At 35.3% G+C, this 57,671-nt stretch carries 50 protein-coding genes and 1 tRNA gene (2 of these 51 cut by a window edge); 9 read left to right on the forward strand and 42 right to left on the reverse strand.

The features are described from left to right. The 11 genes from NBX25_RS09510 to NBX25_RS09560 form a co-directional block, all read right to left on the reverse strand. Window positions 1-1,748: the 5' end (the start) of a DUF6443 domain-containing protein gene (locus tag NBX25_RS09510; RefSeq protein ID WP_250253472.1), read on the reverse strand. It extends 1,762 nt beyond the left edge of the window; only the first 1,748 of its 3,510 coding nucleotides appear in the window; it begins with the start codon at window positions 1,746-1,748; its stop codon lies beyond the left edge, outside the window. A gap of 4 nt (window positions 1,749-1,752) precedes the next feature. Further along, complete coding sequence (locus NBX25_RS09515; protein ID WP_250253473.1) at window positions 1,753-5,013, reverse strand: hypothetical protein; 3,261 nt, start codon at window positions 5,011-5,013, stop codon at window positions 1,753-1,755. Window positions 5,014-5,018: 5 nt separating this feature from the next. Continuing rightward, window positions 5,019-8,291, reverse strand: coding sequence for a hypothetical protein (locus NBX25_RS09520; RefSeq protein ID WP_250253474.1), 3,273 nt, complete (start codon window positions 8,289-8,291; stop codon window positions 5,019-5,021). Window positions 8,292-8,296: 5 nt separating this feature from the next. After that, a complete protein-coding gene (locus tag NBX25_RS09525) occupies window positions 8,297-9,928 on the reverse strand; it encodes a T9SS type A sorting domain-containing protein (RefSeq protein ID WP_250253475.1) in 1,632 nt (543 codons plus the stop codon). A gap of 632 nt (window positions 9,929-10,560) precedes the next feature. After that, window positions 10,561-10,974 carry a hypothetical protein gene (locus tag NBX25_RS09530; RefSeq protein ID WP_250253476.1) on the reverse strand — a complete coding sequence of 138 codons (414 nt, stop codon included), beginning with the start codon at window positions 10,972-10,974 and terminating at the stop codon, window positions 10,561-10,563. Between the two features lie 181 nt (window positions 10,975-11,155). Continuing rightward, window positions 11,156-11,545, reverse strand: a complete 390-nt coding sequence (locus NBX25_RS09535; RefSeq protein WP_250253477.1) for a hypothetical protein — start codon at window positions 11,543-11,545, stop codon at window positions 11,156-11,158. 93 nt (window positions 11,546-11,638) lie between these two features. Next, window positions 11,639-13,966 (reverse strand): beta-glucosidase BglX, encoded by a 2,328-nt coding sequence (gene bglX / locus NBX25_RS09540; RefSeq protein WP_250253478.1) that lies wholly within the window; start codon window positions 13,964-13,966, stop codon window positions 11,639-11,641. Window positions 13,967-14,040: 74 nt separating this feature from the next. Beyond that, window positions 14,041-14,748, reverse strand: a complete 708-nt coding sequence (locus NBX25_RS09545; protein ID WP_123911033.1) for a carboxylesterase family protein — start codon at window positions 14,746-14,748, stop codon at window positions 14,041-14,043. A gap of 146 nt (window positions 14,749-14,894) precedes the next feature. Continuing rightward, window positions 14,895-16,286, reverse strand: coding sequence for a glucoamylase family protein (locus tag NBX25_RS09550; protein WP_250253479.1), 1,392 nt, complete (start codon window positions 16,284-16,286; stop codon window positions 14,895-14,897). A gap of 66 nt (window positions 16,287-16,352) precedes the next feature. Then, on the reverse strand, window positions 16,353-17,831 hold the full coding sequence (locus tag NBX25_RS09555; RefSeq protein WP_250253480.1) for a RagB/SusD family nutrient uptake outer membrane protein: 1,479 nt from the start codon (window positions 17,829-17,831) through the stop codon (window positions 16,353-16,355). 5 nt (window positions 17,832-17,836) lie between these two features. After that, entirely contained in the window at window positions 17,837-20,674 is a 2,838-nt protein-coding gene (locus NBX25_RS09560) for a SusC/RagA family TonB-linked outer membrane protein (protein ID WP_250253481.1), read from the reverse strand. Window positions 20,675-21,022: 348 nt separating this feature from the next. On the opposite strand from NBX25_RS09560, the gene NBX25_RS09565 reads away from it, so the two are divergent. Next, window positions 21,023-21,694, forward strand: coding sequence for a DUF4197 family protein (locus NBX25_RS09565; RefSeq protein ID WP_123856493.1), 672 nt, complete (start codon window positions 21,023-21,025; stop codon window positions 21,692-21,694). 40 nt (window positions 21,695-21,734) lie between these two features. Continuing rightward, window positions 21,735-22,040, forward strand: a complete 306-nt coding sequence (locus tag NBX25_RS09570; protein WP_123856495.1) for a DUF493 family protein — start codon at window positions 21,735-21,737, stop codon at window positions 22,038-22,040. On the opposite strand, the gene NBX25_RS09575 is transcribed toward NBX25_RS09570, so the two are convergent. The 20 genes from NBX25_RS09575 to NBX25_RS09670 all read right to left on the reverse strand — a co-directional run bounded on the left by NBX25_RS09575 (window position 22,001) and on the right by NBX25_RS09670 (window position 43,748). After that, the gene (locus tag NBX25_RS09575) at window positions 22,001-22,501 is read right to left on the reverse strand and encodes an ArsC/Spx/MgsR family protein (protein WP_250253482.1); all 501 of its coding nucleotides are present in this window, start codon (window positions 22,499-22,501) and stop codon (window positions 22,001-22,003) included. The two genes, NBX25_RS09570 and NBX25_RS09575, sit on opposite strands and share 40 nt — an antisense overlap. 88 nt (window positions 22,502-22,589) lie before the next feature. Continuing rightward, window positions 22,590-23,204: a deoxynucleoside kinase gene (locus tag NBX25_RS09580; protein WP_123856498.1), complete on the reverse strand. Its 615-nt coding sequence runs from the start codon at window positions 23,202-23,204 to the stop codon at window positions 22,590-22,592. A 25-nt stretch (window positions 23,205-23,229) separates the two neighbouring features. Further along, complete coding sequence (locus tag NBX25_RS09585; RefSeq protein ID WP_250253483.1) at window positions 23,230-24,237, reverse strand: hypothetical protein; 1,008 nt, start codon at window positions 24,235-24,237, stop codon at window positions 23,230-23,232. Window positions 24,238-24,282: 45 nt separating this feature from the next. Next, window positions 24,283-25,305: a glutaminyl-peptide cyclotransferase gene (locus tag NBX25_RS09590; RefSeq protein WP_123911027.1), complete on the reverse strand. Its 1,023-nt coding sequence runs from the start codon at window positions 25,303-25,305 to the stop codon at window positions 24,283-24,285. A 35-nt stretch (window positions 25,306-25,340) separates the two neighbouring features. Continuing rightward, on the reverse strand, window positions 25,341-25,724 hold the full coding sequence (locus NBX25_RS09595; protein ID WP_250253484.1) for a VOC family protein: 384 nt from the start codon (window positions 25,722-25,724) through the stop codon (window positions 25,341-25,343). A gap of 5 nt (window positions 25,725-25,729) precedes the next feature. Next, complete coding sequence (locus NBX25_RS09600) at window positions 25,730-26,230, reverse strand: GNAT family N-acetyltransferase (protein WP_250253485.1); 501 nt, start codon at window positions 26,228-26,230, stop codon at window positions 25,730-25,732. A gap of 4 nt (window positions 26,231-26,234) precedes the next feature. Beyond that, complete coding sequence (locus tag NBX25_RS09605; RefSeq protein WP_250253486.1) at window positions 26,235-26,660, reverse strand: SRPBCC family protein; 426 nt, start codon at window positions 26,658-26,660, stop codon at window positions 26,235-26,237. A gap of 231 nt (window positions 26,661-26,891) precedes the next feature. After that, window positions 26,892-28,502 carry a Na+/H+ antiporter gene (locus NBX25_RS09610; protein ID WP_123911023.1) on the reverse strand — a complete coding sequence of 537 codons (1,611 nt, stop codon included), beginning with the start codon at window positions 28,500-28,502 and terminating at the stop codon, window positions 26,892-26,894. A 136-nt stretch (window positions 28,503-28,638) separates the two neighbouring features. Continuing rightward, window positions 28,639-29,643: a bestrophin family protein gene (locus NBX25_RS09615; RefSeq protein WP_250253487.1), complete on the reverse strand. Its 1,005-nt coding sequence runs from the start codon at window positions 29,641-29,643 to the stop codon at window positions 28,639-28,641. Between the two features lie 79 nt (window positions 29,644-29,722). Beyond that, on the reverse strand, window positions 29,723-30,400 hold the full coding sequence (locus NBX25_RS09620) for a DUF2490 domain-containing protein (protein ID WP_045498246.1): 678 nt from the start codon (window positions 30,398-30,400) through the stop codon (window positions 29,723-29,725). 143 nt (window positions 30,401-30,543) lie between these two features. Beyond that, window positions 30,544-30,939 (reverse strand): DUF1398 domain-containing protein, encoded by a 396-nt coding sequence (locus NBX25_RS09625; RefSeq protein ID WP_250253488.1) that lies wholly within the window; start codon window positions 30,937-30,939, stop codon window positions 30,544-30,546. Window positions 30,940-31,074: 135 nt separating this feature from the next. Next, window positions 31,075-31,524 carry a VOC family protein gene (locus tag NBX25_RS09630; RefSeq protein WP_123911021.1) on the reverse strand — a complete coding sequence of 150 codons (450 nt, stop codon included), beginning with the start codon at window positions 31,522-31,524 and terminating at the stop codon, window positions 31,075-31,077. Window positions 31,525-31,567: 43 nt separating this feature from the next. After that, complete coding sequence (locus NBX25_RS09635) at window positions 31,568-31,939, reverse strand: VOC family protein (protein WP_250253489.1); 372 nt, start codon at window positions 31,937-31,939, stop codon at window positions 31,568-31,570. A gap of 70 nt (window positions 31,940-32,009) precedes the next feature. Next, window positions 32,010-32,480 carry a hypothetical protein gene (locus NBX25_RS09640; RefSeq protein WP_250253490.1) on the reverse strand — a complete coding sequence of 157 codons (471 nt, stop codon included), beginning with the start codon at window positions 32,478-32,480 and terminating at the stop codon, window positions 32,010-32,012. Window positions 32,481-32,491: 11 nt separating this feature from the next. Beyond that, the gene (locus NBX25_RS09645) at window positions 32,492-32,947 is read right to left on the reverse strand and encodes a DinB family protein (RefSeq protein ID WP_123911018.1); all 456 of its coding nucleotides are present in this window, start codon (window positions 32,945-32,947) and stop codon (window positions 32,492-32,494) included. A 307-nt stretch (window positions 32,948-33,254) separates the two neighbouring features. Then, window positions 33,255-34,463 (reverse strand): ABC transporter permease, encoded by a 1,209-nt coding sequence (locus tag NBX25_RS09650; protein WP_250253491.1) that lies wholly within the window; start codon window positions 34,461-34,463, stop codon window positions 33,255-33,257. Window positions 34,464-34,536: 73 nt separating this feature from the next. Beyond that, complete coding sequence (locus NBX25_RS09655) at window positions 34,537-35,493, reverse strand: HlyD family secretion protein (RefSeq protein WP_123911016.1); 957 nt, start codon at window positions 35,491-35,493, stop codon at window positions 34,537-34,539. Between the two features lie 11 nt (window positions 35,494-35,504). Then, on the reverse strand, window positions 35,505-36,923 hold the full coding sequence (locus NBX25_RS09660) for a TolC family protein (protein ID WP_250253492.1): 1,419 nt from the start codon (window positions 36,921-36,923) through the stop codon (window positions 35,505-35,507). 371 nt (window positions 36,924-37,294) lie between these two features. Further along, the gene (locus tag NBX25_RS09665) at window positions 37,295-37,783 is read right to left on the reverse strand and encodes an ecotin (RefSeq protein ID WP_123911015.1); all 489 of its coding nucleotides are present in this window, start codon (window positions 37,781-37,783) and stop codon (window positions 37,295-37,297) included. A 43-nt stretch (window positions 37,784-37,826) separates the two neighbouring features. Next, a complete protein-coding gene (locus tag NBX25_RS09670) occupies window positions 37,827-43,748 on the reverse strand; it encodes an alpha-2-macroglobulin family protein (RefSeq protein WP_250253493.1) in 5,922 nt (1,973 codons plus the stop codon). An 18-nt stretch (window positions 43,749-43,766) separates the two neighbouring features. Between NBX25_RS09670 and NBX25_RS09675 the strand changes: the two genes are divergently transcribed. The 3 genes from NBX25_RS09675 to NBX25_RS09685 are packed head-to-tail and all read left to right on the forward strand — an operon-like array spanning window position 43,767 to window position 45,918. Beyond that, a complete protein-coding gene (locus tag NBX25_RS09675) occupies window positions 43,767-44,522 on the forward strand; it encodes a UbiA prenyltransferase family protein (protein ID WP_123911013.1) in 756 nt (251 codons plus the stop codon). 3 nt (window positions 44,523-44,525) lie between these two features. Then, window positions 44,526-45,605, forward strand: a complete 1,080-nt coding sequence (recF, locus tag NBX25_RS09680) for a DNA replication/repair protein RecF (RefSeq protein WP_250253494.1) — start codon at window positions 44,526-44,528, stop codon at window positions 45,603-45,605. 19 nt (window positions 45,606-45,624) lie between these two features. Beyond that, the gene (locus NBX25_RS09685; RefSeq protein ID WP_123911011.1) at window positions 45,625-45,918 is read left to right on the forward strand and encodes a hypothetical protein; all 294 of its coding nucleotides are present in this window, start codon (window positions 45,625-45,627) and stop codon (window positions 45,916-45,918) included. Window positions 45,919-45,948: 30 nt separating this feature from the next. Here the strand turns inward: NBX25_RS09685 and NBX25_RS09690 are convergent, their stop codons facing one another. Next, on the reverse strand, window positions 45,949-46,425 hold the full coding sequence (locus NBX25_RS09690; RefSeq protein WP_250253495.1) for a hypothetical protein: 477 nt from the start codon (window positions 46,423-46,425) through the stop codon (window positions 45,949-45,951). An 11-nt stretch (window positions 46,426-46,436) separates the two neighbouring features. Next, window positions 46,437-46,625, reverse strand: coding sequence for a hypothetical protein (locus tag NBX25_RS09695; protein ID WP_250253496.1), 189 nt, complete (start codon window positions 46,623-46,625; stop codon window positions 46,437-46,439). On the opposite strand from NBX25_RS09695, the gene NBX25_RS09700 reads away from it, so the two are divergent. Then, window positions 46,602-46,793 carry a hypothetical protein gene (locus NBX25_RS09700; protein WP_250253564.1) on the forward strand — a complete coding sequence of 64 codons (192 nt, stop codon included), beginning with the start codon at window positions 46,602-46,604 and terminating at the stop codon, window positions 46,791-46,793. The two genes, NBX25_RS09695 and NBX25_RS09700, sit on opposite strands and share 24 nt — an antisense overlap. A 149-nt stretch (window positions 46,794-46,942) precedes the next feature. On the opposite strand, the gene NBX25_RS09705 is transcribed toward NBX25_RS09700, so the two are convergent. From NBX25_RS09705 to NBX25_RS09715, 3 genes are read right to left on the reverse strand one after another with little or no spacing between them, the layout of a single operon-like run. Next, window positions 46,943-48,979, reverse strand: coding sequence for a transporter-like protein (locus NBX25_RS09705; protein WP_123911008.1), 2,037 nt, complete (start codon window positions 48,977-48,979; stop codon window positions 46,943-46,945). Between the two features lie 13 nt (window positions 48,980-48,992). Further along, window positions 48,993-49,637, reverse strand: a complete 645-nt coding sequence (gene mtgA, locus NBX25_RS09710) for a monofunctional biosynthetic peptidoglycan transglycosylase (RefSeq protein WP_123911007.1) — start codon at window positions 49,635-49,637, stop codon at window positions 48,993-48,995. Window positions 49,638-49,680: 43 nt separating this feature from the next. Then, the gene (locus NBX25_RS09715; RefSeq protein ID WP_250253497.1) at window positions 49,681-50,727 is read right to left on the reverse strand and encodes an ABC transporter substrate-binding protein; all 1,047 of its coding nucleotides are present in this window, start codon (window positions 50,725-50,727) and stop codon (window positions 49,681-49,683) included. Window positions 50,728-50,786: 59 nt separating this feature from the next. On the opposite strand from NBX25_RS09715, the gene NBX25_RS09720 reads away from it, so the two are divergent. Continuing rightward, a tRNA-Arg gene (locus NBX25_RS09720) sits at window positions 50,787-50,860 on the forward strand. Here NBX25_RS09720 and NBX25_RS09725 read toward each other — a convergent pair. Beyond that, a complete protein-coding gene (locus NBX25_RS09725; protein ID WP_250253498.1) occupies window positions 50,826-52,397 on the reverse strand; it encodes a recombinase family protein in 1,572 nt (523 codons plus the stop codon). The two genes, NBX25_RS09720 and NBX25_RS09725, sit on opposite strands and share 35 nt — an antisense overlap. Before the next feature lie 114 nt (window positions 52,398-52,511). Beyond that, on the reverse strand, window positions 52,512-52,742 hold the full coding sequence (locus NBX25_RS09730) for a hypothetical protein (protein WP_250253499.1): 231 nt from the start codon (window positions 52,740-52,742) through the stop codon (window positions 52,512-52,514). Between the two features lie 187 nt (window positions 52,743-52,929). Between NBX25_RS09730 and NBX25_RS09735 the strand changes: the two genes are divergently transcribed. Both NBX25_RS09735 and NBX25_RS09740 read left to right on the forward strand, forming a co-directional pair. Beyond that, complete coding sequence (locus NBX25_RS09735) at window positions 52,930-53,172, forward strand: hypothetical protein (RefSeq protein WP_250253500.1); 243 nt, start codon at window positions 52,930-52,932, stop codon at window positions 53,170-53,172. A gap of 55 nt (window positions 53,173-53,227) precedes the next feature. Further along, a complete protein-coding gene (locus NBX25_RS09740) occupies window positions 53,228-54,004 on the forward strand; it encodes an SOS response-associated peptidase (protein WP_250253501.1) in 777 nt (258 codons plus the stop codon). 98 nt (window positions 54,005-54,102) lie between these two features. Here the strand turns inward: NBX25_RS09740 and NBX25_RS09745 are convergent, their stop codons facing one another. The 4 genes from NBX25_RS09745 to NBX25_RS09760 all read right to left on the reverse strand — a co-directional run. Beyond that, the gene (locus NBX25_RS09745; RefSeq protein WP_250253502.1) at window positions 54,103-54,729 is read right to left on the reverse strand and encodes an alpha-ketoglutarate-dependent dioxygenase AlkB; all 627 of its coding nucleotides are present in this window, start codon (window positions 54,727-54,729) and stop codon (window positions 54,103-54,105) included. A gap of 304 nt (window positions 54,730-55,033) precedes the next feature. After that, window positions 55,034-56,887, reverse strand: coding sequence for an Eco57I restriction-modification methylase domain-containing protein (locus tag NBX25_RS09750; RefSeq protein ID WP_250253503.1), 1,854 nt, complete (start codon window positions 56,885-56,887; stop codon window positions 55,034-55,036). A 9-nt stretch (window positions 56,888-56,896) separates the two neighbouring features. Then, window positions 56,897-57,472, reverse strand: a complete 576-nt coding sequence (locus NBX25_RS09755) for an HNH endonuclease (protein WP_250253504.1) — start codon at window positions 57,470-57,472, stop codon at window positions 56,897-56,899. A gap of 1 nt (window position 57,473) precedes the next feature. Next, window positions 57,474-57,671, reverse strand: the end of a protein-coding gene (locus NBX25_RS09760) for a hypothetical protein (RefSeq protein WP_250253505.1). It continues 453 nt past the right edge of the window; 198 of the gene's 651 nt are visible here — the last part of the coding sequence; its start codon lies beyond the right edge, outside the window — the gene reads right to left on this strand; its stop codon occupies window positions 57,474-57,476.

Consider the following 57,671-nt stretch of genomic DNA (forward strand, 5'->3'; position numbering starts at 1 on the left):
TTTCCGTTAAACTTCCCGGGTGATTTTGCTGAAGATACAGGATTATGATATTTTATTTCATAGCCAAACAATCTTCCATTTAGATTCGAAGGATCATTGATCTTAGTCATCCAGCCACGGATATTGTACTTATAATCCATCTGCTGAAGCGCAGATCCTGCAGCAATGCCACCCACTTTTTTAGATTCCAGCTGGGAAAGTTCATTATACATATTCTGGGTAAGGATTTCTGTGGGATTAGCATCTACCTGATGTTTGTGAACCAAAAGTCTGTTCTGGTGGTCATAGTCAAAGGTTTCTGTGATGACTCTTTCTGTGTCTGTTTCCAGTCTCTTATGTTTGGTGATCACAGTTTGAGCTACTCCTGCAAAATCCAGCTTGGATTCTGTTTTGGTATAGCCTCCCAAATGATTAATGGAATGGGTGCCTATCACTCGTCCTTTGGGATCATAGTATGTATAATTCTTGGTCCAGTTGTCATCTTCAATATTCTTAACAAAACTCATCACAGGAAGTCCTTTGGTACTTTTCCCTTCCGGGGATACCGTTTCTTTTAACGTTTCTACTCCCTGAATGGTAGAAGGAAATGATGGATTAAAGTTATACCCCGGATAAGTATCATAATAATTAACCGAAAAGACTGTTTCAAGATAAGGGAAATTGGTGTTAGTATAAAATATCTGCATTCCGTTTTTTGTAAAGCCGGTGGCAGATCCGTTCTCAGTCATCACTGCATCTCCAATCATTGTCTGCATATAAGCTCTGCTGCTCCCACTCACAATACCTGTTATGATTACTCTTCCTAATGCATCGTATTTTGTAAATAACCATTTATTCGTTGGGCTCATATTAGCATCCTGGGTAAATACTAACCGGTCAGCCTTATCATACACCATATATTCCCAACCTTTACCAGGAAGTTTTTTTTCTACCAGTCTTCCTCTTCCGTCGTAACGGTACTGGTAGCAGAGATCATTAAGCAGAGATTCACTAATAGGTTTTTGAACCGCATTGGGAGGAATCACAAAGGCCAGCTGATCGTATTCGTTATAGACATAGTAAGTATCTGCCTGCTCGGTGGAGCCCATCACCTTTCTTACCAACAAGGTTTGCCCTTTTCCGTTTTTGAACTCTACCGTTGGATTTCCATCTTCATCTGTCACTGTATTTTTATACAAGGTACCAGGTGCATATAAAACAGCTGGAGATAAACTTATTCCACTTTTAGTGGCTCCGTTTTCCCAGGTGGTGATGGTAATATGCTGGTACACTTCATTGACTATATTGGTTTCATACCCAAACTTCACAGGCTTAGTACTCCAGTCATTCCCCACCTGGATATGTTGCTGAAGCCTGTTCAAAGGAGAGTTTTCCAATATTTTCTCGGAATAGATCTTTTCTGAGCCATAAGGAGAATTGCTGGCATTGGATAAAGGATTGGGAATAATCCCCCCATTCAAAGTTCCTGATTGAGGTACGGGAAGATAATCTTTTACCTGTCTTCCGAACTGGTCATATTCAATGTGAGTAACCACATCTTTTCCCAAGGGAGAGGCTTTTACATTCACTACCTGTTTAGGTCTTCCCAAACCATCAAAATACTGGACAGTTTCTGAGGTTTTTGAAGGGGTCGTTCCATTGTAATCTAAATAGGTTTTGGATTGGATATAGTTTTCTCCCGGAGTAGCCTGCGCATGGACTGAATGACTGATCAGCAGCATACCTATGGGAATTATAAGTTTTTTCATCGTCTTAGTTTTTGTAATGGTAGTTGAATTCTTTTAATAGTTTTCCGGTATTATTATGTTCTCTTACTTCTTTAAGTCTGCCGGCATCATCATAAAGGTAAACTTCACGGATTCCAGAGGGAGGGGTAATACTTCTTACTCCAATTAATGGATCATAACTGTAGGTTGTGATCTGGTAACCGGACAAATTATTCCTAAAGTCCTTAAAGGCATTGAGCAGATTGGTTTCATCATTATTTCTTTCAGCGGCAGCGTCCAGATTAGAAACATTCACAATATTGTCTATAAAAGGTTGCCCAATGCTTTCGAATTTTGCATTGTCAATCTTGGCAATAGGCTGAGTTTGGTTGTACCCCCAGATAATGACTGTTGATACTCCCGATCTGTTAGTATACTGCACAATATTCCCTTTAGAATCATACTTATCATAACTCAATTCTGTTAATCCCTGATTAGGATTCTGGAGATCGTAAGACAATACTGAGGTCGGAAGTACCAAAAATCCTGTTTGAGAAATTGGAAGGCTTGTAGGAAAAATTGTTTTGCTTTTTGATACTATATTGCTAACCCCATTAGCGATTTTGGTGGTCTCTGTTTCTAAGGGAATAGCAATCATATTTCTATCAATTAACAGCTGATTTCCGGCTTGGTGAGCATATTGATATTCTGTTTTTATATTCTCCCCGGATGGTAAAATGTTTTCAGTACTTTTCACATTGATAGGTTTATTAATATCAGTATTGTAATAACTATTTAATGTCTTTGTTAGAGTAGATTTGTTTCCGAAGAATTCTTTCGTTGTGGTTTCCACATGTTCTACTTTTGCAGATTCAATCATATACATCTTATTCTCAACATTATAGATCTCCACCGGAACGTCTAATACAAGGGCGGTTCCTCTTGTAATGTCAAAATCTGTAGAAAAGGCAGCTATTTGGGGAACATTGGTGGTGAATTCTGACAAACTGTTTTTTAAGGTATTAAGCTCATAGGTATTTTTTACTATTTTTAAAGTATCATTGGCTTTATTCAGATAAATTTCCCTCTTTAACCTCCCGCCTTTCCATTTATTGTATACATAATTTGAACTGCTGGAAATTTCATATTCTCTTATAATTTTTCCTTTATCTGTAATTTCTACTACAGAAGGATAATTAATTACATCCGAGCTTCCATAGCTGGTGTTGCCCTGACTGGAATTGTGAAGGCGGTAATATTTTTCAAAAGAATATCCAGTCTCCTTACCTTCAAAATATTCTTTTACCTGTCTTTTAATAATAGATGAAAAATTATATTTCTGGTTCAATTGAAAATCAGGGATAAAAACTCCATTGTCATATTTTCCGTAAGCATACTCATAGACGTTTGAAACATTATTGGCATCAATATCTTCGATTTTCCGGATACGAGGGCTACCATATTTTTTAGTTTCATCAATATAAGTTGGGTATTTATATCGAATTGCACCAGCAATCGCACATGTACATTTTCCTATTTTCTGCAGCTGCAATACCAAATTTTTACCAGGTGATATATTCCAATCTACGGTTTTTGAGCGCCATTCAGAGAACTGTTGAGGGGCATATATTGCAGTTCCCGTACATTGGGTTTCTGCTATCGTTTGATTATCACCCGGATTACTGGCATTTAAACAAGCATTACTAAAGTTTACTTCAAGTTTTTCAGGCTCTGCATTAATTCCCAGATTTATTATTTGCTGTATATGTGCTGATGTAATTGTTAAAGTCTTTTTTTCATAAAAATCTTCTTCCGATGGATCTGTTTGCATTCCCCCTATTGGTAAATAATCCCAAGCATATCCTGTAGATTTCTTTCCTGAATTGTGGGGAAGTTCATAATAAAAATTTTTCTTGGCTCCTGTGGGATATTTTATAGATGTCAGCGTCCCTAAAACAGCATATATTTCATTCGGTTCCCTATCTCTTTTAGCAACAGCATTTAATTCTGTTAAAGGAATTTCGTAATCGTAAACCAAATTCGGAATATTTGGTATTTCTCTGTTATGGATGCTATTAATATATCCCCAGTAATCATCATTACTGCTGCTGCGTTTAGGAAGCTTATACTTTTCATTGTATTCAAATGAATACTCCGTGTTTTGCAAATTATCACGAACACTCAATAACTTAAGCCTGTAATCTTCATACGTTTTATTAGCATTATCTGTTTCAAAATAACTATAATTAAGACTAATATCTTTTACAATAACCCCAGCTTTATTGGTTACTATAATTCTACGAAGTGCAATTCCCTGCCCTCCGCTCAAGTCTTTTCTGTATGATGAGCCATCAACAAATGCCGCATTAGTATCATTGGAATACAAAAAATTAACCTCCCCATTATCAAAACGGATTTTACTGATTAAAGATTCTGAGAAAGAAGTAGAGGTCTCTGTTTTTTCATATCTGGGAAGACGAATCAGTTGTTCATACCCTCCACCTAAATTTGAGGTTAGTTTAAAATTGGCAATCTGGTTGATATTCCTTTCTCCATAACCATGGGTTTTATTATAATAAAACAAAACTGATTTGTTATTAATTTTAATTTCATCTAGATTATATAATGTTTTATACAAAACTGTAGGTCCCCCTATACTCCAAGGCATAACCGAATTTCTTGGAGACATCCAGTATTCTGTCCCCTGCGTATCTTTTATATAAAATTTACCATCATTTCTTGTGATCACAACATCATCATTGGGAATCAAGAACGTCTGATTATTCTCTTTCAGCAAGAAAGAACCTGATGCAGTAGGCAGATTATAATCAAAAATATCTTTTTGGGTATCGTAAGTCCCACTGTAGATACTTTCAAGATCAGCCCGTATCTGATTGTTCATATAAGATTCAGTAATGACCCCGTTATAAGCTCCATATTCTGAAATGTTTTTCTTAAAAAAAGGGACATCCAGATCATCGAGACCTACTACATTATGAGAAATCGTTCCGGGAATACTCAACGACCAGCCTAATCCTACCGTAGTAGCTACCTCGTTTAATTTGATTCCTCCTGTATTATACGCAAGAGAAATAGGAATACTAATTCCGTTAACGTTTATTGTATAAATTGGGATATTAATATTGGCTTTTCCTCTGAAGTAATCCATAGGTATAGCCTCCACTTTGGAAAGACTATAAGACTCTGCGCTGGCTGGTAAAGGAACAACCTGCTTAGTTTGTTCATTACCAATAAGCTGGGCTTTATAAAGCGTCCCAATTAGTAATAATAATATTATTTTCTTCATCGATTTTAGTTTTTATAATGGTAGTTGAATTCTTTTAATAGTTTTCCGGTATTATTATGTTCTCTGACTTCTTTAAGTCTGCCAGCATCATCATAAAGGTAAACTTCTCGGATTCCGGAGGGAGGGGTAATACTTCTTACTCCAATTAATGGATCATAACTGTAGGTTGTGATCTGGTAACCGGACAAATTATTCCTAAAGTCCTTAAAGGCATTGTGCAGATTGGTTTCATCATTATTTCTTTCAGCGGCAGCATCTGTGTTAGAGGCATTCACTATATTGTCTATGAATGATTGTCCAATTCCTTCCAGTTTTGCATTTTCAATCTTGGCAATAGGCTGAGTCCCGTTATATCCCCAGATAATGACTGTTGATACTCCCGATCTGTTAGTATACTGCACAATATTCCCTTTAGAATCATACTTATCATAACTCAATTCTGTTGATCCTGAAGAGGGATTCTCAAGATTATATGATAAAATAGATGTAGGAAGTACCAAATTCCCTGTTTGAGGAGAAGGAAGAGTCTTAGGGTAAATGGTTTCCGATTTTGAGAGTGTTTTTGTAGTTCCATTAGCAGTTTGTTTCGTTTCTGTTTCTAATGGAATGGTAATCATATTTTTATCTATCATAAGCTGATACCCTTTCTCATAAGCATATTGATAGGACGTTTTTATTTTCTCTCCACCTGGCAATATATTTTCTGTGCTCTGGAGATTGATTGGTTTAGTGATATCTGTATCATAATAATTATTTCTAGAAGTAGTAATTATTTTTTTACCATTTAAATAACCTGTAACCTCTGTAGTATCATTTTCTATTTTTCCTGACTCGATATTAATATATTTATATTGAATATTAAAAGCATCTACAAAATTTCCGGAGACACCTTGTTCTTTTTTTATTTTTGTAATATCTAAATTGATTGCAAAGCTTATTTCTTTATTAGTAATAGGACTGTAACCAGAAAGAGAGTTCTTCAATGGTTTAAAAGAATAAGTATATATTTCTTTACGCAAAGTATCATTGTTTTTCTTATAATATTGAGAAAGTAATAAGCCACTTTTCCAACTGTCATAATTGGATATTGCTATTTCAGAAACAGATTTGCTTTCATTACTTTGAGAAAAATTATAAATAATTTCACCTTTATCATTATATTCAGTAACTGTGGAATAAGTGATTAAATCTGAACTTGAATATGAACTGTTTGCAGATGATGAATTACTCAGTTTTAAAAACTGAAAATAAGCTGGAGCAGAATGCCCATCTGAGTGTGGAACTTCCCTATATATAGTTTTGGTATATGCAAAAGGCTGATTGATAACACCTCCATTATATTGGTAATTATAAATATTTTGTATGTTTTTTCCGTCATAATCTTCTACTTTTAATATTCTAAGTCCCCCGATATTCTTTATTTCTGTACTCTCATTACGGATCTCATGCAGGATATTCATATTAATATTACAGCCACATTCATCAACTCTATACAGCTTTAAAGTTATTGGAAGTGTTGTAGCTGATTGTACATTAAGAAATGGTTTTCCATTAGATGTATATATATTACTACCACTACTTGTAATAACTTTAGCAGATCCAAGGCAACTGGTAGGGCGTATTGTACCTGTATTGTCATTATTATTATCACACCAGTTAACAAATTGAAATTCAAATTTTGGTTCAATTAAACTGTTAAGTAAAGTGGAAGGAACTGAAAACGTTTTTTCAGATGCATTATCTCCATATACTCCATCTTGATAAATATTTTCTAAAATTTCATATTCATCTCTTTTTATTGTTGTAGAATATTGCTTTGTTTCTGTTTTATTATTTTCATAGTACAAATTTCTATATCCGCCAGTAGGATAAGTTATTTTTTTTAGAATACCCAGTTGTGAATAAAGAGTATTTGCTTCTCGATCTCTTCCATTTTGGTATATTTTGACTAAAGAATTAAAAGTTTCTCGAGGGATGTTATGATCATCATTTAAATTCCCAATTCTGTTAATATATCCCCAGTAATCATCATTGGCTGTCGATCTTCTTGGTAGTGGGATACTTTCATCATATGTGAAACGATAAAACGATTTCTGTAAATTATCATAGACACTATTTAATTTCAGACGATAATCCTGAGGAATATCTGAAGGAGACTGAGGATTGAAATATGAATAATTGAGAATGAAATCTTTTGTAGTCTCAGAGGTTTTACTCATTACTTTTATTCTTCGAAGAGCCAACCCATTTTTTATTGTTGAAGTGCCAATAGTAGTACCAATATCTTTTCTATACTTATCGTTATTTTCAATGGCTAGTTCTAGGTCGTCAGAATATTCGAAAATAATCTCTCCTTCAGGGAATACAATTTTAGTAAGTAATTTTTCTGCATAATCAATTTTTGACCGTGTAATATCATATTTTGACAATCCATTAGGATTATAAGAGCCTCCTGTTTGTGTTGTTAAATTAATATATGCATTTTCATTAACTGTTTTTTCAATATAAGATTGATTTTTTGCATAATAAAATTTTATCATTTTTCCTTGAGCAGTTTGAAGACTGTCTATTCCATATGAATTAACATATGGTGCTACCCCTGGAGTTCCTCCATTTATAAAATTCTTACCTGAAACCCAAAATTGATTACCCTGTTCATCTATTATTTTAAAAAGATCAGTATTAACTTTATTTATTTTTATATCTTCATGCGGGATGGTATATCCGGCATTATTATTAACTATAAATCCACCATTAATTGTAGGTAAGTTATAATGAAATATATCAGGCATTGTATCATATGAAAAGCCATCATATAATTGTTCTATAGTAGATATTCTGGGATCATTTGTACTATAATCTATAATACTATTTAGATATTGTGAAGATTCATTAAAATTTTTAAACCGTATAGAATAATTATCATCATCCTTTCCCATTATATTTTTGGAAATACTTCCAGGAATTGAAAGACTCCACCCTAAACCAACTGTACTTGCAACTTCATTAAGTTTTATTCCTCCTGTATTATATGATAATCCTATAGGAATATTAATTCCGTCTATACTGATGGTATAAAAAGGAATAGATATGTTAGCTCTCCCTCTAAACATATCCATAGGCAATTTCCCTACCTTATCAAGACTGTAGGCATTTGCTGTTGTAGGAAAAGGAACAATATTAGTATGATGGGTTTCCTTATCATTTCCTATTGATAATTGAGAAAACGTCCAGCTAAAACAAAATAATAATATAAAATTTATAATTTTTCTTTTCATGTGTTTTATTTCTTAATCAGCTTTGCATTTGCTGTTTTGTTATTATCTGTTTTTATGGTTACTAAGTAGGCGCCTTGTACCAAAGCCTGGGTATTCATCTTGGTTACTCTGTTCTTAGTTTTGAAGCTCTGAAGCTGTCTTCCGCTCATATCATAGAGCATGATATCAGCCTCTTTAAAATCAAAACCAATTTCTACGTAGGCATAGTCTGATACTGGGTTCGGGTAGATCTTAATATCATATTTGGCAATCAGATCACTTACCTGCTTGTCGCCCAGTTTTACAATCTTCCAGTTTTCTTTCCCTAATTCTTTAGCACTGGTTCCGGCTAACACAATAGAACCGTCTCTGTTCAGTTTCAGGTCTGAAAGTCTTTCCTCTTTTTGTCGAGATTCTCCTGTTATATGTTTTCTCCACTGTTCATTTCCATTGCCATCCAGGTACAGCATCCAGAAGGTCTCATCATCTTTTTCTATTCTTCCCTCGGCCTGGGTATAGCCGCCTAATAAGATTCCTTTAGTGATGTCTTGATTCTTGGCTCTCGGCTCTTGACTCTGGATCACACTCATTCCCATCAAAATATCACGGTTTTTGAAATTGTAGGACTTTTGCCACTGCTCATCGCCTCTTTCATTAAGAGCAATCAGCCAAAGGTCTGTTCCTTCTTGGGTGCCTACTGTTTTATTTCCTGATCTTTCTGATCTTGACTCTCCACCGATGATAAATCCGTTTGCAGTTAAAGCCAGGGTTCTGATATGGTCGTCTCCCTTACCTCCAAAGTTCTTTTCCCATTCTACTTTTCCATTTTTATCCAGTTTGACAATCCAATAGTCCCCTTCACCGAAGTTGCTGCTGGCTTTTGGCTTTTGGCTTATGGCTGTTGAACTCACTAATCTTTCATCTGAAGATTTTACTTCAGTATTTCTTATCCCAGAATCCTTAACCTCGGAACTTCTTGAATAAATACCCAATAATACTCCACCGTCTTTCGTTGGAATCATTTTTTCGACTTCGTCTAAACCTTTTCCGCCTAATATCAATTGAGAGAGTTCTTTACCGTCTTTGTTGAGTCTGGTTATCCAGACATCTTTGGAACCATAGCCTTTGGAAGAGTTCTGGACATTCCCGGCGATAAAAAAGCCTAAGTCTGTCGTTTGAATAACAGATTTAGCTTCCTCATCAGAAGAAGTGCCCAATGTTTTCTGCCATAATTCATCACCGAATTCATTGATCCGGATGAGCCAGATATCGGAACCACCTTTGGAATCATCTTTTTTATCGAGTCCTTTTCCTGAATAAGAAGTTCCGGCTAAGAGAAATCCACCATCCTGAGTGCTTACTGTCGCGGATAAATAGTCATGATTTTGTCCTGAGAAATACTTTTCCCAAGCCTCCTCTCCCTGCTGATTCAGCTTCACCAGATGGAAATCATAGCCGTTGTTTTGTTTATTGCCTTGTTGGAGTTTGTCGCTCTGTATAGAGCTGCCTGTAATAAGATACTGCTGATCGATGGTTGTAGTCACCTGACTTAGGAAATCCTGGGTAGTGGATTGGATGTCTTTCTGCCAGAGTACTTCCTGAGCAGACATACCCAGAACCGTGCATATAGTACATGCACTGAGATAATTTTTTTTCATTCCCGTGTTGTTTTTGAGTTTAATGATTAGCTTTTTAAATTCGCGCAAATTTAACTTTTTTTCGTTAGCACAAATCATATCCATGTGATTTAACACTAAATATTTGTAATGAATTATGGAATTTCATTACATTTTTATGATCTTATACTATTTTATCCAAAGCTACCACAGCACAACGACAGAGCATGTCGTATTATTTTAAAACTATTTTTAACTTAGGAGAGCTCTTAATGAAAATGCAGGAGGAAAGATCTTTCCAGGTGATAAAAAATGAGTTTCAGAAACAAAAGTTATGATGTAAAAAGTCTTCTATTGATAAAATAACGTCGATTTTGAACCTTAGCAACAATATCATTCATCATTCATCATTCATCATTCATCATTCATCATTCATCATTCATTACTCATTATTTATTACTCATTACTCATAAAAATAGCCCCGATAGTAACGGTTACCCCGCAACACAGGTTAGAAACGCCGGGGGATTGAGCATTGGAGTGCTCTGGCGTGAGGAGTATGAGTGGATAGCGGGAAATGGCTTCTAAAAAAAGAAATACTTAAACCCCGGAATATAATCTCCATAAAAAAGTCACCCTTTCGAGTGACTTACTTTTTCTTGGAAAACTTAATCCTATTGATAGATGACTACATCATCTTTTTTAATTTGGTAGCCCGCCTTTTTATAGGGAACCAGCACATAAGTTTCTTTAATATAGCTTCCGCTTTTCCAGCTTTTAGCTTTTCCTTCCTTTTCAAGGATAATACTTTTTGCATTTCCATCAGGAATAAAGATTTCTGCCCGTTTCATATCTTTACTAAAAATAACGGCCGTCATGGTAGTAGAGCTTTTATCGGAGCCTACTTCCTTTAATTTGATTTTCTGCTCAAAAACCCGCACACAATTATTTCTGATTTGCGAATAGGTATACCCTGCAGAGCCGATACAACCGTGAACATCCCTGTCACCTCCCAAAGCCGGAGTTTTTTGTTGGGCAAAAACTAAAGAGCCTAGGAACATCATGCTAAATAAAATTGGTTTTTTCATATTTAAATTATTAATGTTTTCTGTTTGGTAAAAAGTCTTTGGGAAATAAAGATATTAAATTCATTCTTAGTTACAAAAACATTCTTTTTGAGCAACTTATAATGTCCATTCATTCCGGAAGCCATCTGCACACAAAAAAAGCCACCCTTCCGGGTGACTTAATTTCTTTGAAAACCTGATTTTATTGATAGATTACAACATTATCCTTTTTAAGCTGATAACCGCTTTTTTTGTAAGGAGTCAATACATAATCTTCATTTTTCCACGCTTTCGCTTTTCCTGCTCTGGTAAGAATTACACTCCCTCCTTCTGCATCTTTAACAAAAACTTCAGCTTTCTTCTTGTCTTTGCTGAAAATAACAGCGGCAATATAGTCTCCTTTTGTAGCAATTTCTTTTAGCTTTATTTTTTCTTCAAAAGTTCTTACACAGTCTTTCTTGATCTGTGAATACGTATATCCTGCTGAACCGATACATCCATGAGCATCTTTATCGCCACCCAAAACCGGTGTTTGTTGTGCAAATACTAAAGTACCAAGGAACATTGCGCTCAATACAACTGTTTTTTTCATATTGTTTATATTATGATAACCAGACACGGTATTAATAAAAATCATGCCAAAAAAAACATAAAACACATGGCTGTGAAAAACTTTTTCTCCTTCTTATTTTGTCCAGGTAATCTTTGCATGCTTCACCTCATCGGAGCTGGTTCCGATCATAATATCAAATTCTCCTGATTCCCAGTCATATTTTAAATCACCATTGTAAAACTTCAGGGTTTCCGGGGTAATCGTAAAGATTACTTTTTTAGATTCTCCTTTTTTCAAAAATATTTTCTGGAAACCTTTTAATTCTTTTACAGGTCTTGTAATACTTCCCACCATATCTCTGATATATAACTGAGCGACCTCTGCACCATCATAATTTCCGGAATTGGTTATGGTAACAGATGCTTGAATTTCTTGATTTCCTTTAGGGTTGGTATTGGAAATACTGATATCTGAATAATTGAATTTTGTATAGCTTAATCCATATCCAAATGTATACAATGGGGTATTGCACTCATCCATATAATTAGAACGGAATCTTTGATATTCGCATTTATCAGTCAGCTTCTGGTCTAGTGGACGGCCTGTATTTTTAGCATTATAATAAATAGGAACCTGCCCTAAGCTTCTTGGGAACGTCATTGGAAGTTTTCCAGATGGGTTTACTTTTCCGAAAAGAACATCTGCCATCGCATTTCCCGCTTCTGAACCTGGGAACCATGCATTAAGAATCGCGTCAGGAGTATCTTTTACGTTTGTTAATGCTAATGGACGACCCGTGAAAAGAATCATTGCAATTGGTTTGCCGGTCTTTTTCAATTCGTTCAAGAGGTCAACCTGAGACTGAGGAATGGTAATTTCTGACCTTGATGAAGATTCACCACTCATTTCTGCAGATTCTCCAATGGCTAAAACAATAACGTCAGCCTTATTGGCAACATCCACCGCCTCTTTTAGCAATTCTTCTTTTGAACGATTATCTCTATCTGTTTTCTTTCCGTGAGCAGCATAGATTTCTTCCAATTTTGCATCGTAATCGATATTGGCTCCTTTTGCGGAAAGGAATTTTACTTCTTTACCATAATTTGCCTGAAGTCCCTGCATTAGGTTAACTGAAACACTGTGTTTTGTAGCAACACTCCAGGTTCCGGCCATGTTCATGGAGTTATTGACCAATGGTCCAATTACTGCAACGGTTCCTGATTTTTTTAAAGGCAATATCTGGTTTTCATTTTTCAGTAAAACCATTGACTGAGCGGCAACGTTTCTAGCGATATTACGATTTTCCAGGTTGTACACTTCTTTGGCTGCCAGTTTTGCATCTCCGTGTTTGTATGGATTATCAAAAAGCCCTAAGTCATATTTTGCTTCAAGGATCCTTCTGGCTGCCATATCAATCTCAGCCTGGGTAACTTTTCCTTCAGACAGAGATTTTTTTAACGTGGTTAAAAAGCCTTCTCCTACCATGTCCATATCAACTCCTGCTTTTAAAGCCAGTGCTGAAACCTGCTGAAGATCACCCATTCCATGATCTACCATTTCATTGATCCCGGTATAATCGGTTACTACAAATCCTTTGAATTTCCATTGATTTCTCAAAACTTCAGTCTGCAGCCATCTGCTTCCTGTAGCAGGAACTCCGTCTACTTCATTGAAAGAAGCCATTACAGAGGCCACTCCTGCATCTACAGCTGCTTTATAAGGTGGAAAATACTCGTTGAACATCCTTACATGGCTCATATCAACGGTATTATAATCTCTTCCGGATTCTCCAGCTCCGTATAATGCAAAGTGCTTAACACACGCTAATATATTAGTACCATTAGCCAGGTCTTTACCTTGGTAACCGTATACCATATTTTTTGAGATCTCACTTCCTAAATACGGATCTTCACCGGAACCTTCGGAAACCCTTCCCCATCTTGGTTCGCGGGAAATATCCACCATTGGCGAAAAGGTCCAGTTAATTCCATCAGAAGCGGCTTCTCTTGCTGCCACTCTTGCAGACTGCTGTACCAGGTTCATATCCCATGAAGCGGCTAGCCCTAAGGGAATTGGAAATGTTGTTTCATATCCGTGGATCACATCCATTCCGAAGATCATTGGAATTTTCAAACGGCTTTTTTCAACGGCTACTTTCTGAACGGCTTTAATTTTATCCGCTCCTTTTATATTGAATAATCCACCTACTAATCCCTGCTCTACTTTTTTCCCGATATCTGAACTCTGAGCCATTCCGGTAGTAAAGTCTCCGGAAGTAGGAAGGTTCAGCTGGCCGATTTTTTCATCTAACGTCATTTTAGATAAAAGATTGTCTACAAAGGCTTTCTTCTTCGCCTGATATTGTGCAGTCTGATAAGACTGTACAGGCTTGTCTACCATTTCCTGAGCGGAAAACACCGGCGAAAGTGCCAGGGTTGCAAGTACAATTAACTTTTTCATAAATCTATCTTCTTATATTATTGTTTTGATTTTTACGTAGTTCCTTTCATTTCCCGAAACTTATATTCTTATTTTTATTTTTCTTTCTTTTTAGACAGCATCCATTCATATAACTGTGGATTTGAATAGGCAGAATCCCATGAGTTATGATTATCATTAGGGAAAATCACTAATTCTGCCGAAGGATTCACAGGGTGAAGTTTTTGATAAAATTTGAAAGCATTTTCCGGTAATACAATATCATCCATCCCCCCATGGAATATTTTCATATTCAAATCTTTAAATTGCTGAATATTGGCCGTCATCACTTGATCTGTTGGTGCACAAACTGAAGCAACTGCTGCAAACATCTCAGGGTGCTCCATCGCCAGTTTTAAAGTTCCCCAACCTCCCATGGAAAGCCCAGTCAAATAAATCCTGGAAGCATCAATTTTATATTTTTTCTGAATATCCTTAATCAGATTATAGACTGTTACCGTATCCCACCAGGTATCTGCCGGGCATTGTGGAGCCAGAATAGCTACCGGTTCTTTGATCAGATTTTTATAAGTAAACGGGCTGTGTGCTTTTACCAGTTCAAGGTTATTTCCTCTTTCTCCAGAACCATGCAGAAAAACGATTAATGGAACATTTCCTTTTGTGTTTTTAGGATAATCCAGTATATAGGACATTTTCTCCTGTCGTTTAAACTCTTTGTTCAGTTCTGCTTTTATCTCCTGAGCATTCAGTTGTAAAGAGAATGGCAGCAATAAAAGAGGGATATGCTTTAATTTTAATTTCATATTGTTATTCAGGTTTTGGCTAAAGCCATTGGATGGATTTTTTTTATTTAAACAGGCTAAAACCCGTTTCTATTGAATTGATTCTCTTAATAGCCATTAATTCACAAATAAAATTTGTTCATGTACTTGAAACTAATAAGAAAGATCTATTTGATTCCATATTTTGGTGACTGGAAGTTTAGTTTCTTCAAGCCTTGTTGTATTTCCGGAGCATTCATGAATAGCTTCCAAAGGAAACCGGTTCTGTAATTTTCAATCATGGGTGCTATCGTACCCTGGTCAATAGCCAGATACCTTGGAGTAAACCAGTTGTTATAATTGATGGAAGTTGCATCATAAGGACCTGCTGAACCAATAAATTCAGGTTTCTGAGTATAGATGAACCTCAGAAAGTCCATGGATTCTTTTGGAGTGTATGGGAAGCTGCTTAACGCTGCCGTAGGAGTTATCACTCCATTATCATTACTTGGCATGTGCGCTGTATAGCCAGTACTTCCGTCCTCATTTCTTGTATAGCCGGCTGTTAGCCCCCAATAGTTTGGACCGTAGCCTTTCCATTGTTTTGGGTTTTCAACACAGTATTTATAATCAATAAGGGTTTGATTTTTATTAATATCAAAGTAGTTTTTCACCATTTTATCGGATAATTCTGTAGGATCAAGCCCGATGTATGAATATTGAGCCCAGAAAAGTGGCCCGCCGTATTCCTCGGCATAGTTGTGCTTTACATACAGAGGTAATCCGTATTTTGTTTTGTTGGTGAGGTAGGTCCCGTTTCTGGTCCAGCCTTTATAATAAGTTTCAGCATCAATTGAGTAGGTAGGTGAAGATGCAGCAAGAATATAGGTAATTAAACATTCATTATATCCTTCCAGTGGAAAGTTCATTTCCCATTGGTATTCCGGTGACCAGTGCCAGTACAACACCTTTTCACCTCCTTTGGTGTACCAGTTCCATTGAATTCCTTTCCAAAGTTCATCACATTTTGCAGCTAAAGCTTTTTCTTCAGTATTTCCATTTTTAAAGTATTCACGAACCATTAATATTCCTGAAGTAAGGAATGCTGTTTCTACAAGATCTCCGCCGTTATCTTTTTTTCCAAAAGGAACTGTCTTACCCGTTTCTCCATTGATCCAATGTGACCAAGCGCCTTTGTGGCGATCTGCTTTTGCCAAAAAATCCATGATATGGGTTAATCTTTTCACAGCTTCTTTTCTTGGAACAAATCCTCTCTCTACTCCTACCAATAAAGTCGCTAATCCAAATCCTGAACCTCCGGTTGTGATGACATGCTTATCATGATCCGGATAGATATTATCTTCATGGTAACGCTCTCTTCCCAACATAGAATTAGGTTCTGCATAATCCCAGAAGTACTTTAAGGCATCTTTCTGTACTTGATCCATCAGCTGCTCATCGGTAATGGTGCTTTTCACTCCATTATTTTTTACAATTTCCGGTTTGGAAACCTGAGCATTTTTACAAGAATAAGTAAAGAATAAAGAAGTTACGGTAATTGATAATAGGGTCTTTTTCATTGGTATCGGGTTATGGGTTATAAAATTAGAGGAGAATTTTCACTCTCCTCTAGTTTATGGTTGTTATTAGTTATATCCTGGGTTTTGTTGAGAAAGGCCACCAGCTTCCATGATAAATTCAAAAGGAAGTGGGAATAATTCATGCTTCCCAACGATGAATTTTTTGCCACCATCCGCAGCCATTGCAGCCTGCGCCTGACCTGTTCTTACGAGATCAAACCATCTGTCGTGCTCAAAAGCAAGTTCTAATCGTCTTTCTTTCCAGATTGCAGTTCTTACATCTGCCTGTGAAACTGCTGTAGTTGGCGCTATCTTAGCTCTTTCTCTAACCTGATTTAGTAGAGGAATAGCAACACTTGTCTGTCCTAATTCATTCAATGCTTCTGCTTTGATTAACAAAACTTCCGCATATCTAAGGTAACGGATATTAGTATCAGTCGCATCCTTATCATAGAATGCTGAAGAATAAGCCTTATAATTATAGAACTTGTTCTCTACCGTATTAGGAATATATCTTCCATCATACAATGTCATATCTCTATGAATAATTGTAGCATCTCTTCTCTCCGTATCTCCTTCTGCTGTATAAGCATCATATAATCCTTGGGTAGGTGTAGCAAATCCCCAGCCCCAGCCACCGGAACCTCTAACTCCCTGAACCACGCTATATTGCTGAATTGCTTTACCTGCATCAGCACCAGATCCCTGAATTTCAAAGATGGATTCTGCGTTATTTTCTCCAGAAACTTTATAAATTTCAATGAAGCTTGGAGTTAATGAGTATCCCGTCACTAAATCACATTGTTCTGCAGCTAACTGCCATTTTTTCTGATAAAGATATACTTTAGCCAATAGCGCATGTGCTGCTCCTACAGATGCTCTACCTACATTATTTCCTGTATATACGGACTTATTTGGCAAGGATTCTATAGCATCTTTCAAATCTTTTTCAATGAATGCATAAATTTCCTCTTTAGAAACTCTTGTAAGCTGCATTTTTTTATCTTCAGCATTATCAAGACTAGGAACATGATCCACCAAAGGAACTCCCCCAAAAGATCTTACCAAGGTAAAGTACATGAAAGCCCTCAGAAATTTAGCCTCACCAGTTAGTCTTTTACGTAATTCAGAGTCAGCTTTATCTAATTGTGGAATATACTTTAAAGCTTGATTACATCTGTTTATTCCTTGATAATTAGAAGCAAAAAGTTCTTTAAAAGATGGTGTTGTAGCAGTAATATCCAATGCGTCCAAAAGATTTTTATCAGATCCATTATCTCCTGCTGTAGAACCTTTATCGGCATCATCAGAAATAATGGAAGTAACACCAATCCAGGCAAACGTACTCATATTCCAATCTAAAAATTTAGCATAGATGGAATTTACAAAGTAAGTAGCACCATCATTATTATTAAATTTTTCAAGGTCATCAATAGTCATTGATTCTGATGGTTTTACATCAATAAATTCATCACTACAGCTTTGTACTGCAGCTACTGAACCTAGTAACATTAATGATATTAACAGTATTTTATTTCTTTTCATTTTTTCTAAAAGTTTACATTTACACCAAATACAAAAGATTTTAACGTCGGATAAGCATTAAGCTCTACTCCTGCCATTTTGTAAGGATCTCCCTCTGTTTTCGCATCTGCAGGATCATATCCCGATAATTCAGTGGAATATCCTGTATATTTTTGCCAGATAAAAGGATTAATTGCACTTACATAAAATCTGATAGACTTTACATAGTCCACTACATTCTTTACTGTATACCCAATTGATATATTGTTAATTCTGAAATAATCTCCATCTTCCAGATAATAAGTTGACGCTAATGGATTGTCAGTAGATGGCTTCGGATTTGTTCCGGTTGGGTTAGATGAAGTCCAGTAATCTTGAACTACTGAAGATTCAATATTTACATTATTACTTCTCTGGGCTTTTTTACCATTATAAACACTAAATCCAAATGCTCCATAACCATTGGCTGCAAAGTCCCAGTTTTTATAACTTAATGAAACATTAATTCCTAACATTGATTTTGGGATATAAGAATTAAAATATTTTCTGTCTCCCGCATCAGCTCGTCCTGTAACACCATTTCCATTAAGATCTTTATACTTCATGTTTCCGTTAGCATCTAATCCGTCATATTCCCATAGATAAAAACTTCCTAAAGCATGGCCTACTGTAGAACCATTAAACAATTTAACCCATTCTCCATTTCCTAAGCTACCTCCACTTAACTGAGCAATATTCTTTTGAGTGTCCACTCTGGTAAGAACATTTTCATTAAATGAATAATTAGCACCTAGTGAATAAGTCCAATCTTGGCCTACTTTATCTGCCCAGTTCAGAGAGAATTCCATACCTCTGTTCCTAACTGCTCCTACGTGTGAATAATAAGTCTCAGATTGCCCTGAAGTTATATAATTGGTTATTCCTAAAATAAGGTTTGTTGTTTCTCTGTTGTAAGCATCAACGCTACCTGTAAGCCTCTTATTAAACATTCCAAAGTCTAATCCTACAGAAGATTCTTCAGTAACCTCCCATCCTAATACAGGATCATACCCTTTATTGACAGTAATCCCGTTACTTACTGGATTTGCATTTCCAAATCCATAATTATAATCTTTACCAGAATTTAAAGGCAAATAGTTCAAAGGAACTCTTTGATTCCCTAATTTACCCCAGCCTCCTCTTAGCTTTAAAAGATCAAAGAACCCGTCTTTCATAAAATCTTCTTCAGAAATAATCCATCCCGCTCCGAATGATGGGAAAGTCCCCCATTTTTGCCCTGCAGCAAATTGAGAAGATCCATCACGTCTTACGGTAGCACTCAATAAATAACGATTCATTAGTTTATATTGTGCTCTGGCGAAATATGAAACAGTTGTATTTCTGTCAAATTTTGTAGAATAAAGACTCTGAACATTATTTATATAATTAGTGTCTTTGATATTCCAGTAGTTCTGGTCATTCAACAATAAGTTCTTTCTTTTGATAATAGTCTGATCAATTCCATTTCTTACCGTTGTTTCTGTACCTATTGTTGCTTCGATATCATGAACCCCGAACTTTTTATTATATGTCAAATAATTCGTTAAAGACCAATTGTAATAGTCTTCTTTTGTATTCTCCAAAGTATTTTTTGGGTTAGAAGCAGAGAAATTATTTGCCACCCTTGTTGGATCTCCTGCAAGCCAGATTGCAACTTCATCTTTAAAATTATATGATTTATATGTACCATATTCTCCATTAAATTGAGAAGTGAATCTCAGTCCCTTAATGATATCGATATCTAGTTTCAATCCACCTTGCAATAATGTACTTTTATTTTGTTCATTATTAAGTAATAATTGACTGACAGGGTTAGTCACATCATTAAATTTATAACCTGTATAATCTACAATACCTGTGGTTTCATTTACATACGGCATTCCAAATTGTCCGGAACCATAATATACAGGAACCATTGGAGATTGTTTATAAGCTGTTGTAAAAGCATTAAAAGGCTTAGGAGTTGATTTTGTGAAGGCTACACTTAAATTTTGAGATAAAGTAATTCCCTTAGTAATCTTAAACTCATTATTGGTCCTAATGGTTGCACGATTGTAATCTGTACCTCTCAGAATAGATTGTTCATCATAATTATTTAAACTGAAAAAGTATTTCACAGCTTCGGAAGAACCAGAAATAGAAAGATTATGTTGATTATAAATCCCTGTTCTCGTAATTTCCTTAAACCAATCTGTATTCACTGGTTGATTAGTGGAAAACTCATTTTTATTAAGGGCAATATTGTTATAAGCTGCAAATTCTGATGCGTTTGCCATCTTCACGGTTCTCAAAGGGCTTCTTACCCCTACTAATCCATCATAAGAAACACTTAACTTTCCTTTTCCTGATTTTGTAGTGATGATAATCACCCCATTAGCAGCTCTGTTACCATAAATAGCTAATGCAGCTGCATCTTTTAGAATATCATAAGTAAGAATATCATTAGAATTGATATTGTTGATATTTTCTAAAAACATTCCATCCACAACATAAAGTGGTGTCCTACCTCCTGTTACAGTTCCAAGACCTCTTATCATTACTGAAGGTGTAGATCCTGGCATATCAGAAGCCATAATCTGTACCCCTGCAGCTTTTCCCTGAATGGCTTGTGTAGCATTCAAAACTTTGGTTTTGGTTACTTCTTCTGCACTGATGGAGCTAATGGATGTTGTATTATCCACTTTCTTACGGCTACCATATCCGATCATGACCACTTCGTCAATCTTCTGAACTTTGGCAGAGTCATTTGTAACCTGTGCATTCACGTTCATCCCGAAGTATAAAACTGCGATGAGGCATGGATACTTTAAATTACTTTGTTTCATATAGTTTCAATTTTATTCGTACAATCAGATTTTCAACATTGTCTCATTTCGAAGCATTCAATTTCTCAAATGAAGACATTAGCCAAAAATAGAAAAAAAACCGAAACATGTTAACATATCTTAAAAATTCAAAAAATTTATATTTTTATATATAAAAAACTTCAATTTAATCACATTACGCAAATTAAAAACCAAAATAACCATCAATTTAATATCATATCTTCAATCATTAAATTATATTTTAAACAAAAAAAATCACCAAATAATTCACTAATCATTAATATTTTGTTAAATACAAAATAGTATTTACCTTTGGTGCAGTTTTTGAAAAAAGCAATAAAAAGATCAATGAAAAAATATATTATTGCAGCCGCTCTTATTATAGGAACCGGTGCTGTTATTACCACCACTGTACAATCCTGTACGACATTGGCCACAAGTGACATGGGACTTTCCATTATTAAAAGAATGCTACTCAATGGTATTGATAAAGGAATGGGGATCTACACCAATAAAGAAGCCTTTCTACAGAACAATATGGTAGACAAGGCACTTCCGAAAGAGCTTAGAGACATTAACTCTATGCTGGAAAAAATTGCTCCGTCATTAGTTGCTAAAGAAAGAGATTATATTGCACAGGCTGCTGCGTATACGGTAAACACTTCAAGGCCTATTCTGCAAGGTGCCGTAAACAGTTTAAATGCTCAGGATGTAACCCGAATCATTGAGGGAACGACTGCCACACAAATTCTGAAAGAAAAAACATCTCAACAACTGATTGCAGCTATTGCCCCGAAGGTAGATGAGAAACTTAACGAATATGGGATCGTAAAAACAATTAATACCGCTTTATCCGGCAGTAATTTCCTGGGAAATCTTTTAGGAGGAAATAAAAATACTGTAAACTCAGGTGGTTTGAGCCAATTAGCTTCTGAACAACTGGTTGCAGGACTCTTCAATATCATTGAAGATTACGAACACCAGAACTCCAAATCGCTGCTTGGGCCATTTGGAAAATAGGAAAAATTTCATTATATTTATATAATATTAAGAACCGCAGATGGACATATTACAAGGAAATCAACACGCAAGTCCTGAAGATTTCTATAAATCTTTAAAGGAGAAACTGGAAGGTCATCATGATTTTCCTGAGGATTATTTATTTAAATTTATTATTCCTACAGACCAATCAAAACTTACTGAAATTTACAAGGTTTTTGATGGTATTAAATTTACATTAGGGAACCGCGAAAGCAAAAATGGAAAATACACAGCCTGCAATATCAATGCATTTGTTTTAGATGCCAATCAGGTAGTGAAAATTTATCAAGAAGTAGCAAAAATAGAAGGCGTTATTCTATTGTAAAATAAAAAAAGGCTGTCAGAAATGATGGTCTTTTTATTAGAGAATAAAAAGTTATGTACAAATAAACTGCGGCTGTTTCTTACGAAACAGCCGCAGGTATTATTTCTCAATAAAGAACTTATAAAGAACTTTACATTCTCAATAGGCCTTCCCAACATCGCTACTGAACCTTTTACCAAGATAGGTCTTTGTATCAGAGAGGGGTTTTCAGACAGAATTTTAATCCATTCTTCTTCCGAATAATTCTTATCTGCATACTCTTCAACATACAGTTTATCTGTCTTTCGAATGATATGAAAAACGCTCTGATTCAGCTTCTTCAATACGGTTTTGATCTCCAGAACACTTAGTGGGTCTTCAATAATATTAATGATCTCGAAATGAACTCCGTTTTCATCAAGATATTCCAAAACTGCATTGGATTTTGAACAGTTTCCGTTATGTAAAACTTTCACTAACATTTCTAATTATTTTAATAAATTAAACTTGCTTCTCACAAATTTAATAAGAATTCAATGGATGTTGTCTTAATGTTCTGATAAAAGTATGTTAAAACAATCCGTGCAATTCTGTTTCAATTTTTTCCAAAATCAATCCAAAATCCTCAGGTTTTTCAACGAAATCTAAATTATCTACTTCTATAATTAATAGTTTTCCTTCTGTATAATTGGAAATCCATTTTTCATATTTCTGATTCAACTTTGAAAGATATTCAATACTGATGGATGCTTCATATTCGCGTCCTCTTTTGTAGATTTTCTTAACCAGATTCGGAACGTCGGATTTTAAGTAAATTAAAAGATCCGGTGCCGAAACAAAAGATTTCATCAGATCAAAAACAGATGAATAATTATTGAAATCCCTGTCAGAAAGAAGGTTCATATCATTAAGGTTCTCTGCAAAGATATGTGCATCTTCATAAATAGTACGGTCCTGAATAATATTTTTACCGCTTTCTCTGATCTCTTTTACCTGGCGGAATCTGCTTCCCAGAAAATATACCTGCAGCGCAAAGCTCCACTTGCTCATATCTGAATAAAAATCCTCCAGATAAGGGTTGTGATCTACGTCTTCAAACTGTGCATCCCATCCGTAATGCTTAGAAAGCATCGTAGTTAAAGTTGTTTTTCCTGCTCCAATGTTTCCTGTAACTGCAATATGCATAATTCTTTTTCCTTGTATTTACTGATTAATTGATAAGCTTTTCTACGCCTGTTGCCTGAACTTCGGAAGTTTCTTCAATCAACTGTTCCAACGTATGGTCAGAAGTCTTCTTTTCTGTTCCATTTTCATTGGATGTTTCTTTGCCATTCTCCACGGGTTTTCCGGTAGATTGCTCGATGATCTGAAGTTCAGCTTCCTGTTGTTTTTGCTGTCTGGCTTTCTTTACTCTTTCAAGGTTGTAAAGATAGAGCTTGTTCCCCTTGATTTCAAAATAAGAAAGGATGTTTTTATCCACAATTTGTGCATCGGGGTCATCAAAAACCACACTCATTCCTTTCTCCGGAACATATTTTAAGATAGAATTATTGGCAACCACCAAAATATTATCATTTTCCCGTCTGAAACGTTTTCCGTTATCCACCGGCGCTTCAAATAGTTTTTCAAACTTCAGATTATAAATTCTGATATGCTTTTTGGTGAGAACATACACTTTGGTTTCATACACCAAAAGATCCATCAGATCCTCGAAACTGATATCAAAAGGAAATGAATTGATGGTGGTATCATTTCTGAAATTGTACTGTATCAAGCGTTTTGTACTGTCATCTAATAACCATAACTGCTGTAGATCTTCAGCATAGGCCATTCTGATAAAACCAAATTTCTGTTTGAAATCAATTCTTTGGATTTCATTCATATTCTGGTCTACAAATTTCATTTCCTGGGCATTTTCCGAAAATAAAGGCACGGTCAAAGGATTTTGTACCGTTTGGACCTTATAAGGAACAGTAAGCATCATTTTCCCAATCTGTTTCCCTAAAGAATCATATTTGGTAAAACTAAAGTCTTTATTTTTATAGATATACAGGTTTCCATAATCATCGGCTAACATATCTTTGGCCTCTTTCAACTTCAAAGTATCCAAAGGAAGAACGTTCTGTGCCGCAGAGGAACAGAAAATGAAAATGCATATCAGATAGATTAATCTCAAAATTCTTTTACTAAGATAGCGCTCCTCACGGAACGCTACCAATTTACACTTTATTTTATTCGAATAGAAATTGTTATGAAACTTTTCTTATTTAATAACAACTTCATAAATCTTCGGCCAGTTCTTTCCTGTTACCAGCATATTTTCTCCTTTGAAAGCAATTCCATTCAGAACATCATCTGTTCCTTTGGTGTTTTGTTTTGCAATTTCTGTAAAATCAAATGTCCCAACTACTTCTCCGGTTGTAGGGTTAATTTTCAGAATGATTGGCTTTTGCCATACATTCGCATACAGGAATCCGTTGTGAAATTCCAGCTCGTTTAGCTGGTCGTATGCTTGTGAACTTCCCGCTACAGCAATATATTTGATTAGTTTTGATGGATCATTAGGATCAAGAAAGTATAAAAGTTTACTTCCGTCTGAAGCGATCAGGCTTTTCCCGTCATACGTCAATCCCCAACCTTCACCCAATACGTTCGGATAAGCAAATTCCGAAAGTAATTTAAGAGAACTTTTATCATAAATATATCCTTTTTTACTCTGCCAGGTCAATTGATATACTTTATCTCCTACAATCGTACTTCCTTCTGAAAAATCTTCCGGAGCCTGTTTAGTAGACGCAAGTGGTGTAGTGGTTCCCAATGTATATTTTAAGATCTGCGAAGACCCATTCTGGCCGTCACTTTCATAGATCGTATTTCCTTCAGCCTGGAATCCCTGTACAAAGTTTTTAGGATCATGAGGATATTCTGCTACAATCTGGTAAGCAATATTTTTTTCAGGATTTTTTGCAAATACATTGATGGTAGCATCCTGATTCAAGGTTTCTCCACCTTTGGTCTTGATATTAAAAGTAACGGCATTATCTCCTAATGTAAAAAACTTAGGATCAATCGTTAAATCTGTTGTTTCCTTATCTCCAAAACTGATGGTCACGCTTTCTGCATTTTCCGTTACTTCTTTCGGAAGTTGAAGTTTATCACCAAAATGATATCCTTTTGCCATCATTGAATTATTATAAGTGTTTAATGTATCAAGAATTTCCTTATCCTTATTACAAGATGCCAGTAGTAAAATTGCTGCGAAACCCGCTATTATATTTTTTTTCATTGACTTTCTAAATATTTCCCCAAAAATAGCAAATTTTATTCCGTATTGCCAATATTATCCATAGGTTCACCAAATTGTAGGATATATCCGTTGTTATCGTACACTGCAAATTCCCTCATTCCCCATTCAAAAGTTTCAATTTCATAACAGATTTTTGCCTTTGTTTTAAGATGTTCCCATAATTCATCTACTTTATTTACATTAAAATAAAATGATCCTGTAAAACCAATGGTCACAGTATTCTCATGTTTATTGGGTAAAGCAAGCATGATATACACCTCATCTTTTCTCAGGGATGCCCAATGCCAGTCATCATTTCTGGCTAATAGCTCAAAACCGAGAATATGCAAATAAAAACCTATAGTTTCATCGAGGTTTTCCGTCCAAAGCATGGGTCGAAGTCCAGTAAATCTGCTCATAACTTCTATAATTGAAAAGTATCTCTGTGAATCTTCATATTAATTGAAACCCAGGTTTCATCATCAATTTTCGCTTCATTCTTTACAGCCGGATCAATAACAAAGCCTACTTTTTTGTAACATTCAATGGCTCCGGTATTCCAGTCGTAGACATTCAGTTCCGCCAGTTCTCTGTTTAAATGACTGAATCCATACTTCAGAAGTTCCTGCATCACCTTTTTGCCATACCCTTTTCCCCTGTTATTCTCATCCCATATTAAAATTCTTCCCAACAGAAATGTTTCATCTTTTAGAAATATTTGGGCATGACCGATTGTATTTTGATTTTCTACGTCAATTATTTTGAATAGTGTCCTGTTTTCATCAGACAAATCTACTTCAAGCTGATCTTTAGTTAAAGGAAAGCGATACATAGGCCCGGCAAACTGCAGAAGGGCTTTTTTATCTTTAATATTTGAAATCAATGCTGACGAATCATTAATATGAAAAGACTCTAATGCTATCATTCTTTTATTTTTCTAAATATTCTTTCAAACTCTGGCCTACAATGGAGTTCCAGCCTCCGGTAAAATTTTCTCTTGAAAAACCTTCTCCCAACTCTTTAAAGTTTTCAATTTCTTCATGGGTTAATTTGACCAAAGTTCCGTTATCTTCTGGTTGCAATTCCCATGTTACAGTAGTTTTCAAATCTGAAAAATCAGGATAGGACCAGGTATGCTTTAATTTTTGTTTAGGAAGAATTTCAAGAATTTCACCTTGATGATGATATTTATTTTCGCCTCCAGGTTCGTAAAAATTAAATACTTTTCCTACTTCAAGCTCAAAATCCTTAATATCAAAATACCAGGACTTCATTTCATTCTTATCTGTCAATGCTTCCCAAATCTTATCGATGGGAGCATTTATTTTGTATTGGACGGTGATTGGTGTGTTCATATTACTAAAATTTAACTCAACTATTTTAACGATAAAAGTCACAAAAGAATCTTAACACTTAAGTTATTTTAAAGTTAATATTCTTACTATTGAAAAGAGCACTTAAGTTTTAAAAATCTGTAGATTTTCACTTTGTGCATTTTATGCAAGTTAACCTTAATTTTAGACTTAGTTTAAATCCTTTTGTGACTTCTGTGGTTAATTTTACTTTATTGTAAACATCCCATAGTATCAATGAGAAAATCCGGTAATTTTTGCTTCATCAAAATCCAGCTGCATTTCAATGGTTCTCATTACGTGATCGTCAAATATTTTCTCTTTTTTCATTCTATGTAATTCATTTCTCTGTGCCTGAATCACCTGGCGCAAAACATCTTTATTTTCATTGATGGCCGTTACATAATCTCCGGTAGAAGCCATGCATTGGGCTTTATCAGCCATCAACATCATTTCGTTTTCCAGTTTATGTTTTTGATGACGGACAAGACTGTTGGATACTGCCAATTCAGAAAAATCATTTTCCAATTTATGCAAAGCCGTTTCTTTAAGCTTACGCATGAGAATAACTTCCTGTTTTTCTTCCGGCAACTCACTTCCTGCATCCTGAATATTTAATAATTTCAGGATTGGAGAGAGCAATAATCCCTGACCCACCAAGGTAATTAAGATGATAACAAAAGTGACAAATAAAATGATATTACGGTGTGGAAAAGCATCTCCATTAGGTAGAAATGCTGGAATAGACAATGCTGCCGCCAATGAAACCACCCCTCTCATCGCTGCAAAACTGATGATAAAAGGTTCGCGCCAATCCGGTTTCGGGACCTTTAATCTTAATTCTTTAGAGCAAAGCCTTGGGAAGTACATCAACGCATAACTGTATACTATTCTTGTTCCGATAATCGCTCCGCCTATAACCACACTGTAGAAAATTCCTTCTGAAACAGTATAATCTGTCAGTCCCTCCACAACAATTGGCAATTCAAGACCGATGAGGATAAAAATGATGGTATTCATCAAAAATATCAGAACACTCCATACATTTCCGGATTGAATTCTTGAGGTGTGACTCAGGTAGCAATGGGAGTTATAAGACATTAGCAATCCACCTGCAACCACAGCTAAAACTCCTGAAAAATGGAAGTGTTCTGCTCCAACATACATAATGTAAGGAACGATCAGTGTGATAACAGTATCAATATTAGAATTCGTAGGAATAATCCTCAACAAAGCTCCGAACAGAAGACCAACTGCGACTCCTACTGCAATTCCTCCAATCGCCATAGTAAAGAAATCCTGAACGGCATCTCTCCAGATAAACTGCCCTGAAATAACGGCTGCAAGGGCAAATTTAAATACAATTAAACTGGATGCATCGTTAATTAAACTTTCTCCTTCAAGGATATTGGTGATCTTTTTAGGGATTTTCATATGCTTCAATACGGAAGTAGCCGCTACAGCGTCCGGTGGAGAATTTACGCCACCCAATAAGAATCCCATTGCTACAGTAAGCCCAGGAATAATAGAAGATGAAAGGTACGCAACGACTATTGATGTTAAAAACACCAATCCAAAAGCCATGGAAAAGATCTGTTTTCTCCATTTATGAAAATCCTGCCATGACGTAAACCATGCGGCTTCAAATAATATGGGTGGAAGAAAAATAAGAAAAACAAGATCCGGTTCTATTTCTACACGAGGCATTCCCGGAACAAAACTGATGAGCAATCCTGCAATTACAAGAAAGATTGGATAAGCTACTTTCAATTTTTGCCCTATCATTACTAATATCATTACAGACAATAAGACTACAATGGATATTATAACATAGCTGTGAATCATTTGATTTCGTTTTTTTAAGTATTATTTTTAATTATTTTGTTTCAACCTTATAGGTTTTAAAAACCTATAAGGCTTATTTTTTTAACAAGGCTCACGCAGATTTTGCAGATAACGCAGAGTTCGATCCATAAGGGTTTTAAAGGACAATATTATTTTTGGGAGTAATTGCCGGCGGAAGATTGGTTTCATCCAGCATATCTCTCATATCAATTTCAATGGTACGGCTGATCTGGGTGATAGGAACATCATTAGCACTTCCTTCAAAAGGATTCACGGATGCCTCTCCTACACTGTCTAAGGTATGAAAACACCATGTTACCAATAAGGAGAAAGGAATATTGAACCAAATTGTCCATCCTTCAACCACAGAACCTTCACCTAGTTTATCAAATTCCTTCAACAACCCAAAAGGAACAAATACAATAAACAACAACAAAAGATAAGTGGTAATGGAAGAAAAGTTCCTTGGATAAGGAAAGTTCTTAATTCTTTCTGCTTTTCCCTGACTGTCGGTAAATTTCACCAACTGCTGATTGATCTGTGTCCACTGAAAATCATTAATTTCTCCTTTTTCATAAGCTTCAGACAATTCTTTACTTTGGCAGGCCATCAATTGAGTTGCCCTGTTTTTCTTACCCAGAATATATTGAAGTTCTGTTTCTGAAAGGTATTTCTTCAGTTCATCATCCAGTTTTGAAAGCCGTTCCGGAATATCATACTTTTTAGCATATTCATCAAACTGTGCAGATCCTGTATTCTCCCATGCTCTTGGTTCTCTAAGCTGGAATCTTAGCGCTGTAAGCCATGCATAATGACGAAGGAACATTTCTTTTACTTTATGTGAATCTTTTACAATAAGGGAGTCTCTTAGAATATATCCAAAGCTACGGCTGTCATTGATGATCGCTCCATAAATCTGTCTTGCCTCCCAAAGCCTGCTGTAACTCGCATTATTTTTAAATCCTACGATAAAAGCAACCGCTGTTCCCATGATCGCAATAGGCTGCCAGGGCACGGAAAGAAATTTCCAACCTAAAAAATAAAGAATCGTAGGAATAGCTGCCAATACGATTAAAGCATAAATACTGCGCCGTGTCCAATTGATGAATTCGCGCGCTCCAAATCTTTTTCCTGAATGCATTATGTGTTATTTTTGTGTTAATTATTTAATAGTTTCAAATAATGGTTTTCATCAGCGCATTCAGCAGAAACGGTTACAATCAGTTTTTGGTAAACGGTATATTGTTATAAAAACCAATCTGAATCTGTCCTCTATTCCTGTTTTCCTGAATCTGATTCATATAACCGGCTTCAATCCGCATGTTTTTGTTAATGACATAGCCCAATGCCCCATAAACTCTGTTTCTATCGAAAGTAGGACTATTGAAATGGAGGAAAATCTCATTATATACAGATGCATACAATGTTTTCGGCAGCATTTCCTTTTGAGTGATCGGTATATTCAATCCTAACATATAACGAAATCTCATTCTAAAATCATCTTCCAAAAAGCGTTCTTCCAAACGATAACGATGCTGAAGATTAAAACGTCCGAACTTCTGCTTGGTAATATATTGTTGGAAAATTCTGTGTTCTATATTTTCCTTTTTATCACCATTTACATAAGGCTGGCTCAAAATAAATCCATATCCTAGCAATACGTTATTATTATTTTCTGTCAGATCATATCCAATTCCGGTGCGGATCAGAAGCTGTTCCAGATCCCCAATAGCATCAAAATTTCTATACTGAACTTCATTATGCCAGTTTAGTTTTTTACTGATTTTATTATTCCCAAAATACATATACCATGCACCCAAATCATTTTTTTGCGCCCATGTAAGAACGGACCCCAAACTCAATACCGTGAATGCCAACTTCGTAAAAACCTTTCTCATGCTTATCAATTACTATTATCTATCGTTTTTAACAAAATTAATAATTTAAATCAATAATCGCAAACGATATTTTTTAGTTAACACAATCAAGGTTTTATAGTAAGCAACTTTAAATCTGGCACTTTAACCAAATTCCAACTATTTTATCCCGGAATCTGCTCTATTAAGAGATCTCTTCGTTCTTTATCAAAGTAAGTACAAGTCATTGCATTCAGATCCATTTTCCAACCTTCAATTCCATTTTCTGCACAGTCTTTACAAAATGTCATATAATCTGTACCTCCCTGCTGGTGAAGTTTTAATCTTGCTTTAAAATGGTCAAGATTCACCTTTTCAGAAACAATAAGTTTATCATACTTACCTGTTGTTTGGGCAGATTGATTATGGGTATCAAAATATTCTGTCTTTCCATCCTCCACATACGTTGTATAGTGAGAAACACCAAGTTCTTTAATCGCTTTAATATATTGAGGGAAATCGGCTCCACTTTTTACTTTTTGATGCTCAGTTTTAATATCTTCAAGGGTAAATTTCATCATTCTATTTTTAATTAATTATTATTGTTTCTATATCAAATTTAAAAATTTTCGGGATGCAAATATAATATCAAATAAAAAACCGGCAGGATGACTGCCGGTAACTTATAACTATATTTCAGATACAAAATATAAATCTTATGGATGTTGCTGCATTTTAGCAGGATCATCGTAATTAACCATCCAGTTGATCCCGAATCTATCGGTAAACATTCCAAAGTAAGCACCCCAGAAAGTATCTGCCAATGGCATTGTTACGTGTCCATCCGCAGAAAGACCATTGAATAATTTCTCTGCTTCTGCTTTGGATTCCGCATTGATAGAAATTGAAAAATTGTTTCCTTTTTTAAAGTCGGAAGCCCATTCTCCCCCAGTATCACTTCCCATTAATACCGTTTCCTTGGAAATAGGAAGGGTAACGTGCATGATTCTGTTCTTATCTTCTTCTGGAACCTCTTTTCCTTCCATGGGAGGCATTTCTCCGAAAGTTCCGATATAAGGATATTCTCCTCCGAAAACCGATTTATAGAAATCGAATGCTTCTCTGCAATTCCCATTGAATGTTAAATAAACGTTTACTGATGCCATGATTGTTTTTTTTAGTTAAGTTTTAATTTATTTTGAATTCTGTTTATCTATGTTGATCGATTAGGATCATATTTCCATCCGGATCTTTCAGGTAGATATGCTCAGGCCCTGAAGTGTTTTCATCAGCTTCTTTATCAATCTCTACTCCACTCTCCTTTAAACGTTTCTGGATTTCGCGTACATCGTCAAAGGATTCAAGATTTTGCCCATTTTCATCCCATCCCGGATTAAAAGTCAGCATATTACCATCAAACATTGCCTGGAACAGTCCTATCAAAGTAGATCCGTTTTTCATGATGAGATAATTTTGCTCTGTAGCTCCGGCCATCGTTGCAAAGCCCAGTTTTTCATAAAAATCTTTGGACTTTTGAAGGTCTTTTACACTAAGACTGATTGAAAAGGCTCCTAATTTCATATTTTAAAGTTGATGTAAGTTATTGTTTTATTAGTCAATTGTATATGTAAGAACAAGTCTTCGTTTGGGATTACTGGTTTTTCAGATGCGTTTTGAACTCAAGGGTTCCATCATAGCTTTTCCAGTCACCGATCAATTGAATATACTGCCCTTCCACTTTTTCAGTTTTCCTGTTCCATTTAAAGTTATAAACGAATCGGCCTTCAAAAATGCCCGAATGTTTTCCTTTATTCTCTTCAGCCAGTTCGTATTCTCCAAATACAGTTCCCTGTCTTTTAGAATCTTTATATTTTGAAATGGTAATTGTTCCTTCCCATTTGGTATAATTAGTATCTACAAGAGAGTATCCTGAAACAAAATACTGCTGATCATTCTTTTTATTCTGTTCAGAAATCGTAATCTTAAGCTTCAGTTCCTGTCCCTTATTTCCAATGGTTCCGATATAAGGTTTACTGTTATTCAGCCATATATTTGAAATATTAGGCATCTGTGCCAACACAAAATTGGTTGCCAGAATGAAGAGTAATAAAAGTTTTTTCATAGTGTGATTTTTTAAACTCCGAATTGAGCCAGGTGATGGTTAAGATGCTTTGCAAACATATTGTTCCATTCCTGAGCTTTTAATTTTCCGAAAGAGAAAGATTCTTTGCCATCAAAAGCTTCAGCTCCTAATTGCTGGGTCTTTTGGATAAAACCAATCAATCTTTTTCTTTCTTCTTCAAAGTTTTTTCTTCCGGACACTAAAAATTGAGGTGCTGTTGGAGAATCCCTCGGATAGGCTTTTTCACCTACTACTTTAGATTTCACAAAAGTTTTTAGAATAAATTTTGCAATAGATCCCGGTTTTTTATGTTTTTCCGGTTCATATACCATTTCATATGTGATACTACAGTGCGCCAACATCTGATCCACCGTCATTTTTCCCCATAATCCATGAGTATCTTCCACCAGTCTGTTTATTCTATCAATATAGTTTTGAGCATCTTTTGCGTCAAATACATTTTCCATATACGATCTGTTTTTACTACAGACAAATATATCAGTTTTTTTGTTTGATTTTTATGGTGGAGAAATTTTTTGTTTTGAGGTTCGAACTAAGAGTTTGAGAGTTTTAGTGTATGAGGGTTTGAGGGTATATTTTATCTATTCCACAACTATTCTATACCGATAACAATTCCATACCTGATCCTTCATCTCCTTCTGAGGAGTAGCGAAAATTCAACGAATTTTTGACCGGGTGGTGTTAGAAGTTTGAGAGTATAAATGTTTGAGAGTATAATATGAATCCCTACTCTTTCCTTGTGATGAAAACAAACTATTCATTTTCCGCTTCAGAACCTCCTTCTGCTGCAATTTCCTGGGGAGCTGCTTTTTTGAAAATAAACCAAAGCTTGATCTTTAAAGCAATCCATCCTATAATGGCATATATTACCAAAAGAATACTTAAATGTTCCAGATATGGAAAAGTAAGTTCTACAGATCCTTTTTGAATTAATAGAATTTTAAAGGCTTGTAAAAAAGGAGTCAACGGAATAATGTTCGCAATAAACTGTACAAAGGCAGGCATCGCATTTAAAGGCCATGTAAAACCACTAATGATAAAGGCAGGTGAAGCAATAACCATAAGAATTTGCGTTGCCTTCAAAGCATCCGGAATTAATATACTAATGAACACTCCAAGGAAGGAAACAGAGCCTACAAAAACAGCGGTCAGGAGGATAAAATTAAATATCCCTTCCGGCATCGGCACTTTGAAAATCATATGCATAAGATAGTAAACACCTACGATAAGAATGGAGAATACCCAAATTGGAATAACCTTAATAAGCATTGTTGGAAATGCCCATTTCTTCATTTTCACATACTCTTTTACAAAAGAACCTCTTTGGAATTCTGCAGCAAAACTTACCGCCATCGCCAACAGAATTACTTGCTGTAATACCACCGCCAGCATGGCCGGCCACATAAAAATAAGATAATTACTGGTCGTATTGAAAAGAGTTATATAATTGGTTTTGAAAGGCTCATATTGTGTAACAGCCTTTGCAGCGGGCATTCCTGCCTTCTGCAGAGCCTTAATGGAAGCTCCGGCAGAGAACGTCCCTATGGTAAGCTGTAATGCTTTGGAGGCAAAGTTTGCCGTCAAAACGTTCCCCGTATTGACATACACATTCAGCTCAGGATATTTTTTCTGAAGCATATCCCCTTCAAAACGGGACGGAATAATAACGACAGCTGCGGCCTCATGACGGATCACCTCATCTTTTATGCTCAAAGGTTCCTGCAGGTATCTGATAATTTTAATACTTTTATTATCATCCAGCATTTCGGTTAATTGACTGGACAGCGGTGTATTGTCTCTGTCGATAACCAATACAGGGGTATTTTCAACTTTTCCGCTTTGATAGACAAACCCCAGCAAGGTAGCATAAAAGACCGGTGCCAAAAAGAACACTGTTCTTAAGGTAGAATTGCTGATAAAAAGTTTGAACTCTCGTTTTAAAAGACGGAAAAATTCTTTCATCTGTATATTTTAAAAATTTTAAATAAACACACGGCAAGCTGTATGTATTAAGCCTAGCCATTTTAATTTGTAATTATTTCAGGATCACATTGGCATTCACCAAAAGGCTTTTTGCCTTATTACCGTCCTTAGGTCTTACTTTGATCTCATAGACCGCATCCTGCAGCTGATAATCAGGGTAAGCAGTTGTAATATCTGCATATCTTGTCAGTTGTTTGATATACACTACTGTTCCCTCCAGGTTTTCTTTATTGTAAACCACCTGCATATTGACATTCTGCCCTTTTTTATACTTTGAAATAGCACTTTCAGGCACGGTAAATCTAAAGTAAGTACTCTCTGGAATATATCCGTTGAATAAAGCAAATCCTGCTGTTGCCAGTTCACCTGTATTCAAACTAATGGTTTCAATTTCCATATCATTGGTAGCGATGACATATCTTTCAGAGTAAGCCACGTTTGCTTCCTGTAAAGCTCCTTTAGCCTGAGAAGCCTGTCCTGCTGCCATTTCTACTTTTTCGAAACGGGTTCCTCTGTTCACATCATCTAATTCTGCAACTACAGCATCATATTGAGCTTTTGCCCCCTGAAGTTTAGCATACACTTCATCATGTGCCTGTGGAGACATCAGACTGTCACGGAACATGTTATTAGCTCTTCTATAGGATTTCTGAGCAAAATCATATTGCTCTTTCAGTCCTTTATATTTTGCCTGAAGCTGTCTCAGCTGGTCTGGTGTAGCCCCATTTTTAGCCATTTGTTCCTGGGCTGTAGCGGCACTTACCGCACCCTGAGCCTGCGCAATTTTTGCTGATACTTCCGGAACGTCAAGCTGAGCCAACGTATCTCCTTTTTTTACGGTTTGTCCTTCGGAAACATATATTTTTAGAATTCTTCCGGTAACCTTCGGAGCAAAAGAGATCACATCTTTTTTCGTCTTTCCTTCCGGTTCCTTTATCTTTTCGTCTTTCTTGCCGCAACTTCCCAATAAAAACAGAGAAGCAATGAGTATAGATATATTTTTATGCATCATTTTAATTTTTAAGGGATTAAATAAAATTTGGTGATATCCAGTTCCTGAGTAGCTCTCATCAGTTCTATTCCTGCTCTTCTCTGATTGAAAATCGCATTCTGATATCCTAGCTCTGCCACTTCAAGGTCATTTTCTGCATCAATAAGCTGTGAGGATTTGCTCATACCGTATCTGAATTCTTTTTCTGCCTGTACCAATGCACTTTTAGCCAGTTCTTTTTCTTTAGCTTTTAAAGTAATCTGGGCGGTAGCAATATCGTAATTGGTTTGATTATTGGCTAAATTCAACGATAGTTTTTTCAATGCATCTTCTTTCTGATTCTGAAGCACTTCCTTACCTACTTTTGCTGTTTCTTCAGCATGTTTCCCCTCTTTTCCATCAAAAATTTCCCATTTAAATCCAACTCCGGCTGTGATTAAAGGAAAAATATTGACATTATTAGGACTCCAGTCCAGTTTTTTCCCTTCATAGCCAAGAATTGGAACAGCAGGAACTATATTTTCAGAGCTTTTGATATGGTTACCATATAACCCAATATAATAAGCGGAAGCCATCAGCTGAACTTTGGGAATCATCCAGGTTCTTTCTGCTTTTATTTTATAATCTGCAGCAGCAATTCCATGTTCAAGGGCACGAACCTCAGCTCTTTGATCAATTCCTTTTTCTGCTGTAAGAAGTTCTACAGGAGATAGCGTTGGATCAATCATTTTTAACCGTTCTCTATTGATTCCCGTTAAAATATAAAGCTGAGTAAGAAGTAGTTCTTTTTTTCCTTCATATTCTACCACTTTTGCATTTAAAGTAGCCTGAGCCAATTCAATTTTTTTGTGATCGTAAGGAGTAATCAGCCCGTAACCTAATGCTTTATCTGCTGTTTTTTTGTTAATGTCCAGTCTTTTTTTACTTTCATCCAGCACTTTTTTAGACTGATGGATCAGTGCCAGCTGGTCATAAGCTCTGGAAATACTCGCCACAACTTCATCTCTGGATTTTTCTAACAGAACATCTTCAGATTTCTTCTTTTCCTCAACTGCCTTTTTCAGGTATTTAACTTTTCCTCCGGAATACACAAGCATCTTGGCTTCTGCCTTGGCAACGCCTGAAAATCCGGATACATTGAAGTTATTGTTGAAAGCTCCCTCAGCAATATTGATAAAAGGAGCCAGATTAATTTCTGGAGACGTAAGCCTTGCTGTTCCGTTAAGATAACCGGCTTTACCACTTAGTTCCAATGTAGGAAGAAAGATATCTTTTAACTTATGCTCGTCAAGATCGGTAAGCTTGTTTTGGGTAATTTGCATTTTCAGGTTCGAGTCCCGAACCATTGCACTATCCAGAAGTTCTTTAAAGTCCGGCGCAGACTGTGCCCAGCCAAAAGCAGGAAAAGCAAAAAAACTAAACGTAAAAATCAATAAATTGTTTTTCATGGTTTATGTTTATAACAAATATAATGCAAAAATTGTTAAAATCTTCAAACATAATTTAACAAAACTATGAATTTAAAACAAGTTTAAAATTTGTTTAAGTATAAAAGTCTTTAAAATAAAGTCTTATCAAAATCGTTTAAATGTTAATTAAAAACTAAAAAATTTTGAAAAAAATTTTAACTCTACTTTTACCACTTGCTCTTTACCTTTTTTTTCGTAGAAAACAAAGTATTTAAGAACTCCGAGTTGTGACAACAAAAAGATAGCATAGTCTCCATCCTAATATTCATTTATCTTACATGAAGAATATAAAAGCGAAAACTCCCCACATTACTGCGAGGAGTTTTCTGTTTATAATAAGCTTGCAAATTTTAGTTTTGAACAGCTTTTTTCATGGTGTTATCAGGTCTTAAAACTCTGTAACGAACTTCTATGTCTTTCGGTACATAGAATACCAATGGAAGTTTACTGTTATATCTTACTATTTCCGGTTTTAGCGTAACAAACTTTTTGGTCTTTTTCTGTTCCAGACAACCTTTTAAAGTTCCTGCCATTTCTCCTTTTGATTCTACTTCATAATAGTTGTAACCCCATCCCTGAAGATCCTGGCTTTTCATTTCTCCCATTAAGGAGTAATTGTTACAGTCTAACATTTTTTCAGTTCCCACAAAAACCTCAACTTTTAAGTCGCTTTCGTTTTTTGCTACTGGAAGCTGGATATATACTTGCTTGTATCCATCTTTAGCCTTTGGGAACATTTCAATCTGTAGTTTTTCAAACTTTTCAGCTTTCTTTTGAGCGAAAGCACTTACCCCAGCCATCAATACCAATCCCGTAATTAAAGTTTTTGAAAATTTCATTTTATTTGGTTTTAAATTTTACGTATTTCCTAATAGCCAAAAATCATTCCAAAATCTGAATTCCGGTTCCTTTTGTATGTGCATTCATCTGTGGAGCATAGTAGTTTTGCATTGTAGTAATACCGTTTGAGAACTTTCCGGATGCATTAGCAATTACATCATATTCAAAGACATATTTACCTTTTGGAATATATTGAATATAGAAATTAGTAGACGCATCTTTAGTAGATTGATAATATCCTAAATTATTTTTCCACTGATATCCTGATAATGCATCAACGGGTTCAAATCCTGCCGCACGCATATCTTTAATATGAATAAATTCCATTGCTCTGTCTGTGTTCAGAATCATTCTTACGGTTACTTTATCTCCTACTTTCAATGGTGTTTCTGGTGAGATTTTCTGAAGCTCTTCTCCATTTACCGTTTTTACTTTTTTATACAGTTCTTTGGTTACGGAAATATAATTTTCAGATGATTTAATTTTATCTAAATCTTCGTAATACTGCCAGAATAATCCTCCCTGAACAATTCCTGGGCCTGGTTTGGTCACTGTAACGGTTCCAAGGTTTTTATCTATTGCATCCGTTTTTACGGTTGATTTTACATATCCGGTTCCCTGAGTCTGAGGAACAATCTCTTTGCCGCCCCAAACGATGGTTGCTTTATCACTTTCAGCACCAGTCCATGATTTCCCTGAATTTAAGATTGTGAAAATCACTTCTGCAGTTCCTCTTGAACTTCCCCATGAGTTCACTTCTTTTTGCGTTACCAGCCAGATCTTCATCTCTTCTATAAAGTTGATATCATTGGATTTTAAGGTATTGAACGCTTCCAGAGCACCTGCATGGTTTACTACTTTTGAGCTGAACCAACCCCAGTCATTCAGGTTTTGTTTCCAGTAGACTCCTTGTGTTTTGGTATCTGTAGAGGTTTCTTTAAGATAAGTCATTAATTTATCAGATACCGCTTTCTCTCCATAATTATTCATTAGTAAAGCTGCACGGTGAAGACCGAAGAATGTAAAATCAGTAATTTTTGCCGTTTTTGCTTTTTGTTTTACTAATGCTTTTAACGTTGCTTCTTTTCCTTTCAAAGGATATTGTTTTTCCCAGTAATTTCTGGTATCTAAATAATCAAGAACCCAATTGCTCCAGACATTCTCTTTTTTAGTCTCTGCATATTTGCTGATCTCGTTATCTACATACTGGATTAGTTTTGCTACTAAAGCGTTCTGTCCTGCACTCTGATATTCTTTGGCGTTATCTTTTAACCATAGATTAACCTTTCCAAGGTTTTTAAGAATATATAATGATGTACCGTAAGAACTTGGATATCCTGCATACCATGAAAATCCACCATCCGGATTTTGCAGTTTACTGAAATCATCCCAATTCTGATTAATAGAATTCCTCATCGTGTTGACATCAAACAGAAGTGCTAGTTTTTGCATCTGCTCAGCTTCATTTTTACTTTCCAATACCCATGGAGTTTCATCCAATAACAATTGTTTCAGCTCCTGGTTTTTTTCAAGATTTGAATTCAATAATCCTTTGCCCTGATATTCATCAAACACCGTCTTCATTTTAGGATTAGCTTTGAATATCTCAGAAGCTAATACATCTGCAAACCACTTATTGAAAACCACATCCGCTGAGCTGTTCTGATCGTTTTTCAGACTTGGGAGGGCAAACATAATTTCCCAGATCGGATTGATGGTTAATTCCAAGGTGTTTGAAACATTAGAAGCCGTTGTAGATGTATTATTTTTAAGGTTATCCAATACGAAAGTCTTTGTTTCTCCTTCTTTCACAAAAACAGGTACGGCATCGGTTACCAGCATTCTGTTTGGCAATACGGCTACAGCCTGCTGCTCACCGTCAGAATAAGCTCCTGCCTTCGCAACTATTTTTAAAATAATAGAAGAAACATTGTTTGGAACTTTTAGCTTCCATGTTAATGCTCCGTTTCCATTTTCATTTAAATCAAAGTTCTGTGTTCCTGAGTTGATTCCGAATTTTGAAGAAATATTTTCATTCGTAAATGCGTCTAAAATCTGAAGTTCTGCAGAACCATTCATTTTCTTATTGGTAAGGTTGGATAACTTTGACTGTAAGTTCAGTTCATCTCCTTCTCTTAAAAATCTCGGATAGTTTGGAGTTACAGAGAATTCTTTCTGAGTTACCACTTCCTTCTCCAAGGTAGCTGCTCTTGCATCTTTTGTATGAGCAAGGAACATCAGTTTCCACTTCGTCAAAGCTTCCGGAGAAGTGAATTCAAAGTTGACGTTTCCTTCTGCATCGGTTTTCAGGTCCGGATAGAAGAATGCCGTTTCATTTAGATTCTGACGTACCGGAACTTTTTCCAATGCCTCTTGTGATTCAACCTGATCTACAGCGGCATCAGCTTCTGCAACCTCAACGCCTGCTACTTTACCTTGTAGTGCTGATTTTTTTTGTCCATAGCCAATCATTACCACTTCTTCAAGTGCTACTGAATTTCTAGCAATAGGAGCTGCTGTAGGAGCAGGAAGAGCAGTTTTATTTTTTCTAGTTCTAGGAGATTTCACTCCATTTCCTCCTAAGCTATAAAACAGGCTACCATCAAACCAATTAAATTCAGGAACGGCTACATAATTTCCATTAAAATATTTCAATCGGTTCTGATAACTTTTTTGTAACAGGTATTCTCTGATATCATAAGATGTAATGATATTGAATGGTGTATACAGTTTATCCCAGCCATAGTTATTCACTGCAAACTGATCCAAAGACATATCATACATATTAGCTAACACTTCTGCATTCACTTTTTCTTTATCATTTCCGGTAACTTTCACCGTCCATTTTTCTTTTGAATTCGGTTCGAGCTTATCTCTGAAAGTGACGGTCTCAATTTTTAAAGGTTTCTCCGTATCCTTGATCTTTAAAACTGCAGTTTCTGTCTGTATATCGTTAAATGCTACCAGCTGGAACTGAAGATTAAGTTCGGAAACACTTTTATCTTTTGGAATATCTGCTGTGTATTCCAACATTCCTTTTTTAAATTGATGGGTTTCCGTGATCGTTTTTCCAGACCCATTCTGAACAAATACATTCACCAACGCATCAGGAATTGCAGAATATACATATACTTTCGCTTTTTCACCTCTTGCAAACTCCTCCTTCGTTGCAATAACCGTTAAGAAAGTTTTTTGAGCCGGTTTCAGGGACGTTTTATCCCAAACGCTGAAATATTGAGAAGCTTTAATCGTATCTTTTCCTTCGATATTGAACAGTTCCAATTGGTAATCTCCCGCTTCAAGTTTTCCAAGATCCAAGCTTGTTGAAAGTTGAGCATTATCTGCAGATGGCTGCTGTTGTCTTTCAACAACTATTTTTTCTGTTTTCCAGTTTTTGACATCATCATTTTTATCAAACAGATCGTGTGGGAATTTGCTAATAAATTCTGTTTTTGAATATTGTGGAAGATTCTGAACTTCTGATTTGAAGTTATCTCTAAAAATCCGATCCGGAGCCGTTAATTTTGATAGCTTAACCTGGTACGATTTTTTAAGAATCTGTTCGTTATGATTCTTGGTTTCTACTTTTAATTTCGCCGTTTCATCACTGAATATATTCTTAATTTCATCAGCTTTGATGTAGTGGGAAACGGAAGCCACCTTCAGATCTGTATTAGCTGATTGAGTTTCCCCATTGATATCAGTAACGGAAGCATTGATTTGATAGTTATCAATCTGAATTCCTTCCAGTTTTTCGTCTTTCTTAAGATCTAAACGAATCACAAACTCTCCTTTTTCATTGGTTTTGGCTTCTCCTAAGATTGAGTTTTCATTATCATTATCTCTTGGATACCACCAGAAATATCTCCAACGGATGTTTTGTTTTTTGATCTCATAGTTCACTGTTGTATTGCTTAAAGCTACCCCGGAAAACATCATAGCTTTTCCTTTCAGTTCTATGGTTTGTCCGTATTTATATTCATCTTTTACAGGGTCGAAAGTAACTTCAAACTTTGGTCTTTTATACTCTTCTACTCTGATATCCTTATATCCCTGACTATCACCATCAGTATTTATATAAAAAGTACCATTCAGCTTTCCTTTTGGAAGCATAAAACTGCCGTGATAGGAGCCAAATTCATTAGTGGTAAAACTTTGGGAAGAAACTTCCTGGTTGTTAGCATCCACCAAAGTGATTTTTTGCTTCAATCCTGAAAGTACAGACTCAGTCTCATTATTTAAACGGGTATTAACTACTTTGAAATAAACTATCTGTCCCGGTCTGTAGATCGCTCTATCTGTAAAAATCTGAGCTTTGGAACGGGCTTCTTTGTTTGGGTTGTAATCTTCAACATTATTGTTCCCGTACACCTGCATGATCTGGAAATCATTGGTTTTAGGCTGTTGAATCAGATATGTTCTGTAGTATTCTTTATTAGCAGTGGCAGGAAATTTAAAAATTCCGTTCTCATTGGTTTTTCCTTCAATTTTATTAATCGAATTATTATTTACAAATTCATAAAAATTAAGCTTTTCATTCGTTACAGCTTTTCCGTTTTCACTATTCACTAATTTCAAGTCGTCTGAAAGTGAAGTTCTTGAAGATTTTGACTGATAAATAATCTTATTTCCCGAAACCAGAAAATAGAAATTCTTTTCAGGATTGTTATCTTTTGTATCGGTTCCTGGCACTGAAAATTCTGCAACATATACTCCGGCAGGAAGTGGTTTAATTTCCAATGAGGTTTTATGAGACTGATAATCTTTCGGGTCTGAAAGCTGGTAAGTCTCCTTTCGCACCAAATTCTTTTTCACTTGCCCAAAATAGTTATTTGCATAGGAATTCTGCACATATTTCATCAGCGATAAAAAATCTTCTTTTACCTCATAAATGTTCAATGAAAACTCCGAAACATTCTGGTATTCTGCAACAAAATGAATTGGCAGATTATTCTGGGTCTGTTTTTCATATTTGATATTCAGTACCGGATTGGTAATCTGGTTTTCCTTGTTTTTGATATTTTCTATGAAAGGAGATTTCGGATATTCACTTTTAGCCTGTGCAGCAACAGCAATAGCTTCTTTTGCCTTCTTTTTCATTACAAGTTCATCCATAATCCCTTCCATGATGACCACTTTGTAATCACCCTGTACATCGGATTTGGCAAGCTTCTGTAGCTGCTCAAGTTTATCTTTACATTGGTTGAAATCGCAATTATTCACCAATTTTTCTTTCATTAAATACAGTTTGGGATTTCCGTTATTCTGTGCAATCAATTCATCGAAAATTGCATTAATAGAGGTTCTGTTCTCTGTAAGCTCATTTTTTGTGAAAATATTATTCTCTGATAAAAAAGCGATCTTTTTAAGACTATACCAATCATACAGGCTTGGAAAATAAGCGATATCCTTCGTTTCCGAAAACAATACTTTATATTTTTCCAATGAAGTTTTCTTCATGTCCTGTTTCTGCTGATCCAGTTCCTTATAGCTTTTATTTAAATAGTTTTTATAATCAAGCTTGGTCCAGGTTTCAATCTGAGCAAGATCCTGCGTACTAATATTGGTTCTGCCATTGATCTTCCAATAATTTTGATTGTAATAATCCAGGAAAAATCCATTCAACAGAACTTTATAGACCAGTTTCTCATCTCCTTTCAATTTTCCTTCTGCTTCCTGAAGTTTTTTAAAGAATTTTGAAGCCGCATCGTTCTGATCATCATCTACAGTTTGGTTTACAATACTGAACTCCGCTTTCAAAGAACGGATTAACTGAATGGTATTATTTTCTTTCATAGCTTGGTTTTCCATGTCTAAAATAATGGGTAGATTAGATTTATACGCTCCTTTCTGACTGTTTTCTGCTATTTTTTTCCACTGGTCATCATAATATTTCTGTGCGAAAACCGGTGAAAATCCCAATGATAGCAACGAAAGCATAAATATCTTGGAAAATCTTTTCATATATATTAATTTTGATAAATGAATATTATAAAAATACTGAAAAAAACCGTCATAGACAGTCAAATTTATGTCTCCTTAATGGGAACTCTTTTTGCAGTATTTTTCATGAAAGAGCAAAACACATTCCGTTTCCCTACTATTCTTCTGATTTTCATCACGTATTTCAGTGGGTATATTTATACGAAGTACCAATACACTAAATATTTTTTCAGAATATTGGTCCTTAATGCTGTTGCCGGGATTGTCTGTGCTTTTTTAATCATTCATAATCACAATGAGGTAAGATTACTGAAATGGTTTATCATTGTTATCCTGGGACTATTATACAATAGTTTTTTTCTGGATGTTTACATCCGGAAAATACCTTTACTGAAAGTATTTTATGTAGGACTGGTCTGGGCGTTGGTCAACTGTTGGCTTACCCTTCCAGAGTTCAGCCTGCCTATTTTCCTTATCAGTTTCTTTTATATTACGGCATTGGTACTTCCCTTTGATATTCGGGATATGAATAGTGATACGGTAAAGACTTTCCCTATGTTGATTGGCGTCCAAAATACAAAGTATATTGCATACGGTATGGTTTTCATAAGCAGTCTTATTGGAGTTTTTTACCTAAAACCACTATACGCTGCTGCATTTTTTCTATCCAGTATTATCACATATATTTTTATTTATTTCTCTGAAAACAAAAGAGATGACACTTATTTTTCATTCGGAGTGGAAACTTGTTCCGCACTTCCTTTTTTATTTTTACTAATAATGGAGTATTTTTGACGAATGATTATCAAGAAGCTTTCGCTATACAATTTCAAGAACCATTCTGAGAAAAAGTTCGAATTTTCCCCCCAGATCAACTGTTTTGTGGGAAATAATGGTGTAGGTAAAACCAATATTCTGGATGCTCTTCATTATTTATCAGTAGGTAAAAGCTTTTTGGGAAATACGGATTTCAACAACATTAAAAAAGAGGAGGATTTTTTCACAATTGATGCAGAGATCCGGAATGAAGACGGTGAAGATAATATCAGAATTACCCAGCCGAAAGAAGCTAAAAAGGTGATAAAAAAGAATGATAAAAGCTATGACAGGCTTGCCGATCATATTGGTTATCTTCCAAGTGTCATGATTTCACCTTACGATTCTAACCTTATTTCTGATTCCGGAGAAAGCAGAAGAAAGTTTCTGGATGCCATGATTTCTCAAACGGATTCTGAATATCTTTTTGACCTGATTCAATACCAAAAAACGATCCAACAGAGAAATGCTTTACTGAAGTATTTTGCTAAAAACAGAACCTGGGATAAAGATTCGTTAGAAATCTATGATGATCCGATTATAAAATTCGGGACTAAAATTTTCAATAAGAGGAAAGTATTTGTAGAGCAGCTTAATCCTATTGTTCAGAATTTTTATCAAATTATTTCAGGTGGAAAAGAAACAGTATCTGTGATCTATGAATCTCACTTGCTGGAAAATACTTTTGAGGATCTTTTAAAAGAAAGCCTGGAAAAAGACCGTATGTTAACGTACACATCCAAAGGAATTCATAAAGATGACCTTCTTTTTGAAATGGACAGCATTCTGATCAAAAAAACGGGGTCTCAGGGACAGCAGAAATCTTTCCTGATTTCTTTAAAGCTTGCTCAGATGAGCCTTGTTAAAGAACTGACTAAGAAAACACCCATTCTGTTGTTGGATGATATTTTTGATAAGCTTGATGACACCAGAGTTTCTCAATTAATTGAATTGGTGAATCGTGAAAGCTTCGGACAAATTTTCATTACCGATACGCATAGAGAACGTACAGAAAGTGTGGTGAAAAAGATTAATGAAGAAAGTATTATTTTTGAAATATAACGAACCAGACAACACAATTATGAAGAAGAAAAAACGCGAATACCAATCTTCGGAACTCGTAAAATCTTTTGCAAGAATCTATGGTTTTGAAGATAAACTTGTGGCTTTTGATATTAAAGATTTTCTTGAAGATTATTTAGATCAAAGTCTGTTCAATGAAATCAGAAGTGTGAATATTGAAAATAAATGCATCATTATTAAAATTGATTCTCCTTTGCTAAAGAATGATTTTAAAATGCGTAAAAGCTTTTATCTGAAAAAGTTTCAGGATAAGTTTGGGGAGGATAAATTTGATAATCTGCAAATCCTTTAAAAGTAAGATTCCAATAAAGTTTATTACCTTCTATTTTTCATATATTCCTGAAGCCAATCCCCAATAATCTTTTTCATCAATTCCAGTTTCCGGATTAATTGGACTGTAGTTTTTTAAAACTCCAGCAATTTTTATGCTATCATTTTTAAATAAAAGCCCTTGAATTTCGGTTCCGGTAATTTTATTCAGACGATCTTTTTTAGTTGCTCCCAATATGATTATGATCTTTTGAACATTAAAGTCTGGATATGTGTATGAAGTTACTTTTCCATTGTACCTTAAGAAATAGCAAGGAGACTTAACTTCTATATTCCCTGACAATTTATATTTATCAGGCGTAATTTTTAATTTTCCTACTCCATTATCATCTATTAGTTCCAATAGAACCCCATTAATTCTGGTGGTATCCGTTATTACCATTGTCTGATTTTCTTCTGATGTTTCTTTTTTATCCTTGCAAGCCTGCAAACATAAAATAATAGCAGAAATATAAACTAGTGTTCTCATATCAAAAGCATTTAAATTAATGGCCAGAACCATATTTCGACACCCCACAAATCAATGTGATCAGTAGCTCCCCAGCCATCTTTTATGAAAATCAATCCTTTATGCTTAAAACTCTTACTATCCATTTTAGGATATTTTTTTCTTGAAAGTTTCAATGTATTTCCAAAAACCTCTGGATGTTTATCTACCCAATCAGCCAATTCCTGGGCTCTCAGGATATGTCTAAATTTATCTTCATGCTTTTCCCAACATCTTCTCCGGAAAAGGAAGTCAAATCTACTCCTGATTCACCTAATGCTTCACTCATGCGTATGGCACACTGGTTGGGAAACTCTGTAACATTGCATGGTTTAAATGTTCCAGGATGATTCTTCCATAAAATATCAAATCTTACCACGGCGAAATAATTTTTAGGCAAAGTAAACAATTGTTTTTAATTCACATTATTGAGAATTTATTATCATAAAAAATCCCGAACTCTATCGGGACTTTTCTATTTTATTTTCGCTTCTTTATTTTAATGATCCTTCTCTTCCGACTTATGAGAGATCGTACTGCTCATCAGATCATCTGCTTTTTTGTCTAATCCTGAACGCAAGGGAAGGAAGAATTTCAGTGGATGTTTTACAAAATACCTGAAGATCTCCTTATAGATCTCACTTACCTGTCCAAAGTTCATTTTTCTTGATCTAAATGCCAGAAACATAGATAAACTGAAACTCACCAGAAAGTTGAAGAAACCAATTAGAAAAACAGTAAAAAAGGACATCCAGAATGTATAAGAATCTACAGAGAAATCTTTTCCATACAATCCCAGAGCAAAGTTTCCTGCAGCAAAGGTAATGTGTCTGATATCGAGATCAAGCCCGAAGAATAACCCTACAGGTGCCGTAGCTCCAAGGAAAACCCCAAACCAGAAATTAGAAACGATTCCCGGCCAGTTCTTAGCATAATATTTTGATAATCCCTTCGCAAATTTCTTACCAAAAAAGCTTCGGATCGAAAGGTTTTTGGCAATTCTCTCCGGAATCTGATAGAATACAGAGTTGTTTCCTATATTTCCTGAAATAATCCCTGAAATAAAAAGATAGAAACCTGCAATACTCGCATGAAGAATAGCTTTCGATTTAAAAGGATCAAGGTCTTTTAATAATTTATCTGATCTGTCAACCGCAAGGTTTTGCGAAAAGAATACATCCAACCCATAAATAATGGCAAGCGCTACCGGAAATGCAAGCAAAACGTTTCCTACGAAAGCAATAAACTGACTTCGGAACAATTTGGATACAAGATGGGCAAATTCGGTATTGTTTCTTTGGCTGTTTCCTTCTTCAGACAAAACTTTAGTCATGGTTGCAGCAGTCATTGCCGGCTGTTTTGTGGCCAGCGTGAATCCCATCAGATAGATCATCACAAATCCCATCGCATAGTTCATCGAATATAAAAATGCATGAGAGAAATCACTTCCGGGGATATATCCGTATAACATTTTCAGAACACAGAGTGCTCCTACGATAATTCCACCCCCACTCGCCTTGTAGAACATCGTCATATATTCCTTTCTTGTAGAGGTAATATAATGCGTTCCGGCTTCCGCAGTGTGATTGGTGATAAGATGGGAAATCAGTCGGGTGCTGTCGTTGATAAGGTCTGCAATATTATTTTTGTGAGATTTATAATTCAGGATATTAAAAATCAGCTGCTTTGATTTTACAAGAACATCTTCTTCACTATCAATAATCAACAGCTGTACAATCTCATAAATTCTCTCAGTCTGCTGACGAATCTTCAGCAATGATTGGTTGATCTTTCCTGAAATCCCATATTTAGCTGAATTTTTAAAGGCTATATTCACGAATTCCAGACATTGTTCCGAATAAATTTTAATCTGCTTATACCGGCTGTCTTTGGAATGCAACTGTAGTTCAGGATCTTTAACAAGGTCATCTGCCAGGGCTTCCAATTCGTTTTGTAACGCTAAAAATGGATTAGAAAGATTCCTATACTGAGGCGCCATTCTTACGACTTCTACCTCCATCGCCATTCCTGTCACCCTCCAAGAAAGGATATTCATAGAAAAGATCAATTCCTTTTTTACATTAGGTTTTATGATAAAATCTGAAGCTCCTATGAGTGCCAGGAATTCATTAACCTCATTTTCCGGAAGATTGTGAAGGTATTTCAGGTCGGTTTTAGGTCTGAAACTCACATTATCAATCATGTACCACACTGTTTTCTCATTTTCTACAGGTGGCAGGACCTTATTCAGGATTCTTTTTTTAAGCTCCGGGAAGAAGGCATTTTCAGAAAGAATATTGGCTTCCGTCAAGGACAGGTTGAATGGTCTTCCTTTAAAAATATTATGAATATAATGTTTGAAGTTTTCCGCAAAATTCGGATTGTTTCTGAGAAAGTTAAGCACATCTGTAAAGTCCGCCCTTTTTACACTCTCTAACAACTCTGCAAAGGGTTCCAAAGAAAGGGTTTCGTTCTTAAAAGAAAAGTATTTTTTAAGAACTGACTCAAAATTTGTGCTGGAATTAAAGAATTTCATTAGTACAAAGATACTATTTCAAACTTACATTCCTCATCTGTCTCATGATCCAATTGTGTTTCTTTCTCAAATAAGGAGATGGATTCTTTGGATCATATTTCTTCGGATTCGGTAATACAGCAGCAATCCAGGCTGCATCTGAGGTACTCAGATCTTTGGATGATTTACCGAAATAATATTGTGCTGCTGCTTCTACACCAAATACACCCTGACCCATTTCAATGGAATTCAGGTATCTTTCAAGGATAATATCTTTACTCCATACTTTCTCGATAATGAAAGTATAAACGGCTTCCAATCCTTTTCTTATCCAGCTTCTTCCCTGCCAAAGGAAAACATTCTTTGCAGTCTGCTGAGAAATAGTACTTCCTCCTCTAATTTTTTTACCTTTTTCGTTATACTTCATTGCTTTTTCAATGGCGGTATAATCAAAACCGTTATGGTCAAAGAATTTCTGGTCTTCTGAAGCAATCACTGCTTTTTTTACATTACTTCCCATTTCATCATAGGAAATATAGTCTCTGTGTAATTTTCCGTACTCAAAAAGGCCTCCTATCTGGGTAAAGGTAATGGGTGGATTAAAAAATCTTCCCCAGATGATGAAAACTACGTTCAATACAAGAACGATGAAAATAAATTGTTTAATTCTTTTCCACATAACTTTATAAAAAGGAAAGGCAAAAATAAGCAAATAGTCCGATTTACTGCAATTCTTTCATATAAGTAAGCTGATAATCCGGTAAAAGTTCAGGATGGAAGATTTTAATATAATCTTTAAGGATTACATCTGCTCTTACCACACCGCTTTCAAAGAAATCGTTGGCTTTCTCTCTCTCTTTTCCTGCCATTGTATACAGCTTTCCTTTATTGAACACCTCCAGTTTTCCATAAAAAGGATTCATTTTCAACATTTCCTTTTTTGAAGTGTGATTTCCTGCATTTACCCAGTATTGAACGCCATTTGTTTTAGCATACACTTCTTCAAAACTCATCGTCAGCGCTTTTTCATCCTTATTATCTTTCATAATATAAGTTGCATTAGCATCGGCAATATAATGAGCTACTGAAGTATTTCCACCCGGCAGATACCAAACATCGCCATACATTTCATTGGCTAAAACAACAGGCTTTTCTTTTGCTTTTAACGCCAATTGTTTCAGGTCATTATAGTTTTTTTCCACTTCCTGATACTTAGCTTCGGCTTCTTTCTCCTTTCCAAAAAGCTCTCCGAACAGTTTAATGTAAGCGGTTTTTTGCAATGGCTGCTGCTCCATATATTCATCAAGGAATATAACTTGGATTCCATTGTTCTTCAATAACTGATAAGCGTTATCAAAACTTGCAATATAATTAGTAAAAATAGCATCCGGTTTCATGGAAATAATTTTCTCCACATCATACTTCTGGTCGCTTCCTACATTCTGAATTTTTCCTTCTTTAATCAGATTCTGGATCTTTTCTGAATAAATGTACTCCGGACTTGATACCCCAATGATTAAATTTTCAGCTCCAATCTCTGAAATATACCCCGCCATACTGGCATTAAGAAGGATGATTTTCTTGAAAGGCGTCTGATTTTGCTTAAAATTATAGGTAAAATTCCCCGATTTAAGCTCCAGATTTCCGTTCTGTTCCTTGTATTGGGTACGATTTGAGAGAGTCGTCCAGTCTGAGGACGAAATTTTTGATTCTCTTTTACAGGCAATTAGCGAAAATGCCGTAAATAAAAGTAAAATTTTCTGTTTCATCTTTCAAAGAACGGAAAAAAGTGGTATATTTGCAACCGTTAAACAACAAGATAACAAACGGCCTCGTGGCGCAACTGAATAGCGCATCTGATTACGGCTCAGAAGGTTACAGGTTTGAATCCTGTCGAGGTCACAAGACGGGGGTTTAAATTTTTCGAATTTAAATCCCCTTTTTTTTGCTTAGATAACTCCCTCCTAATCAGGAAGATATTATCAACAAAAGAGTTGATTTTACTAGTTTGAAAATCGCTTCCATCAAAAATTATCTTTTCAGGGTACATCAAACTTACAATTGCGCGCTTGTCTATAGGGCTAGCTTTTATATACCTCTCTGAAATATTTCCTACTATTTTTAGTGCTTTGCTAATTTTATCTTCTACCCCTTCTTTTTGTTCTGACTTTACCAATAGGCTAAGTTTATATTCAAGGTCATCCAGTTCTCCTTTATATCTATTTTTAATATCCCTAAAATCCTCTTCATCAATTTTGTCGGACAGATACATATCCCGCGCCTTACTAATTCTATCATTTAATTCACTAATTCTGCTCTTAAGAGTACTACGTTCACCATCAAAATTCTCTGAAGTAGACTTTGTATTTTTTACGATGATCTTCTTTAATATTTCTAGGATTCCTGTCGGAAAATCATATTTGGAAAGCTCTTCTTCAAAAAGTTTGTTTACTTTATCAGAATGGTGTCTAAATCCACAAGCTGTGGTACAATGATAATAGTAATAATGTTTGGTATGCCCCTTTGAACTACTCGCCGTCAGATTCTTTCCGCAATTTGGACAAAGCAGAAGACCACGGAGAGGATATCTTTCTTCATTGATTATCCTTCCGCCTGGTAATCTAAGATCTTTAGTACCTTTCTTTTTCAGGACATGCTGAACTTTTAAAAACAACTCCTCCGAAATTAATGCCTCATGTTTTCCCGGCACAATATCCTCCTCTTCATTTTTATAAGCACGCACAAATATTTTACCACAATAAGTAACATTCCTCATTGCAACCATAAAGGCATTACTAGAAATATTTTTACCCTCTCTTTTATTCATTTCCACTCTCACCTTTGCAGTTGGAAGGTGGCCTTTTGCCACTTGTTCAAAAGCCCAGATTATATTTGAAGCTTCTGGTTGTTTAACCGCAACATACTTTCTACCATCTTCAGTACACTTGTTTACATATCCGTACGGGGCAATTCCCATCAATCTGCCCTCCTTAATAGCACGTCGCATTCCATTAGTCACGTTTAGTGCTCTCCTATCATTCTCAACTTCAGGCGTTGACAGGTAAATAGCCAAGAGTACCTTATTTTCGGGTATACTTAAATCCAATGGCTGTTCAATTGCCTGAGGTAATACATTATTTTTTTTAAGGTGACCAATCATTTGGTAGGCTTCGGAGGTATTCCTGCTGAATCTGTCCCATTTAGTAAACAATATTAAGCGCTCCTCGCGATATCCGCGACTCCGTTTGAAACTTTGTAGATACTTTTTCCATTCAGGCCGATCAAAACTTTTGGCTGAATGGTCTTCGAAAATTACTCTGTCGATCTTAATAGCTAGCCTATCACAATGAAGTCGTAAACGCTCTTCCTGGTCCCTCTGCGAGTACCCCTTATCTGCCTGTTCATCTGTAGATACTCGGATATATAAATCTGCGATCATAACTCAGTTATTTAATTTGGTAATGAAATCAGAAGTGCCAATAAGAGAATTAGCAACCGTCTGATCCTTAAAAATTTACTGGAAAATCTAATTACACAAAATTACAAAAAACTTTTAATCAGGGGAGAATATTTCCTTTATAGTAATCCTTGCCAATAGATGCAAAAACTCCATGATTTTAATTGCTTCCTCTTCATCCACATCAATACCTGCATCTTTGAGCATTATCATTGACTGTTCAATGGGCAACTCATCCAATTTCAAAAGGTTGTCAAGTCCAATATCTTTCAAATTTGAACCATTGGCACTATAACCGCTTCCATTTCTTCTTTTTTTTGTAGCCATTCTGCATAATTATTTCGGAATCGAAAAATTACCAACATTGCATGACCAACATCTTTATCAGTGTAAAACTTACCTTAAATAACCTACATTTTCCTAATAACCGCTGTATAACGCAAAAGCATCGTTTTGCATTGATTATCAACAAGAATTGCTAAATTTATATAGGCGAATAGTAATGTTATATAAAATGGGTAATCTGTTCGAGAACAATAAGTTTGAAATCGAAGTCGAAGGCTTGAAAATTGCTGTAAATGAACATATGTTAAAGGACCAGCAGATTTATCGTCTTGTTTTTGATGATAATAGAGCGCCATTAGTAATTACTTCGGCCAAAACTTGGAATGGTACGATCTGGACAAGTATTCCACAAGGGAGACAAAAAGAGGCGGAGCTATTCGGTAAAGAAATTAGTAAACATTTAAAATCTTAACCATATGTGCTATTACAATGGACAACGGGTATCAAGAGACGAATTCATTCGCTTAATGGATCTGGAAAAGGCGGTAATGAATTATGATTTTTTAGATCAAGAAATACACGAAGGCTTTAATTACGGAAACATCGCTGTTTTACGACCAACAGAAGATAGGTGCAATTTCGATATCGTCCAAATGGAGTGGGGCTTTATCCCTTCTTATACAAAAAACAGAGAAGATGTTAAGAAAATGCGTTTTGGCTATAAAGATGGAAACGGAAAATGGCACCAGGCTTACACAACATTAAATGCAAAAGGTGAAGAGCTGCTTATGAAGGATGAAAATACAGGTCGTGAAAAAATGTTTCGGAAAGCTGCCCTGCAAAGAAGATGTTTAATACTGTCAAGCGAATTTTATGAGTGGAGACATCTTTACCGTCTAAACAAGAGAACTAATCAACCGCTCAAAACAGCAGATAAATATCCTTATCACATTGGTCTCAAAAACAAGGATTATTTTTTTATTGCTGCAATCTGGCAAAATTGGACTGATAAGGACACAGGAGAAACGGTGGATACCGTGGCTCTGGTAACAGCAGAAGCAAATCCTCTAATGAGACAAATTCATAACTCTAAAAATCGTATGCCTACTATGTTGCCAGATGAACTTGCATGGGAATGGATGATGCAAGATCTTAGTGAGGAACGAATAACGGAACTTGCAACCTATCAGATCAACACTTCTGAAATGAAAGCATATACAATTGAAAAAGATTTCAGAACGACTGGAACGCCGACAAAAGCATTTGTATATGCGGATGTCCCTGAACTTACATATGAGATCTAAAATGTATTGTTTCAATTAGAGCAAGACGTCGAAAATTACAAATCGTCTAAGGGACCTTATTAAACTTTGCAAAGTTACATTCTACGTGGATATTACTTTTAAAAAATTACTTTTCTAAAAGTAAGTGAGATCCGGGTGCTTCTTGGAAAATTTTGCCCCTTATATTCATCTGATTTTTTACCTGCAATTCCATGACTCCAACCATACCGTGCTTCACCAGACATCACCAAAAGACTTCTTGGTTCCAGTAGCAATGCCATCACATCCTTGCTTTGGACGTTGACAAAATCCATAAGACATGTGGAACCCAAACTCAATGAAAAAATTGTTTCGTCAAAACAGGGTTGACAGTCCACGTGATTTGCAATCCCTTGTCCAGGTAAGTATTCATTAACAATAAGCTGATCTGGATCTTTCTTTATTAAATTCTCTCTACTTATCCTTTTTATGAATGGTGCAGCCCACTCAGGTAGATCCCCAAGATACATGGAATAATTCAGCGCACGTGCTCTATAATCATATTTATAGCCATAGTGCTGAACTCGTCTTTTCAAATCGTTCAACCAAGGTGCGCTATTGACTGCATTTATCAGGTTTTTCTCCTCTGCACATGTTATGAAATTCGGAATATACTTCAGTCCATTTATAGCACTAAGGTTAACGCCTTCATTTATAGAAGGAATATCATCCAAGTTTTCAGGTACTGGGTTAAATAGATCGTACATCCTTATAATAATTCTAAAATTTCAAATGCTACCGTTTCTTCTGTAGGCGGGTGGTAGCTGTTTCGCCTATTATTGTACCGAATCAGTGAACTCTCTCCAAAGCACCATTTGACCGGGGTATACATTGACTTTCTTTTTTTTACTGTTTTTTCTTTTGAAAAAAATGATTCGGAGCCGAGCGTCAGCAGGACAGGAAAATGGGGAAGCTTAACAGGATTGTATACGCATTTCAAGGACAAAAAACCTAATATTTGACAATTTGAATGATACTTTATAAATCCGTTTTAATATCACAGATGAACTCTTAATTTAAATTTAATTCATTAAACCTAACATCGTAATAATCTTCAAAAAACTCATCCAAAATAATTGAATCCGTTTCATCAAGAATAAACCTAATATCGTCATCTGTAAAATCTGGAATACCAAAATTCCTGATATAATTACCGTTTAAAGAAAAGTAATTAGAAGAGTATGGTTTGCTAGTTGTTCTGATGTAAAACCAAAATAAGCGAGATTCCATTATCTTCTTAATTAGTCTCATTTGTTCATCGGAATGTCCAACAATCGCTTGACCATTGTAAAACATTAAATCCTCATCATTACTGATCAAATAATTAGGAACTTTATCAGAATATTTTGGGAAAAACATTTTGTTCTGCACCCTTTCTAAAGATTGAGTTCTTCCAAAGGCGAACCATTTTTCATAATTTCCTTTACCTTTATCTCGTTTACTAAGCTCACTCCGTTTTTTCATTAAGTAATTATAAGCATTTGGAAATTGATCTTGTAAATAATCTTCTTCCAACAGTTTCGGCTTTTGCTCTTTATCATATGGAAAAATAACTTTTTCTACTATCTCATTAACGTCAACAACCCTACTTAATTTATTTGAATTTATAATATTACGACATAAGTCTCTTTCAATTGGATATAAATCTCCATTTTGTAAGTAAAAAAAATCATCGTCCTCAGCTACCGGTTCAAAAATAAAAAGATCATTTCTTAAAGTTGCTATTCCATGTCTTGTCCTATAAAGGTCTCCAAATGGCTTACCTACTGATTCTATTTTAGATATAATTTCATTATAATGCAAATTCCAACCTTTTTTAGCATCAAGATTTTTGTAAGAAATTAATTGAAATTCATCTTCAGAGGGTAATTCTTTTTGAATTGATCTGTAATATTCAATATTCGTACTCTCCCTTTTTTCAAGAAAACATATACAAGTATAGGTACTCTTCGATTTAAAAATTTGCAAAGTACCGAAATCAATTATTCTGATTGAAGTTTTATTATCCTCAAAATATTTTCTTAAAGCCCTGCCATTTAAACTTTTGAAAAATGTATTCATAGTTATAAAACCTAAGGCGCCGTTAGCAGATAGATTTTCATAACCAATTTGAAAAAATGGAATATAAAGATCCGGGTTACCACTTTTACTTACTGACCAATTGATTAAATTTTCTTTAACACTGTCTTCAAGATTTCTTCCACAAACATACGGAGGGTTTCCTACTATTATTTCAAACCCATTAAAATTTTCATAATGATCTTGCCATTTAAATTTCAATGTATCACCTTGATATAAATTAAATTGAAACTCTTCACAATCTTCACCTGCCGAAATCGCCAACAGTGTTAAAAGCATTTTACTTCGTGCAACAGAATACGATTGAATATCTAGTCCAAAAATTTGATTTTGAAAAATATTATAATAACTCAAACCTGATCTGACCTTGAGTTCTTTAGCAGCTGTAAATAAAAATCCAGCACAACCACAAGCAATATCGGCAATCTTAACAGTTTCAAAATCGATACCATCCCTTGCTAACACTTCCTCAACAATATATTCCCGAATACCTGAAGGAGTATATATGGCACCATTTACAATCCTATCGGAAGGTGATATTACAAACTCAAAAAGTTCAATTAAATCTTCAATAAAGAATTGATCCGAATCTTTACTTAATATTGAGACAAAATCCACTAAGTTTTGATAGTCTACATCCTTTTCAGAAATTTTAAAACTCGATAGAAATGTATTTCTAATGTTTTCTAAACTATTTATATATAAAAATGAAGAGATAAGCAACCTGTCAATCAACAATGGTTTTGTTGAATAATCCCTCAAGTATCTCAAAATATTAACTTTCATCAAAAATTTTTATGCCCCCAGCTGTTTAGTATATTTTCTATATTCTCTATATAAAATTAATAATCTATCTTTCAAATGATCATTTGGCATAATAGCCAAAAAAGCCTCACATTCGCCTATTAAAATATCTAATTGTTCAATATTCCAAATAATTTCATGTTGTGGTTTATATAATTTCATCTTGTTATACATCCATTCTCCCAAATTTGATTCTGCCTTTATTCTTCCATTGTCTTGCCTTGAAAATTGTTTATTATAATCTTCATTGCATGGGTCAATGAAACCTTCGTCATTTTCATTATGAATGTTTTCTTTTTGTGTTGGCCAATTTGCTCTTTTTGCATTATTGCATGACCTACAAGCATAGACTAAATTTGAATAATCTGTATCCTTTATCGTTACTAAATATTTCTGAGGAACAAGATGGTCAATTTCAAACCAAACGGTCCTCCAAATATTTATATCATCACAATAACCACATCTATTTTGATAATCTGTCATTAAATCTTCTCGATGCTCTCGATAATGTGATACTGCTTTAGTGATAGGCCTCCTTACAGGAGTAAATGATCTAAATAATCCCATGCTATTTATTATTAGCTTTTCTTAATTCTTCTAATATCTGTCTAGTTTGAGACACAAAATCAGTTAATTTTGTAATTTCTTGTGGAATCGTTAAATGAGAAGGAATACCTTTTGATTGAGGTTCGAGCTCATCCATTATAACAAAATTTTTTGATAAGTCCTCCTCTTCAGACATGGTCAAACCTTCCTCTCCATTTCG

It is taken from the genome of Chryseobacterium sp. Marseille-Q3244, assembly GCF_940807095.1.
In the GTDB taxonomy this organism is placed as follows: Bacteria; Bacteroidota; Bacteroidia; order Flavobacteriales; family Weeksellaceae; genus Chryseobacterium.

Coding starts and splice junctions, on each gene's coding strand:
- mtgA (WP_123911007.1), bottom strand. CDS start 49,637: ATGTGGAAAAGAATTAAACAATTTATTTTCATCGTTCTTGTATTGAAC.
- NBX25_RS09730 (WP_250253499.1), bottom strand. CDS start 52,742: ATGGCTACAAAAAAAAGAAGAAATGGAAGCGGTTATAGTGCCAATGGT.
- NBX25_RS09755 (WP_250253504.1), bottom strand. CDS start 57,472: ATGGGATTATTTAGATCATTTACTCCTGTAAGGAGGCCTATCACTAAA.
- NBX25_RS09600 (WP_250253485.1), bottom strand. CDS start 26,230: ATGATAGCATTAGAGTCTTTTCATATTAATGATTCGTCAGCATTGATT.
- NBX25_RS09630 (WP_123911021.1), bottom strand. CDS start 31,524: ATGGCATCAGTAAACGTTTATTTAACATTCAATGGGAATTGCAGAGAA.
- NBX25_RS09520 (WP_250253474.1), bottom strand. CDS start 8,291: ATGAAAAGAAAAATTATAAATTTTATATTATTATTTTGTTTTAGCTGG.
- NBX25_RS09625 (WP_250253488.1), bottom strand. CDS start 30,939: ATGATGAAATTTACCCTTGAAGATATTAAAACTGAGCATCAAAAAGTA.
- NBX25_RS09555 (WP_250253480.1), bottom strand. CDS start 17,831: ATGAAAAGAAATAAAATACTGTTAATATCATTAATGTTACTAGGTTCA.
- NBX25_RS09750 (WP_250253503.1), bottom strand. CDS start 56,887: ATGAAAGTTAATATTTTGAGATACTTGAGGGATTATTCAACAAAACCA.
- NBX25_RS09640 (WP_250253490.1), bottom strand. CDS start 32,480: ATGAAAAAACTTTTATTACTCTTCATTCTGGCAACCAATTTTGTGTTG.
- NBX25_RS09590 (WP_123911027.1), bottom strand. CDS start 25,305: ATGAAAAAAAATATAATAGCGGGTTTCGCAGCAATTTTACTACTGGCA.
- NBX25_RS09595 (WP_250253484.1), bottom strand. CDS start 25,724: ATGAGCAGATTTACTGGACTTCGACCCATGCTTTGGACGGAAAACCTC.
- NBX25_RS09705 (WP_123911008.1), bottom strand. CDS start 48,979: ATGAAATTCTTTAATTCCAGCACAAATTTTGAGTCAGTTCTTAAAAAA.
- NBX25_RS09685 (WP_123911011.1), top strand. CDS start 45,625: ATGAAGAAGAAAAAACGCGAATACCAATCTTCGGAACTCGTAAAATCT.
- recF (WP_250253494.1), top strand. CDS start 44,526: ATGATTATCAAGAAGCTTTCGCTATACAATTTCAAGAACCATTCTGAG.
- NBX25_RS09535 (WP_250253477.1), bottom strand. CDS start 11,545: ATGAAAAAAACAGTTGTATTGAGCGCAATGTTCCTTGGTACTTTAGTA.
- NBX25_RS09570 (WP_123856495.1), top strand. CDS start 21,735: ATGGACATATTACAAGGAAATCAACACGCAAGTCCTGAAGATTTCTAT.
- NBX25_RS09660 (WP_250253492.1), bottom strand. CDS start 36,923: ATGAAAAACAATTTATTGATTTTTACGTTTAGTTTTTTTGCTTTTCCT.
- NBX25_RS09700 (WP_250253564.1), top strand. CDS start 46,602: ATGTTTATCTACCCAATCAGCCAATTCCTGGGCTCTCAGGATATGTCT.
- NBX25_RS09620 (WP_045498246.1), bottom strand. CDS start 30,400: ATGAGAAAGGTTTTTACGAAGTTGGCATTCACGGTATTGAGTTTGGGG.
- NBX25_RS09550 (WP_250253479.1), bottom strand. CDS start 16,286: ATGAAAAAGACCCTATTATCAATTACCGTAACTTCTTTATTCTTTACT.
- NBX25_RS09575 (WP_250253482.1), bottom strand. CDS start 22,501: ATGTTAGTGAAAGTTTTACATAACGGAAACTGTTCAAAATCCAATGCA.
- NBX25_RS09735 (WP_250253500.1), top strand. CDS start 52,930: ATGGGTAATCTGTTCGAGAACAATAAGTTTGAAATCGAAGTCGAAGGC.
- NBX25_RS09665 (WP_123911015.1), bottom strand. CDS start 37,783: ATGAAATTTTCAAAAACTTTAATTACGGGATTGGTATTGATGGCTGGG.
- NBX25_RS09530 (WP_250253476.1), bottom strand. CDS start 10,974: ATGAAAAAACCAATTTTATTTAGCATGATGTTCCTAGGCTCTTTAGTT.
- NBX25_RS09525 (WP_250253475.1), bottom strand. CDS start 9,928: ATGAAAAAAAATTATCTCAGTGCATGTACTATATGCACGGTTCTGGGT.
- NBX25_RS09690 (WP_250253495.1), bottom strand. CDS start 46,425: ATGAGAACACTAGTTTATATTTCTGCTATTATTTTATGTTTGCAGGCT.
- NBX25_RS09580 (WP_123856498.1), bottom strand. CDS start 23,204: ATGCATATTGCAGTTACAGGAAACATTGGAGCAGGAAAAACAACTTTA.
- bglX (WP_250253478.1), bottom strand. CDS start 13,966: ATGAAAAAGTTAATTGTACTTGCAACCCTGGCACTTTCGCCGGTGTTT.
- NBX25_RS09725 (WP_250253498.1), bottom strand. CDS start 52,397: ATGATCGCAGATTTATATATCCGAGTATCTACAGATGAACAGGCAGAT.
- NBX25_RS09605 (WP_250253486.1), bottom strand. CDS start 26,660: ATGAACACACCAATCACCGTCCAATACAAAATAAATGCTCCCATCGAT.
- NBX25_RS09740 (WP_250253501.1), top strand. CDS start 53,228: ATGGATCTGGAAAAGGCGGTAATGAATTATGATTTTTTAGATCAAGAA.
- NBX25_RS09655 (WP_123911016.1), bottom strand. CDS start 35,493: ATGCATAAAAATATATCTATACTCATTGCTTCTCTGTTTTTATTGGGA.
- NBX25_RS09670 (WP_250253493.1), bottom strand. CDS start 43,748: ATGAAAAGATTTTCCAAGATATTTATGCTTTCGTTGCTATCATTGGGA.
- NBX25_RS09545 (WP_123911033.1), bottom strand. CDS start 14,748: ATGAAATTAAAATTAAAGCATATCCCTCTTTTATTGCTGCCATTCTCT.
- NBX25_RS09560 (WP_250253481.1), bottom strand. CDS start 20,674: ATGAAACAAAGTAATTTAAAGTATCCATGCCTCATCGCAGTTTTATAC.
- NBX25_RS09650 (WP_250253491.1), bottom strand. CDS start 34,463: ATGAAAGAATTTTTCCGTCTTTTAAAACGAGAGTTCAAACTTTTTATC.
- NBX25_RS09565 (WP_123856493.1), top strand. CDS start 21,023: ATGAAAAAATATATTATTGCAGCCGCTCTTATTATAGGAACCGGTGCT.
- NBX25_RS09615 (WP_250253487.1), bottom strand. CDS start 29,643: ATGCATTCAGGAAAAAGATTTGGAGCGCGCGAATTCATCAATTGGACA.
- NBX25_RS09635 (WP_250253489.1), bottom strand. CDS start 31,939: ATGAAATTAGGAGCCTTTTCAATCAGTCTTAGTGTAAAAGACCTTCAA.
- NBX25_RS09675 (WP_123911013.1), top strand. CDS start 43,767: ATGAATATTATAAAAATACTGAAAAAAACCGTCATAGACAGTCAAATT.
- NBX25_RS09715 (WP_250253497.1), bottom strand. CDS start 50,727: ATGAAACAGAAAATTTTACTTTTATTTACGGCATTTTCGCTAATTGCC.
- NBX25_RS09610 (WP_123911023.1), bottom strand. CDS start 28,502: ATGATTCACAGCTATGTTATAATATCCATTGTAGTCTTATTGTCTGTA.
- NBX25_RS09745 (WP_250253502.1), bottom strand. CDS start 54,729: ATGTACGATCTATTTAACCCAGTACCTGAAAACTTGGATGATATTCCT.
- NBX25_RS09645 (WP_123911018.1), bottom strand. CDS start 32,947: ATGGAAAATGTATTTGACGCAAAAGATGCTCAAAACTATATTGATAGA.
- NBX25_RS09515 (WP_250253473.1), bottom strand. CDS start 5,013: ATGAAGAAAATAATATTATTATTACTAATTGGGACGCTTTATAAAGCC.